This is a genomic window from Ruegeria sp. BE1 (genome assembly GCF_056538885.1).
On sequence record NZ_JBQFTY010000004.1, the window covers coordinates 403535 to 460314 of the forward strand.

53 protein-coding genes (1 of these 53 cut by a window edge) are annotated in these 56780 nt (G+C 60.6%); 35 read left to right on the forward strand and 18 right to left on the reverse strand.

Going from position 1 to position 56780, the window contains the following annotated elements:
* The 3 genes in view from thiB to ACR0J5_RS14735 are tightly spaced (each overlapping or abutting the next) and all read left to right on the forward strand, a layout consistent with a single transcriptional unit that may run on beyond the window.
* Positions 1–848, forward strand: the 3' portion of a protein-coding gene (thiB, locus tag ACR0J5_RS14725) for a thiamine ABC transporter substrate binding subunit (RefSeq protein ID WP_480654603.1). 133 nt of this gene lie to the left of the window's left edge; 848 of the gene's 981 nt are visible here — the last part of the coding sequence; its start codon lies off the left edge, out of view; the stop codon is at positions 846–848.
* Entirely contained in the window at positions 824–2371 is a 1548-nt protein-coding gene (locus ACR0J5_RS14730; protein WP_480654605.1) for a thiamine/thiamine pyrophosphate ABC transporter permease ThiP, read from the forward strand. Before thiB ends, ACR0J5_RS14730 begins: the two co-directional genes overlap by 25 nt.
* Positions 2358–3050: a thiamine ABC transporter ATP-binding protein gene (locus tag ACR0J5_RS14735; protein WP_480654606.1), complete on the forward strand. Its 693-nt coding sequence runs from the start codon at positions 2358–2360 to the stop codon at positions 3048–3050. Before ACR0J5_RS14730 ends, ACR0J5_RS14735 begins: the two co-directional genes overlap by 14 nt.
* Positions 3051–3053: 3 nt before the next feature.
* Here ACR0J5_RS14735 and speB read toward each other — a convergent pair whose 3' ends face one another.
* Positions 3054–4019 carry an agmatinase gene (gene speB / locus ACR0J5_RS14740; protein ID WP_480654608.1) on the reverse strand — a complete coding sequence of 322 codons (966 nt, stop codon included), beginning with the start codon at positions 4017–4019 and terminating at the stop codon, positions 3054–3056.
* A 346-nt stretch (positions 4020–4365) separates the two neighbouring features.
* Between speB and ACR0J5_RS14745 the strand changes: the two genes are divergently transcribed.
* From ACR0J5_RS14745 to ACR0J5_RS14775, 7 genes are all read left to right on the forward strand, one after another.
* Entirely contained in the window at positions 4366–5400 is a 1035-nt protein-coding gene (locus tag ACR0J5_RS14745; RefSeq protein WP_480654610.1) for a hydroxymethylglutaryl-CoA reductase, read from the forward strand.
* Positions 5397–6467 (forward strand): type 2 isopentenyl-diphosphate Delta-isomerase, encoded by a 1071-nt coding sequence (gene fni, locus ACR0J5_RS14750; RefSeq protein ID WP_480654612.1) that lies wholly within the window; start codon positions 5397–5399, stop codon positions 6465–6467. The genes ACR0J5_RS14745 and fni overlap by 4 nt, the downstream gene beginning before the upstream one ends.
* On the forward strand, positions 6461–7627 hold the full coding sequence (locus ACR0J5_RS14755; protein ID WP_480654614.1) for a hydroxymethylglutaryl-CoA synthase: 1167 nt from the start codon (positions 6461–6463) through the stop codon (positions 7625–7627). The genes fni and ACR0J5_RS14755 overlap by 7 nt, the downstream gene beginning before the upstream one ends.
* Positions 7611–8729, forward strand: coding sequence for a mevalonate kinase family protein (locus ACR0J5_RS14760; RefSeq protein WP_480654616.1), 1119 nt, complete (start codon positions 7611–7613; stop codon positions 8727–8729). Before ACR0J5_RS14755 ends, ACR0J5_RS14760 begins: the two co-directional genes overlap by 17 nt.
* Entirely contained in the window at positions 8726–9628 is a 903-nt protein-coding gene (locus ACR0J5_RS14765) for a mevalonate kinase family protein (protein ID WP_480654617.1), read from the forward strand. Before ACR0J5_RS14760 ends, ACR0J5_RS14765 begins: the two co-directional genes overlap by 4 nt.
* A complete protein-coding gene (mvaD, locus tag ACR0J5_RS14770; protein ID WP_480654618.1) occupies positions 9621–10616 on the forward strand; it encodes a diphosphomevalonate decarboxylase in 996 nt (331 codons plus the stop codon). The genes ACR0J5_RS14765 and mvaD overlap by 8 nt, the downstream gene beginning before the upstream one ends.
* A gap of 138 nt (positions 10617–10754) precedes the next feature.
* A complete protein-coding gene (locus tag ACR0J5_RS14775) occupies positions 10755–11009 on the forward strand; it encodes a DUF1289 domain-containing protein (RefSeq protein WP_480654620.1) in 255 nt (84 codons plus the stop codon).
* Between the two features lie 12 nt (positions 11010–11021).
* Here the strand turns inward: ACR0J5_RS14775 and ACR0J5_RS14780 are convergent, their stop codons facing one another.
* The 6 genes from ACR0J5_RS14780 to ACR0J5_RS14805 all read right to left on the reverse strand — a co-directional run bounded on the left by ACR0J5_RS14780 (position 11022) and on the right by ACR0J5_RS14805 (position 17685).
* Positions 11022–11492 (reverse strand): Dps family protein, encoded by a 471-nt coding sequence (locus tag ACR0J5_RS14780; protein ID WP_480654622.1) that lies wholly within the window; start codon positions 11490–11492, stop codon positions 11022–11024.
* A 110-nt stretch (positions 11493–11602) separates the two neighbouring features.
* The gene (locus ACR0J5_RS14785; RefSeq protein ID WP_480654624.1) at positions 11603–12031 is read right to left on the reverse strand and encodes a hypothetical protein; all 429 of its coding nucleotides are present in this window, start codon (positions 12029–12031) and stop codon (positions 11603–11605) included.
* 102 nt (positions 12032–12133) lie between these two features.
* Positions 12134–12982 carry an ABC transporter six-transmembrane domain-containing protein gene (locus ACR0J5_RS14790; protein ID WP_480654626.1) on the reverse strand — a complete coding sequence of 283 codons (849 nt, stop codon included), beginning with the start codon at positions 12980–12982 and terminating at the stop codon, positions 12134–12136.
* Positions 12983–12988: 6 nt separating this feature from the next.
* Positions 12989–13408, reverse strand: a complete 420-nt coding sequence (locus ACR0J5_RS14795) for a DUF2141 domain-containing protein (RefSeq protein ID WP_480654627.1) — start codon at positions 13406–13408, stop codon at positions 12989–12991.
* Positions 13405–16533, reverse strand: coding sequence for an efflux RND transporter permease subunit (locus tag ACR0J5_RS14800; protein ID WP_480654629.1), 3129 nt, complete (start codon positions 16531–16533; stop codon positions 13405–13407). Before ACR0J5_RS14800 ends, ACR0J5_RS14795 begins: the two co-directional genes overlap by 4 nt.
* A gap of 3 nt (positions 16534–16536) precedes the next feature.
* Positions 16537–17685, reverse strand: coding sequence for an efflux RND transporter periplasmic adaptor subunit (locus ACR0J5_RS14805; RefSeq protein WP_480654631.1), 1149 nt, complete (start codon positions 17683–17685; stop codon positions 16537–16539).
* Positions 17686–17787: 102 nt separating this feature from the next.
* Between ACR0J5_RS14805 and ACR0J5_RS14810 the strand changes: the two genes are divergently transcribed.
* The 3 genes from ACR0J5_RS14810 (at position 17788) to ACR0J5_RS14820 (ending at position 21062) form a co-directional block, all read left to right on the forward strand.
* A complete protein-coding gene (locus tag ACR0J5_RS14810) occupies positions 17788–18405 on the forward strand; it encodes a TetR/AcrR family transcriptional regulator (RefSeq protein ID WP_480654633.1) in 618 nt (205 codons plus the stop codon).
* 134 nt (positions 18406–18539) lie between these two features.
* Positions 18540–19385, forward strand: coding sequence for a macro domain-containing protein (locus tag ACR0J5_RS14815; RefSeq protein WP_480654635.1), 846 nt, complete (start codon positions 18540–18542; stop codon positions 19383–19385).
* Positions 19386–19448: 63 nt separating this feature from the next.
* Positions 19449–21062 (forward strand): SIR2 family NAD-dependent protein deacylase, encoded by a 1614-nt coding sequence (locus ACR0J5_RS14820; RefSeq protein WP_480654637.1) that lies wholly within the window; start codon positions 19449–19451, stop codon positions 21060–21062.
* A gap of 11 nt (positions 21063–21073) precedes the next feature.
* Here ACR0J5_RS14820 and ACR0J5_RS14825 read toward each other — a convergent pair whose 3' ends face one another.
* Positions 21074–21808: an MBL fold metallo-hydrolase gene (locus tag ACR0J5_RS14825; protein ID WP_480654639.1), complete on the reverse strand. Its 735-nt coding sequence runs from the start codon at positions 21806–21808 to the stop codon at positions 21074–21076.
* Positions 21809–21872: 64 nt separating this feature from the next.
* On the opposite strand from ACR0J5_RS14825, the gene ACR0J5_RS14830 reads away from it, so the two are divergent.
* The 5 genes from ACR0J5_RS14830 to ACR0J5_RS14850 all read left to right on the forward strand — a co-directional run bounded on the left by ACR0J5_RS14830 (position 21873) and on the right by ACR0J5_RS14850 (position 26176).
* Positions 21873–22778, forward strand: coding sequence for a LysR substrate-binding domain-containing protein (locus tag ACR0J5_RS14830; protein WP_480654641.1), 906 nt, complete (start codon positions 21873–21875; stop codon positions 22776–22778).
* Positions 22779–22866: 88 nt separating this feature from the next.
* Positions 22867–24048 (forward strand): CaiB/BaiF CoA transferase family protein, encoded by a 1182-nt coding sequence (locus ACR0J5_RS14835; RefSeq protein WP_480654643.1) that lies wholly within the window; start codon positions 22867–22869, stop codon positions 24046–24048.
* Entirely contained in the window at positions 24045–24755 is a 711-nt protein-coding gene (locus ACR0J5_RS14840) for a glutathione S-transferase family protein (protein WP_480654645.1), read from the forward strand. Before ACR0J5_RS14835 ends, ACR0J5_RS14840 begins: the two co-directional genes overlap by 4 nt.
* Before the next feature lie 31 nt (positions 24756–24786).
* On the forward strand, positions 24787–25200 hold the full coding sequence (locus tag ACR0J5_RS14845; protein ID WP_480654647.1) for a GFA family protein: 414 nt from the start codon (positions 24787–24789) through the stop codon (positions 25198–25200).
* 61 nt (positions 25201–25261) lie between these two features.
* Positions 25262–26176, forward strand: coding sequence for a carbon-nitrogen hydrolase family protein (locus ACR0J5_RS14850; protein ID WP_480654649.1), 915 nt, complete (start codon positions 25262–25264; stop codon positions 26174–26176).
* A gap of 58 nt (positions 26177–26234) precedes the next feature.
* Here the strand turns inward: ACR0J5_RS14850 and ACR0J5_RS14855 are convergent, their stop codons facing one another.
* The 6 genes from ACR0J5_RS14855 to ACR0J5_RS14880 all read right to left on the reverse strand — a co-directional run bounded on the left by ACR0J5_RS14855 (position 26235) and on the right by ACR0J5_RS14880 (position 33720).
* The gene (locus tag ACR0J5_RS14855) at positions 26235–28292 is read right to left on the reverse strand and encodes an adenylate/guanylate cyclase domain-containing protein (protein ID WP_480654651.1); all 2058 of its coding nucleotides are present in this window, start codon (positions 28290–28292) and stop codon (positions 26235–26237) included.
* A gap of 187 nt (positions 28293–28479) precedes the next feature.
* Complete coding sequence (locus tag ACR0J5_RS14860) at positions 28480–29499, reverse strand: endonuclease/exonuclease/phosphatase family protein (protein ID WP_480654713.1); 1020 nt, start codon at positions 29497–29499, stop codon at positions 28480–28482.
* Positions 29499–30545: an ABC transporter ATP-binding protein gene (locus ACR0J5_RS14865; RefSeq protein ID WP_480654653.1), complete on the reverse strand. Its 1047-nt coding sequence runs from the start codon at positions 30543–30545 to the stop codon at positions 29499–29501. Before ACR0J5_RS14865 ends, ACR0J5_RS14860 begins: the two co-directional genes overlap by 1 nt.
* Positions 30546–30556: 11 nt before the next feature.
* Positions 30557–31450, reverse strand: coding sequence for an ABC transporter permease subunit (locus ACR0J5_RS14870; RefSeq protein WP_480654654.1), 894 nt, complete (start codon positions 31448–31450; stop codon positions 30557–30559).
* Positions 31451–31461: 11 nt separating this feature from the next.
* Positions 31462–32343, reverse strand: coding sequence for an ABC transporter permease subunit (locus tag ACR0J5_RS14875; RefSeq protein ID WP_480654656.1), 882 nt, complete (start codon positions 32341–32343; stop codon positions 31462–31464).
* 72 nt (positions 32344–32415) lie between these two features.
* On the reverse strand, positions 32416–33720 hold the full coding sequence (locus tag ACR0J5_RS14880; RefSeq protein WP_480654658.1) for an extracellular solute-binding protein: 1305 nt from the start codon (positions 33718–33720) through the stop codon (positions 32416–32418).
* Positions 33721–34269: 549 nt separating this feature from the next.
* Here ACR0J5_RS14880 and ACR0J5_RS14885 point away from each other — a divergent pair.
* The 4 genes from ACR0J5_RS14885 (at position 34270) to ACR0J5_RS14900 (ending at position 38947) form a co-directional block, all read left to right on the forward strand.
* Positions 34270–35220, forward strand: a complete 951-nt coding sequence (locus tag ACR0J5_RS14885; protein WP_480654660.1) for an ABC transporter substrate-binding protein — start codon at positions 34270–34272, stop codon at positions 35218–35220.
* Positions 35221–35302: 82 nt separating this feature from the next.
* Positions 35303–36340 (forward strand): quaternary amine ABC transporter ATP-binding protein, encoded by a 1038-nt coding sequence (locus ACR0J5_RS14890; RefSeq protein ID WP_480654662.1) that lies wholly within the window; start codon positions 35303–35305, stop codon positions 36338–36340.
* Positions 36333–37922, forward strand: a complete 1590-nt coding sequence (locus ACR0J5_RS14895) for an ABC transporter permease (RefSeq protein WP_480654664.1) — start codon at positions 36333–36335, stop codon at positions 37920–37922. The genes ACR0J5_RS14890 and ACR0J5_RS14895 overlap by 8 nt, the downstream gene beginning before the upstream one ends.
* Positions 37923–37972: 50 nt before the next feature.
* Entirely contained in the window at positions 37973–38947 is a 975-nt protein-coding gene (locus ACR0J5_RS14900; protein ID WP_480654666.1) for an arginase family protein, read from the forward strand.
* Here the strand turns inward: ACR0J5_RS14900 and ACR0J5_RS14905 are convergent.
* Positions 38944–39912 carry an agmatinase gene (locus tag ACR0J5_RS14905; RefSeq protein WP_480654667.1) on the reverse strand — a complete coding sequence of 323 codons (969 nt, stop codon included), beginning with the start codon at positions 39910–39912 and terminating at the stop codon, positions 38944–38946. The two genes, ACR0J5_RS14900 and ACR0J5_RS14905, sit on opposite strands and share 4 nt — an antisense overlap.
* 69 nt (positions 39913–39981) lie before the next feature.
* On the reverse strand, positions 39982–41502 hold the full coding sequence (locus ACR0J5_RS14910; protein WP_480654669.1) for a trimethylamine methyltransferase family protein: 1521 nt from the start codon (positions 41500–41502) through the stop codon (positions 39982–39984).
* Between the two features lie 184 nt (positions 41503–41686).
* Here ACR0J5_RS14910 and ACR0J5_RS14915 point away from each other — a divergent pair, with 184 nt between their 5' ends.
* Entirely contained in the window at positions 41687–44122 is a 2436-nt protein-coding gene (locus tag ACR0J5_RS14915; RefSeq protein ID WP_480654671.1) for a GcvT family protein, read from the forward strand.
* A 91-nt stretch (positions 44123–44213) separates the two neighbouring features.
* Positions 44214–45185 (forward strand): LysR family transcriptional regulator, encoded by a 972-nt coding sequence (locus ACR0J5_RS14920; RefSeq protein WP_480654673.1) that lies wholly within the window; start codon positions 44214–44216, stop codon positions 45183–45185.
* Here the strand turns inward: ACR0J5_RS14920 and ACR0J5_RS14925 are convergent.
* Entirely contained in the window at positions 45182–46207 is a 1026-nt protein-coding gene (locus tag ACR0J5_RS14925) for a LacI family DNA-binding transcriptional regulator (protein ID WP_480654675.1), read from the reverse strand. The genes ACR0J5_RS14920 and ACR0J5_RS14925 overlap by 4 nt on opposite strands.
* A gap of 138 nt (positions 46208–46345) precedes the next feature.
* Between ACR0J5_RS14925 and ACR0J5_RS14930 the strand changes: the two genes are divergently transcribed.
* The 11 genes from ACR0J5_RS14930 to ACR0J5_RS14980 all read left to right on the forward strand — a co-directional run bounded on the left by ACR0J5_RS14930 (position 46346) and on the right by ACR0J5_RS14980 (position 55328).
* Positions 46346–46531: a hypothetical protein gene (locus ACR0J5_RS14930; protein WP_480654677.1), complete on the forward strand. Its 186-nt coding sequence runs from the start codon at positions 46346–46348 to the stop codon at positions 46529–46531.
* 24 nt (positions 46532–46555) lie between these two features.
* Positions 46556–47701 carry a TRAP transporter substrate-binding protein gene (locus tag ACR0J5_RS14935; RefSeq protein WP_480654679.1) on the forward strand — a complete coding sequence of 382 codons (1146 nt, stop codon included), beginning with the start codon at positions 46556–46558 and terminating at the stop codon, positions 47699–47701.
* 84 nt (positions 47702–47785) lie between these two features.
* Positions 47786–48298 carry a TRAP transporter small permease gene (locus tag ACR0J5_RS14940; RefSeq protein WP_480654681.1) on the forward strand — a complete coding sequence of 171 codons (513 nt, stop codon included), beginning with the start codon at positions 47786–47788 and terminating at the stop codon, positions 48296–48298.
* 11 nt (positions 48299–48309) lie between these two features.
* Positions 48310–49638, forward strand: a complete 1329-nt coding sequence (locus ACR0J5_RS14945; protein ID WP_480654683.1) for a TRAP transporter large permease — start codon at positions 48310–48312, stop codon at positions 49636–49638.
* A 12-nt stretch (positions 49639–49650) separates the two neighbouring features.
* A complete protein-coding gene (gene hisD, locus ACR0J5_RS14950) occupies positions 49651–50958 on the forward strand; it encodes a histidinol dehydrogenase (RefSeq protein WP_480654685.1) in 1308 nt (435 codons plus the stop codon).
* Positions 50951–51712: an SDR family NAD(P)-dependent oxidoreductase gene (locus ACR0J5_RS14955; RefSeq protein WP_480654687.1), complete on the forward strand. Its 762-nt coding sequence runs from the start codon at positions 50951–50953 to the stop codon at positions 51710–51712. Before hisD ends, ACR0J5_RS14955 begins: the two co-directional genes overlap by 8 nt.
* The gene (locus ACR0J5_RS14960) at positions 51709–52689 is read left to right on the forward strand and encodes a zinc-dependent alcohol dehydrogenase (RefSeq protein WP_480654689.1); all 981 of its coding nucleotides are present in this window, start codon (positions 51709–51711) and stop codon (positions 52687–52689) included. Before ACR0J5_RS14955 ends, ACR0J5_RS14960 begins: the two co-directional genes overlap by 4 nt.
* Before the next feature lie 23 nt (positions 52690–52712).
* Complete coding sequence (locus tag ACR0J5_RS14965) at positions 52713–53123, forward strand: universal stress protein (protein ID WP_480654691.1); 411 nt, start codon at positions 52713–52715, stop codon at positions 53121–53123.
* A gap of 47 nt (positions 53124–53170) precedes the next feature.
* A complete protein-coding gene (gene comD / locus ACR0J5_RS14970) occupies positions 53171–53677 on the forward strand; it encodes a sulfopyruvate decarboxylase subunit alpha (RefSeq protein WP_480654693.1) in 507 nt (168 codons plus the stop codon).
* Positions 53674–54228 carry a sulfopyruvate decarboxylase subunit beta gene (gene comE / locus ACR0J5_RS14975; protein ID WP_480654695.1) on the forward strand — a complete coding sequence of 185 codons (555 nt, stop codon included), beginning with the start codon at positions 53674–53676 and terminating at the stop codon, positions 54226–54228. The genes comD and comE overlap by 4 nt, the downstream gene beginning before the upstream one ends.
* Positions 54228–55328, forward strand: a complete 1101-nt coding sequence (locus tag ACR0J5_RS14980; protein ID WP_480654697.1) for an alpha-hydroxy acid oxidase — start codon at positions 54228–54230, stop codon at positions 55326–55328. Before comE ends, ACR0J5_RS14980 begins: the two co-directional genes overlap by 1 nt.
* Positions 55329–55418: 90 nt before the next feature.
* Here ACR0J5_RS14980 and ACR0J5_RS14985 read toward each other — a convergent pair whose 3' ends face one another.
* Entirely contained in the window at positions 55419–56495 is a 1077-nt protein-coding gene (locus ACR0J5_RS14985; RefSeq protein ID WP_480654699.1) for a DUF2793 domain-containing protein, read from the reverse strand.
* Positions 56496–56780: the final 285 nt, after the last annotated feature.

Consider the following 56780-nt stretch of genomic DNA (forward strand, 5'->3'; position numbering starts at 1 on the left):
CGTTTGAGGCGATCTGCGACTGTACGCTGAACCTTGTGGGCGTTGAGGACGGCGCCGCCCTGCTGTCGCGCATCCGGCTTGAGGGTGAAACCTCGGACGCGGATGTGGTGCTGGGTCTGGACACCAACCTGATCAACGCCGCCAAGGACACCGGCCTGTTTGCGCCCAGCGGGGTCAGCGCCGAGTATGACCTGCCGATCGAATGGACCGATGAGGTTTTCGCCCCCTATGACTGGGGCTATTTCGCATTTGTCCACAACGCGGATGCGGCGGCCCCTGCGAATTTCGCGGAACTGGCCAAGAGCGACACCAAGATCATCATTCAGGACCCGCGTTCATCCACCCCCGGTCTGGGGTTATTGCTGTGGGTGCATGCCGCCTATGGCGATGAGGCCGAGGACATGTGGGAAGGTCTGGCTGACAATATCGTCACCGTGACCAAAGGCTGGTCCGAAGCGTATGGCCTGTTCCTTGAGGGTGAGGCCGACATGGTCCTCAGCTATACCACCTCACCCGCCTATCATCTGATCGCTGAGGAAGATGCCAGCAAGGCGGCAGCGGCCTTTGACGAAGGCCATTACATGCAGGTCGAAGTGGCGGCGAAACTGGCCAACAGCGATCAGCCGGAACTGGCCGATCAGTTCCTGAACTTCATGGTCTCGGACGCATTCCAGCAGATCATTCCCACGACCAACTGGATGTATCCGGCCGTGACCCCGGCTGACGGGCTGCCCGAAGGGTTCGACACCCTGATCGTGCCCGAGAAATCGCTGCTGTTCACCCCGGATGAGGCCGCCGCGGTGCGGGATCAGGCGCTGGCGGAATGGCTGAGCGCGCTCAGCCAGTAAGCCCATGGCCGGGCATTGGCGCGGCGGCTTTGGTGGCCGCGCTGATCCTTGGGACATTGGCCGCCGTGGGCCTGCGCGCCGAGGCGGCGGGCGGGTTCGGACCCTCGGACTGGGCCGCGTTGCGGTTCACCTTGGTTCAGGCGGTTCTGTCCGCGCTGTTCAGCGCCGCGCTGGCCATTCCGGTGGCGCGCGCCCTGGCCCGGCGGCGGTTTGCCGGGCGGCGGGTGTTGATCGCGCTGTTGGGCGCGCCTTTCATTCTGCCGGTCATTGTCGCCATTCTCGGGCTGTTGCAGGTCTTTGGCCGGGCGGGCTGGATTTCCGAGCTGTTGGGCGTCTTTGGCCTGCCGCCGATCCGCATCTATGGGCTGCACGGGGTGGTGCTGGCCCATGTGTTTTTCAACCTGCCGCTGGCCACGCGGCTGATCCTGCAGGCGTGGCAAGAGGTTCCGGCGGAACGGTTTCGGCTGGCTGCGCAGCTGGGCTGTGACGGCTGGGCCATGTTCCGTCTGATCGAATGGCCGATGCTGCGCCGCATTCTGCCGGGTGTCTTGGCGGTGATCTTTGCGATATGCCTGACCAGTTTTGCCGTCGCTCTGACATTGGGCGGCGGGCCGCGCGCCACGACGCTGGAACTGGCGATCTATCAGGCGTTTACCTATGATTTCGATCTGGGCCGCGCGGCGTTGTTGTCGGGATTGCAACTGGCCCTGACCGCCGCTGCCGCGCTGGCGGCGCTGAAATTCTCACGCGGCGACGGATTCGGGGCCGGGCTGGACCGGGCCATTCGCCGCTGGGATGGTGGCGCGCCGGTTCTTGATGCCGTCTGGATCGTGGCGGCTGCGGGGTTCCTGCTGTTGCCACTGGCGGCGGTGGCGATCTCGGGCATTGCCGGGGTGTTCGAGATGCCGGCGCTGGTGTTTCGCGCGGCGGTGATCTCGGTTCTGGTGGCGGCGGCCAGCACGATGGTGCTGCTGATGCTGGCCCTGCCCATGGCGATGGCGGTGGCGACCGGGCGTCATGGCATTGTTGAGCTGAGCGGCATTCTGGGGCTGGCGGCCTCACCTTTGGTGATTGGCACCGGGCTGTTCATCCTGATCCGCCCGGTGGCGAACCCCACGACGCTGGCACTGCCGGTGACGGCGTTGGTGAATGCGGTGATGGCTTTGCCCTTTGCCCTGCGCATTCTGGTGCCTGCCGCGCGGGATGTGGTTGACCGCCACGGGCGGCTGGCGCTGTCTCTCGATATGGGTAAATGGGTGTTTTTCACCCGCGTTCTTCTGCCCCGGATGCGACCGCAAATCCGGTTTGCGGCAGGGCTGGCGGCAGCGCTGTCGATGGGGGATCTTGGGGTGATCGCCCTGTTTGCCGACCCGCAGATTGCCACGCTGCCCTTGCAGATTTACCGCTTGATGGGCGCCTATCAGATGCAGGCGGCGGCGGGTGCGGCGCTGTTGTTGCTGATACTGTCGATGGGCGCATTCTGGCTTTTGGACCGAGGGGGACGGGCGCATGCTGAAACTTGAGCGCTGCAGTGTGCAGAATGGCGGCTTTGCGCTGCAGGCCGATTTCTCGGTTCCCGCCGGGGCCAGCGTGGCGATTGTCGGCCCTTCGGGGGCCGGAAAATCCACACTGCTTGAGGCGATTGCCGGGTTTCGCGACCTCTCAGACGGGCAAATCCTATGGGATGGGGTGCGGATTTCCGACCTTGCGCCGGGCAAGCGTCCTTTGGCGATGCTGTTTCAGGATGGCAATCTGTTTCCGCATCTGACAGTTGAGCAGAACGTGGCCCTTGGGCTGCGCCCCAATGGGCGGCTGTCAGAGGCGGAAAACGCGCAGGTTCAGACGGCTCTGACCCGCGTCGGCCTGCCCGATTATGGCGAGCGGAAACCGGCGGAATTATCCGGTGGGCAGCAAAGCCGCGTCGCGCTGGCGCGGGTATTGGTGCAGCGCCGAAACATGCTGTTGCTGGACGAACCCTTTGCGGCGCTGGGGCCCGCGCTGAAGACCGAGATGCTGGACCTTGTTGCCCGACTGCTGGCCGAGACGGGCACGACCCTGTTGATGGTCAGTCATGATCCGCAGGACGCACGCCGCATTGCCGATCAGACGGTATTGGTGGCCGAGGGCTGCGCCCATGCGCCAGCCCCGACCGCGCAGCTGTTTGACAACCCGCCGCCCAGCCTGCGCGCCTATCTGGGCTGACCGCTAGCGGCGGTGGTGAAAGATGAAACCCAGAAAGTTCAGCAAAAGCTGTGCCGCCAGAATCTGCGTGCTTTCGGTCTGGTCGTAGGCCGGGGCGACCTCGACCAGATCAATGCCCACCACGTCGCCGCGCTTGGCCAGCCCCTGCAGGATTTCCAGCACGTCATAGTACAGAAACCCGCCATGGCTGGGCGTGCCGGTGCCCGGCGCGATTGAGGGACAAAAGGCATCAATATCGATGGTGACATAGTACCGCGCGCCCTGCGGGATGCGGTCCAGCACGCCGTCTGTGCCCAGTTTGCGCACCTGCCGCACCGACAGAATATCCGAGCCGCGGGCGCGGGCGTCGTCATACCCCTCTTTCGCGGTTGAGGACACGTTGCGGATGCCCAGCTGCGTCATGCCCGAAACGTAATCCTGTTCAATCGCGCGCCGCATCGGGTTGCCGTGCCCCTCGGTCACGCCGTGGCGTTCATCGACGAAATCCAGATGCGCGTCGATCTGCACCACGTGGATCGGACCGTTCTTGTCGCAATCGTCAGCAAAGGCGCGGATGCAGGGGATATTGACCGAGTGATCGCCGCCGATGGTCACGGGCAGAGCCCCCGCATCGAGGATTTTCTTCACCCCGTATTCGATATTGGCATGGCTTTCGCGGGTCTTGGTGTGAATGATATCGGCATCGCCCAGATCGACGATCCGCACATCGCCGCCCAGATAGGTGGCGTCATCCTCATGATCATAGGCCCCGGCGTGGCCAAAGCTGAATAGGGTCGATGCCTCGCGCACCGCCCGTGGCCCGAACCGCGCGCCCGAGCGATACTGGCATCCGAAATCAAACGGCGCGCCTAGGATGGCTACGTCGGCGTCAATCTGATCCCAGTCGGCCACGTAAGGTTTTTTGCCAAACGTGGCGATGCCGACAAAGGGCAGGTTCAAACGCCCCGATTCATATCCGTGATCTGACATGTGCTCTCCTGTTTTGTGCGGGTTTGTTGTGCCGTTGGGGCAAGAGTCGGGCCGAGACAATCACAGAAACCCCGTCAGGGAAAATCCAAATTTTGCGCATTGCAGCGTGTCAGCGCGGGGCAATACCCACCAGGCCCCCTGATTCCCCGACCGCCCCGCCCTGGTTCGGCTGCGTCTGGGCCATGATGATATTATGTCGCTGACATTGGCGCATTTTAGCGGTTGGGATTACTGCCACGGCCACTATGATTGCGTTTCGCAGTCTGACATAAGCGGTCACGTCTGACGATGCCCTGCATCGGGTCGGACCGTTTGTGATGAAAGATACGACAAAAAGGGAAGCCAGGTGCGCACCAAGTCTTCGTTCGTGACCCCGATTCCAACCCAATGGGTTGGGCCTATTCTGTTCAAGGGGGATCTGGTTTCCGGTGAGGTCTCGGTGCCTCTGGCCACTTATGAGACGCCGCTTTGGCCTTCGACGGCGCGCGGGGCAGGCGTGTCGCGCCACGCCGGAGGGATTCAGGTCACACTGGTGGATGAACGCATGACGCGTTCGATCGCCGTGCGCGGGCAGGATGCGGCCTCGGCCCATCGCGCCTGGCAGCGGATCGAGACGCAGACTGAGACAGTCGCGCAAATCGTCGCCTCAACCAGCCGCTTTGCCCGTCTGATCAAACTGAATCGCCAGATCGCCGGCAACCTGCTGTATATCCGGATCGAGTGTTCCACCGGGGATGCCTCGGGTCACAATATGGTGACCAAGGCGGCCGAGGCGGTGCTGAACTGGGTTCTGGCGGACAACCCCGAGCTGTCCTATGCGTCGATCTCGGGCAATTTCTGCACGGACAAGAAAACCTCGGCGGTGAACGGGCTGCTGGGGCGTGGCAAATACGTGATTGCCGAGATCGAGATTCCGGGCCGTCTGTTGCGGCGCATGCTGCGCACAACGCCGGAACAGATGGTGACGCTGAACATCGAGAAGAACTTTGTTGGCGGCAATTTGGCCGGATCGCTGCGCAGCGCCAATGCCCATTTCGCCAATATGCTGCTGGCCTTCTATCTGGCCACCGGACAGGACGCGGCCAATATCATCGAAGGCAGCCAGGGTATCGTGCATTGCGAGGCGCGGGGCGAGGATCTGTATTTCTCGTGCACCCTGCCGAACCTGATTGTCGGCTCGGTCGGTGCGGGCAAGGGCAATGATCAGGTCGAGGATAATCTGCAGCAGATGGGCTGCAAGGACGACCGGGACGAAGGCGACAATGCCCGCAGGCTGGCGGCATTATGTGCCGGGACGGTGCTGTGTGGCGAATTGTCTCTGCTGGCGGCGCAGACCAACCCGGGCGAACTGGTGCGCACCCATATGGAACTGGAACGATGACCGGCCCCTCGTCGCCGGACCGCAGCGTTGCCGGGCGCAAGCTGGATCATCTGCGGGCCATCATCGAAGACCCTGCTGTCGAACGCCAGCGCAGTGGTTTTGATTTGATCTCATTGACCCATCGGGCGCTGCCCGAGCTGGATCTGGACAAAGTGGACACACGCACCCGGTTTCTGGGCAAAGAGCTGAGCTTTCCGCTGCTGATCTCGTCGATGACAGGCGGCAAGGGGGCCGAGATCGCGCGCATCAACCGCAATCTTGCCGAAGCGGCCGAGGCCACGGGTGTGGCGATGTCGGTGGGCTCGCAACGGGTCATGTTCACGGATTCAGAGGCAAAAACCAGCTTTCAGCTGCGCGAAGTGGCGCCTACCATTCCGCTGATCGGCAATATAGGCGCGGTGCAGCTGAACGCGGGGCTGGGTGCAGATCACTGCGCTGAGGCGGTTGAAACGTTGGGTGCGGATGGGCTGTACCTGCACCTCAACCCGCTGCAAGAGGCGGTTCAGGTCGAAGGCGACCGCGACTTTTCCAACCTGACCGGGCGGATCGCCGAACTGATCCCCGCAATGCCGGTGCCCGTTCTGGTCAAAGAGGTGGGTGCGGGTCTGTCGGGCCGGGATGTCGATCTGTGCTATCAGGCCGGCGTGCGTCATTTCGATGTGGCCGGGCGCGGCGGCACATCCTGGAGCCGGATCGAATACCACCGCCGGGCGGATGACGATGACGATCTGGGGCTGGTCTTTCAGGACTGGGGCCTGACAACAGTAGAAAGCCTGCTTGAAACTCGGGACGTCTTGAGCAAAAAGACCGATCCAACAACACTCATCGCCAGCGGCGGTATCAGAGACGGTTTGGATATGGCAAAGTCTATCATTCTTGGCGCGGATGTTTGCGGTCTGGCTGCCCCCTTTCTGACCGCTGCACAGGAATCCAGCGCGCGCGTCATACGAAAAATTGAAGCGTTACGTCGCGAATTCCAGACGGCGATGTTCCTTTTGAGCTGCGCAGATATATCTCAGCTCAAGGGCAATTCATCACTGATCCGATCAAGGACAAAATTTTGGTAGTTTCAACTGGTATAAGCGCGATGAGCTTTTTCACGCCTCATCGCTATATCGCGCTGGATACGCTGGCTCAGCACCACGGTATCGACCCCGAGAAGTTCTCGCGCGGGATCGGGCAGGAAAAGATCGCCATGCCCGGCCATGACGAGGACGTGGTCACGCTTGCGGCTGAGGCGGCGCGGCCCATCATTGACCGGTTCGGGACCGACGGGATCGACACGATCATGTTCGCCACTGAAACCGGGATTGATCAGTCGAAATCTGCGGGGATTTTCCTGCAGGGTCTGCTGGGCCTGCCAGCCAATGTGCGCAATGTTGAGCTGAAACAGGCGTGTTATTCCGCCACGGCGGCGTTGCAGATGGCCTGCGCCCATGTGGCGCGCAAACCTGACCGCAAGGTTCTGGTCATTGCGTCGGACATCGCGCGCTATGATCTGGACAGCTCGGGCGAGGCGACGCAGGGCGCGGCTGCGGTGGCGATGCTGGTGACGGCCGATCCCAAGCTGCTGGAAATCGGCTCGGTCTCGGGCCTGTTTTCCGAAGATATCATGGATTTCTGGCGTCCGAACCACCGCCGCACCCCGCTGGTGGACGGCAAATACTCGGCGCTGCGCTATCTGAACGCGCTGGTGGAATCGTGGCGGGATTATCAGGCCAATGGCGGTCAAAGCTACGACGATTTCGCGCATTTCTGCTATCATCTTCCGTTCACGCGCATGGGCGAAAAAGCCCATCGCCATCTGGCGAAAGAGGCCGGTGCCACCGTGGATATGGCGACCGCCTTGCCGGGGATGCTGTATAACCGTCAGGTTGGCAACAGCTATACGGCTTCGGTCTATCTGGCGATCCTGTCGACGCTGGAGAATGCGGAACAGGACCTGACCGGTAAGACGCTGGGGCTGTTTTCCTACGGGTCCGGCGCAACAGGTGAATTCTTTGATGCCACGGTATCCGCGGGGTATCGCGATTACCTGTTTGACGCGTCGCACAGAAAAAACCTGGATGAACGTGACCCGGTTTCTTATGACGATTATGTCACGCTGTGGCATCCGCCCGGTGAGGAAGGCGTCCACAACGGCCTGATGCCGGATGAGGCCCGCGGGCGCTACAGGCTTGCAAGCATTGACGATCACAAGCGCATCTACATTGACCGGAACGCCTGAGGTCACACGGGCGCATGCGCCGGGCAAGCTGATTCTGTCCGGCGAACACTCGGTTCTCTATGGGGCCCCCGCCCTGGCCATGGCGGTCGCGCGCTATACCGAAGTGTCATTTCAGCCACTGGGGCTTGGCGAAGGGCTGAAAACCGCGTTCGAGAACCTGTCGGCGGGCGAGGTCTATCCGCTGAGACTGTTGTCGCAGTTCAAGTCATCGCTGGATCAGCGGTTCGATCAGTTTCTGCGCGGTGAGCTGGATGTACATAAAATCCTGACGCGCCCCGATGATCTGGCGGTTTATACGCTGGCATCGCTGCTGCATGAGAACCTTGGCACCACAAGTACGGCCATTCCCGGGATCGGGGCGATGAATCACATGCTGGCACCGGGGCAACTGGCCAGCCGGTCCGAGCTGTCGATCGGGTCCGGCATGGGCTCGTCTGCCGCGATCGTGGCGGCAACAACGGTTCTGTTCGAACATCTGCTGGACCGGCCCAAGACGCTGGACGAGCGGTATGAGAGGGTGCGGTTCTGCGAGCGGCTCAAACACGGGCGAGCCGGGCCCATCGATGCCGCTGCCGTGGTGCGTGGCGGTTTGGTGCGCGCAGGCGACGCGGGCATTGACGCGCCCGAGTTGCCAGAGGGCCATGGGTTGCTGAGCGGTGAAGGATGGTATTGGGTTCTGCATGGCAAACCCGAAAGCAGCACCGGCGAATGTGTCAGCGCCGTGCGCGCCGCGCATGCGCAGGACAGCGCGCTGTGGCAGCAGTTCAGCGAGTGCACGACCGCCTTCACCCGCGCGATCTCGCAGGGCGATGACCCCGATGACGCGATCCGTGAAAACCAGATGCTGTTGGAGCGGATCGGCGTCGTGCCCGAACCCGCGTGTGCCTTTGTCAAAGCAGTGAATGCAGCGGGCGGCGCGGGCAAAATCTGCGGTGCCGGTTCGATACGGGGTGAGGCTGGCGGCGTGGTTCTGGTGCATATGGAGGACGCCGACAAAATGGCACGGTTCATGGCAGATCACCCGGGCCTGTCCTGGTCCGCGCTGCGTTTGGCGGCCCAAGGGGCCGCGTTGGGACCTGCACCCGTCGGAGGTGACACATGATCCGCGCCAGCGCGCCGGGATCGATCATGATCACCGGCGAACATGCGGTCGTTTACGGCAGCCGGGCCATCGTCGCCGCCATCGAACAAAGGCTGACGGTCACCCTGCAGCCGCGCGCGGACAGGGTGGTTCGCCTGTCCTCAGACATTGCGCCGCCGCTGTCGGTTGCGCTGGACCAAATCGAGATGGACGGGCCGTATAAGTTCCTGCTGGCCGCTATTGCACAGCATCAAGACGAGATTGAGACCGGGTTTGATCTGACCATCTCGTCGCAGATCGATCCGACGCTGGGTCTGGGGTCGTCGGCGGCCGTTACGGTGGCTGGGCTGGGGGCCATTCTGACCCATGCCGGGATGCTGCTGACCGGGTTGCACGCCAAGGCGCACAGGATCATTCACGACATTCAGGGGCGCGGCAGCGGGGCTGATCTGGCCGCCAGCCTGATGGGCGGGATGCTGGCCTATCGCGCGCCGCCGCTGGCCGAGATGACCGCGCTGCCGGTTCCGCCACAGCTGAGCCTGCGCTATTGCGGATACAAGACGCCTACGGCGGTGGTTTTGCAGAAGATCGCGGATCAGATGCAGGGGCACGAGGCCGAGTATGACCGGCTATACGCGTCCATGGGTGCGCTGGCGGAAACGGCCATTTCTGCGGCCGAAACTCAGGACTGGGTCGGTTTCGCCGAGGCACTGACCCAATATCAAACCAGAATGGAGGCGTTGGGCGTCAGCGATGACAACTTGCGCGACCTCATCCGCGGGGCGCGGCAGACGCCAGACGTGCTGACCGCCAAAATCTCGGGCTCGGGGCTGGGGGATTGTGTGCTGGCTGTGGGTGCGGTGCCTGCGGATTTCGTTCCGGTAACCTTGGCCAAAGAAGGGCTTATCATCCATGACTGACGCGGTTCGGAACCTGATTGCACATGCGATGGAGCACGCAGACACACCGCGCAGCTTTAGCGCCTATGCGCCCAGCAATATTGCCCTGTCTAAATACTGGGGCAAGCGGGACAGGGCGCGGAACCTGCCGTTGAACAGCTCGGTGTCGGTCTCGCTGGCCGAGTGGGGGTCTTACACCACCGTCGGTCCGGCGCCGGACGGGGTGGATCAGGTCTTGCTGGATGGGGCGGTGCTGTCGGCTGAGACGGGGTTTGCCCGCAAGGCGCTGGCCTTTGCCGATCTGTTCCGCGCGGGGCGGGACATGCCGCTGGAGATCGCGACCAGAAATACGATTCCGACGGCGGCGGGGCTGGCCTCATCCGCGTCGGGGTTCGCGGCGCTGACCCGCGCGCTGTGCGGATGCTTCGGGCTGGGGCTGAGCGATCCTGACATGAGCCGTGTGGCCCGGCTGGGCAGTGGCAGCGCTACGCGGTCTCTGTGGCATGGGTTTGTGCGCTGGAACATGGGCGTGTCCGAGGATGGCTCTGACAGCCATGGCGTGCCGCTGGATGTGCAATGGCCCCAATTTCGGATCGCAATCATCAAGGTGGATACCGCGCCCAAGTCGCATTCGTCGCGCGATGGCATGAACCATACGGTCGATACCAGCCCGTTATTTGCAAGCTGGCCCGCGCTGGCCGAGCAGGATTGCCAGACCGTCGAAACCGCGATTGCCAACCACGATTTTCAGACGCTGGGCAAAACCGCCGAGGCGAACGCACTGACCATGCACGCCACGATGCAGGCGGCGCGGCCCGCCCTGACCTATCTGACCCCGCAAAGTTGGACTGTACTGGAACGCCTCTGGCAGGCGCGGGGCGAGGGGCTGGATGCCTACGCCACGATGGATGCGGGCGCGAATATCAAGCTGGTGTTTCTGGAACATGCTCAGGCGGACATCCTGAGCCTTTTCCCCGATGCCGTGATCATCCAACCCTTTGATCATTGACCGCAGGTCAAGGGTGCGATGTTTGCGCCCATGGATGCCGATAAGGGCTTGGCGGGGTGGGGCTGAACGACTATCTGACTAAAACAGTCATCTATTACCAGCAATGCGCCACGCCCGGTGCCACAGCGAGTTCCGTTCATGAGCAAAAAGATCCCGAGCCCCTGTATCGATGTCTGCAAATTCCGCCGCGAGGGGCATTGCATCGGGTGTTCGATGACCAAAAGTCAGAAAAAGCTGTTCAAGTCGATCAAGCGTGCGGATCAGCAGGAAGGTTTTGTGCAGATGTTGGTGGGCCAGCAGGAAAAAATGGGCCGGTACACCCATTGGGGACCGGCCTATCTGAAAAAGCTGAAAAAGAAGAAGGCCAAGGCGAATATCCCCCTGGCCAGCTAGGTCGCGATCGCGTCAGCGCAGCATCGCGCGCAGGAACCACGCGAATTTCTCATGGGTCTGGCCACGGCTGATGCACAGATCCTCGGTCAGGGTGTCGCCGTGACCGGCAGCAATCTCACCCGCACCCGCCAGGGTTGCGGCCAGCGTCTCTTGCGCCTCCATCATCATCTTGATCATTTCTTTGTCGGTGGCGGTGCCTTCAAACTCGCTCACCTTCGAGCGTTTCAGCATGCCCGCCAGGGTGCCTTCGGCATGGGCGTCCAGCGCTTTGACCCGCTCGGCCAGATCATCCTGAGCGACGAAGTGATCTTCGTAGATTTTCTGAAACAGGTCGTGCAACGGGCCAAAGGCCATGCCGGTGACGTTCCAGTGAAAGTTCTGAGCCAGCATTGTCGCAACAGCAGTTTCGGCAACGGATTGGTTCAGCGCGTCGGCCACAGCGGCGCGTGCATCAGCGGTCAGGTCAATGGCAGTCTGGGTCATTTCGAAATCCCTTGAATCTCTGGTTTGGGTGCGCCGTTTAACGAATAAACAGTGCGATAACCCATATTTAGAGGATTGGCAGAGAATTCCAAGGACTTTTTAGAATAATTCTAAAACCGATGAAATTGCTCGGAAATCGACCGGATCAGAAAGGCCAGATTTTGTTGGGTCCAGCGCGGAACCCGTGAGCGGATGAGGAAGTTGAAACTGTCGTCATCCTTGCTCTGAACCGCTTCGAACAGACGGCCCAGCCAGGCCTCATCAAAGGACAAATCGGGGGTTCCGGGGCGAAAAAAGACGGGGCGTTTTGAGACGGCCTGCCGAAAGCCGCGCATCAGGGTTTCGGCATGGCGCATATGTGCGTCGCCGGGGTCTGCCAGCAGCAGGGCACAGGCCTGATCCAGATCCACGCGTGACGACGCACGACATTGCAATGCAACCATACGCAGATGATTGATGATCTGCAGGGTGCTGTCCTGCAACTGCGGTTTGCGCGGCGCAGGTCTGTGATATGCCTGTTCGAAACTGATTGCCTGCATCATGACATGGGCTCGCTTCTTTTTCCAAACCTGACAATAGTGGTAAGGTATAGGGGAAACAAGTGTTTCTGTCTAAAAAGTGAGGTGGATTTGCATCCCCTTTCAGTCGCTTTGCAGACGGGTGGTGATTTCCGACAGGCGCGACCAGGATTGCAGGGCGATCGGCAGGGCCAGCGCGGCCTCGGCGAATTCCCAAGTGTAGCTGACGATGGAAAAAATCGCCCCGGGAGTTGCGTTCAGGTGTTGGGTCGCGAACCACAGATTGAACAGGATCAGGGCAATCAACAGAATGAAAATCGTGCCGTAGAGAATCGCCTCGGTATCTGAGAGTTTGACCTCGTACCTGCGGAGTTTTCCCAGATGAACCTTCAGCGGGCGGCTTTTGCGCTGATCCAGAATGGTGACCTGATGCTCCATCTTTTGATTCAGCGCCCGGTTCCAGTGCCAGAACTTTGCGTGAAACAGGGCATAGACGCAGATCATCCCGATCAGCGCGCCACAGGCGGACAGGGCCAGCATGGGTGAAAAATAAAACAGCAGCGCCGCAGAGACCGCGAATTGAACGATACCGGCAAGGGCGGTGGGCAGGGTGTCTTCCATAAAATCGGCCAGCTCGCGCCCCATGCCGATACGGGCGTTCAGAACCGAGACCGGGGCCGCAGCAAAGCGCGCTGCAAGCGCTTTGCCCAGTTCGACGCGGATCGTGCCGTAGACGCGGGTGTCGTAAATCCGGCGGATCACTCCGATCAGGGTCAGGCCGGTCAAGAGCAGGCCGAGATGCACAAAGGGCTCGAACCTGCCATCCAACAAACCGTCAATGGCAAATCCCATCGAAAGCGGGATCAGCACGGTCAGCGCGGTTTCCAGCAGGATCAGGCCCCATGTCACCCCGACGCGCCAGCGAAACACGCTGAGCAGCACCCGGATCGACAGTTTGCGGTCCGTCAGCATGGGACGTCACTGATCGTAGTGGATGCGCACCTGCACATCCCCGGGCCAGACCGAGGCGGCGGCGAAATCGGGGTTGTCCTGCGGATTTGGCGCTCCGGTTGACCCGATCCCTTCCAGCAAGTGCGTCTCGGTCATGTTCAGGTCTTCATCCTTGTTTTCGTCGTGAAACAGCATGATGGCATAGGGGCCATCGGTCAGGTCCGGGAAGGCGTGGCTGACGCGGCCTTTGCGCGACGGGACCTGCGCGTAATCGACTGCCCCCCAGACATCCAGCGTGTCAAAGGCGCGGGCATTGTCGAAGACGAGGATCACGATATTGCCTTTGCCGTTGCGAATGCCCTCGACCATCACGTTCAGACCGTCCGCGGCCAAAGGGGTGGCCAGCGTCAGGCCGACAAACGCCGCCTGTATCAATGCCCTGGTCATGAGGATGTCCTTTCTGCGTGTGTGGGATGAGCTGTGGGTTTGAAGACGGACAGGACGTCTTCGGTGATGGCGATCAACACGGGTACCAGCACCAGCATCAGCGCAGTGCCGAACAACTCACCAAAGGCCAGCGAGATGGCAGCCGGGATCAGGTATTGCGCCTGTTCCGATGTCTCGGTCAGCAAGGGCAGCAACCCGATGACGGTTGTGGCGGTGGTCAGGAAGATGGCCTTGAACCGTCCGATGCCCGCCTCTTGCAGGGCGGCATGGGTGGTCTGACCCTCGGCCCGGGCCTGATTGTAGCGGGTGATCATGACCAGACTGTCATTCACGATCACGCCGGTCAGGGCCAGCATCCCAAAGAAGGAAAACAGCGACAGCGAAACGCCCATGATCAGGTGCCCCACGGCGGCGGCGATAAAGCCAAAAGGCACGATGGCCAGAATGACAAAGGGCTGCCAATAGCTTTTGAGCGGTACGGCCATCAGCACATAGATCAGCACCGCCGCCAGCAGCAGCGCGCGTTTGAGGCCGTCGCTGATATCGGCCATCTCCTCCAGCTCACCAGCAGGCAGGATGGTCACGCTGGGGTATTTGGCGCGCAGGGTGGGGGCCAGCTGTTCAAAGACAGCCTGCCCGACCTCTTCGGGGGCAACAAGATCGCGGTCGACAGAAGCGGCGACGATGTTCATGCGCTTGCCATCGCGGCGAAAGACGGTGCCCGCGGTATAGGTGCCCTCAATCTCGGCCACCGTGTCCAAGGGCACCCATGCGCCAGAGGTACTGCGCAGCCGGGTTTGCATCAGATCGGCCAAGGTGTCGCGATTTTCACGGGCGTTTTGCACCACCACGCGCACCTCGGACCCGTCGCGCCGAACGCGGGTCACTTCGGCACCGCCAAAGCCAAAGCCGATCTGCCGGGCCAGGCTTTCGCTGGTAAAGCCAAGGTGTCGGGTGTCGGGGCGCAGTCGCAGCTTTAGCTCGGGCTGTCCGCCGACCAACCCGTCGCGCAGGTTGGACATGCCTTCGATATTGGACAGGAAGTCCTTCACCTCGTCGCTGGCCTGTTGCAGCAGGTCCTCATCCTTGGACGCCAGCCGAAGGCGGAACCCACCGGCCAGGGATTCCGAGCCGGTAAATTCCAGTTCAGTCGCGCCCTCGACCGCGCCAACCCGGTCCCGCCAGTTCCGTACCACGGTCAGGATCGGAACGTCGGGGCGTTGGGCCACGGGGATCATCTCGGCATAAATCTGAGCGCTGCCTGCGCTGTTGACGATGGTGAAAACGGTCTGAACGGGTGGGGTTTCCATGCCGGCCTCGGCGGCCAGTTCGGCGTTCAGGTCATTCAGCTCCTGCTCGATCCGGTTCACATTGGCGCGGGTCAGCGCAAAGGGCGCGCGGGCGTCCATCTCAAGGTTCACGGTGATGATCTGACCGGGGACTTCGGGAAAGAACACGGTTTTGACCTTGCCCTTGTACATGAGCCCAAGCCCCAGCATCGCAGCGGTAAGGAACAGGATCAGAACCGCATAGCGGTGCCGCAGGGCGGCGGCCAGAATGGGCTGATAGATGCGGTCGCGTACCCAATAGAGGCTCCCTTGTGCCGCATCCTGTATGCGGCCCCACAGGCGGGTGATCACATAGTGGCGTTCGCGGCCCATGGGGGAATGGGCCAGATGCGCGGGCAGGATGAACTTGCTTTCGATCAGCGAAAAGATCAGCGCCAGGATCACGATCCCCGAAAACCCGGCCAGAACTTTGCCCAGCGGGTTGTCGATCAGCAGCATCGGGAAAAATGCGGCGATGGTGGTCAGCACCCCAAAGACGGTGGCCATGGCAACGCGGTTGACGCCGCGTTCGGTGTCCCTGATCGGGTCATTGCCCTTGTGCCGTTCCTCATAGACGCTTTCGCCCACCACAACGGCGTCATCGACCAGAATGCCAAGGGCGATGATCAGGCCAAAGGTGGTCACATCGTTCAGCGAGTAATCGACCCATTTCGAGCCCGACACCGCGATTGCCCCCATGACCGAGATCGGAATGCCCATTGCGACCCAAAAGGCCAGCCGGACGTTCAGAAACACCGACAGCATCAATGTCACCAGAATCAGGCCCTGCACCCCGTTGGATCGCAGCAGGGCCAAGCGGTCCGAGATATAGTCGGCGCTGTCGCCCCAGACCTCGACCTGTACCTGCGGCGGAAGCTGGCGGTTGAAATCATCCACGGTGGCGCGCACAACCTTGCTGATCTCCAGCAGGTTTTCCTTTTGCCCCACCAGAACCTCAAGCCCGACGGTCGGCTTGCCGTTCAGACGAAACAGGTAGTCGCCGTCCTGAAAGCCGTCCTCGATCCGGGCAATGTCGCCCAGGGGCACATAGGATCCGTCATCGCGCTGGATGATCGGCAGCGCCTCATATTCCGGCCTGTATTTGGCCCGGTCATCGGCGCGCAGAAAGATGGTGCCGCCTTCGGTGCGCAGGCGGCCCGCCTGAAAGGTCAAAGAGTTCTCGGCGATGGCACGGGTGACGTCCGAGACGGTCAGCCCATAGTGGCGCAGCACGGCCGGGTCGATCTCAATACGCAATTCGCGCGGGATCAGGCCCCAGATTTGCAGGCGCGACAGCTCTGGCTGCGCCAGCAGCTCTTCTTTCAGGCGTTGTGCCAGGCTTTGCAGGGTGGCCGGGTCGGTTTGACCATAAAGGTTGAGGTACAGGGCAGGGAAGTCGAAGCCTTCAGCCTCGATCACCGGTCGGCGGGCGGTGTCGGGCAGGTCGGTCAACCCGTCGATGCGAATGCGGACCCGGTCCAGAATGTCCTGCAGCGCCTCACCCCCGGCGCGGCGCACCGTCACCACGCTGAGGTCGTTTTGCGACTGAGACGTCACGCTGCGCACTCCGTCCAGCCCCTCAAGCGCCTGCTCGACCTTTTGGGTGACCAACTCATCCACCTGTTCGGCGGTGGCATCGGGCAGTTCAATCGCGATGGTTACGCTTTCCGGCGGGATGCGGGGAAAGCCTTCGATGCGGATGGTCAGCAGGGTCTGGACGCCCAGAAACAGGATCAGCACCATCATCAGGTTGGCGGCGACGGGATTGCGGATGAACCATGCGGTCAGGGCGTGCATGGCTTAACCCCCAACCATCTGCGGGGCCACAAGCTGACTCGGAAGGAACGAGGCCAGAGGTGTTCGCGCCACCCGCCACGGCCCCGGCCCCTCGGGCGCCGCGATGGTGATGCGGCCCTGGCTGCGGAACAGCAGTTCCGGGCGCAGCCTTTGCAGGTGATCATCGGCCCCGACCAGCCAGATATACCCGGCGCGGGTCAGGGCGCTTTCTGGCAGGGTCAGGGTGTTGTCCAGCCTGCGTCCGGGCAGGCGGACCTGCAGAAAATCCCCGGCCAGGATTCGCCCGTCCGGTGCGGTGACATCCAGGAACACGCGTACCTGCCGGGTGTTCTGGTCCAGAAACCCACCTCCGCGGCGCACCTTCGCGTGCCCGAGCCTGTTTCCGCTGCGGTCAAGCAGCTGGGCGGTGCCGCCGGATACGGGATGATCCAACAGCGCCCAATCGGCCTGACTGAATTCAGCCACAAGTTCGAAATGCCGGTCATCGGACAGGTGGATCAGCGCCTCGCCCGGGGTAACCGTTTGGCCAAGGCTGACAAAACGGTCAATCACAAAGCCGGAAAATGGCGCAATCACTTCGGTATCCGCCAGATTTCTGCGCGCGGTCTCAAGGTTCGCGGTGGCGGTCGCGACTGTCTTTTCGGCGATACGCAGTTGTGGCAGGTTCACGGCCAGCTCATTCGGAGGGTCGACGCCGTCACGTTCAAACTGGCGTTGTGCGACGGTCACATTGTTTTTGGCGCGCAGTAGGGCCAGCCGGGCCTGTTCCAGTTCCATTTCAGCAGCAGCAACAGCGCTTTGATAGGGGGCGTCTTCGATTGTAAATAACGGCGCACCGCGCGCGACCTGAGCGCCGCTCAGCGCCGCATCATGCACCGCCAGAATGCGCCCGGACACGGCGGAACGCAGCTGAGCGTCCCATCTGGGCCGCACCTCGGCAAAGGCCGTGACCTGCGCCGCAACAGTCTCGGGCTCGGCCAGAACAACCGAGACGGTCGGCGGTTCCGGTGGGGCGGCCGTTACCTGCACATCGATCGTGTCCTGAGTGTCGAACAGCAGGCCTACCACTCCGACCAACAAAACCAGAGAGACCCCGACCCAAAGCCATTGGCGGGCCGGTTTTGTCGTATGGGTCGGGGATGGGTCGGTCATATGTCCAAAGCTTTCCACGTTTCCGAATCGGTATTTGGTTGCGATCTGTGGTCTGGTGTCATATATTATGAACGAACGTTCGTTCAATAGAGTGGTTGAAAAATGTCTGAAACCGAAAAATCCAAACTCTCGTCGCGGGAACGGGCAGCGGCCAAAAGGCGGAACCAGATCCTTGAGGCTGCGATCATCTGTTTTCTGGAGCGTGGCTATCACCAGACCGGGGTGCGCGATATCGCGGCCAAGGCAGGCGTAAGCTTGGGCAATTTGTACAACCATTTTCGCGGCAAGCATGATGTGTTGGTCGAGATTGCCATGCTTGAACGGCGTGATCTTGAGCGGTTTCTGACCCTTCTGGAAACGGGATCACCTGCGCCGGAGGCTCTGACCGTATTTATCCGCGCCTATGCCAATTATCTGGCCGCACCAGAGAACGTCATCCTGACGCTGGAGATAAGCAGCGAAGCCATTCGCCAGCCCGATATTGCGCAGTTGTTCGTGGAAAACCGCGCCTTGTTGACCGATGCGCTAAAGGCTGTTCTGGCAAAAGGCATTCGGGACGGTGATCTGCGAGCGGTTCCCGATACCCATCAGGCCGCGCAATTGGTGATCGAAACCCTAGAAGGCTGCGCCTATCGCAGCGTTCTGTCCGAAGTACCGATGGCCGATATCCTTGAGGGGGTCGAGGATTTCGTTCTAACGTCACTGTTGGCGAAACGGTAAGGTACGCTTCGCGACGGGGTTTATAAGCCCCTATTTTTAAAATAAAAAATATCCTTTTTTTGTATTTTTCTTGCTGTCCTACGCTGGCGTTGGTAATCCGGTAAGACGTGTCAGGCAGCATGTGGAACAGAGTAATGAAATGGATATTGGAGCATTGGCGGGATTTTGTTCGATCCGTTCTTGTGTCCTTTGGTGCCATTTTTCTGGGATTGGAATCCTACGAAGTTCTGACCAACAAGGACGTCACGGTTTCTTTTGTCTGGTTCGTCGTTCTGGGGATATTGCCCGGCGTTCTGGTTTTCTTTGTGGACGGCTACAAGGTGCGCGGCTTTTTGCGCCGGCAGGTCGAAATCCGGGACCCCAATAACGACACGAAAGTCATCATTAAATTCGGGGATTTGTTCCAGCAGGATGGCTGGAAGGCCATTGCGGTCAATGATTTTTTCGACAGTTCCGTGGATGACGTTCTGGTGGCAGCAGACTCGTTGCATGGTCAGGTTCTGAAAACGCATTGGCCGGACAAGCAGGAAGACTGGGACAAGCAGGTCAAGCGGTCGCTGAGCGGAATAGACGGGGTCAAGGAAGCGCGGGCAAAGGGCAAACGGACGCGCTATCCCATCGGGACGACCGCTAGCGCCTGCAGCAGTGAGCAGAAGTTCCTGTTTGTTGCGCTGGGTGAAACCGACACAACAAACAACGTCTGTTCTGCCGACGCCGAGATGCTGATCAAAGCCATCCGCGGATTGGTGGCTGAGGCCAGAGCCGTCTGTTCGATGGAGCCTCTGGTCATCCCGCTGATGGGGTCCCGTTTCGCGCGGGTTGGCATTAAAAGCTCGGTTCTGGTTGATTTGATCATTACCGGAATTCTGGAAGAAAGCCGCGCTGGCCGGGTTACCGAGGACATTAAAATCATCCTGCCCGAAGCCATCGCCCGTGACGTCAACCTGAAGAATTACGTCAGAAACTGGGGGAGCGCGTGATCGCCCGGTCCGCAAAGATGGCCCGTCGCCGCGCCTTGCAAAATCTCTGGGAGGATTGGCGCTTTGGCTGAATCCAAATTCAATGTCCCCAACCCGCCCGAGATTTTGAAAACCGCCCACGCGGAAAACCGTTTGCTGCCCTGGGTCGGATCAGGTCTGTCCAGCGCGATTGTCGGTAAGACCAGCCTGCCCGGCTATGGCGCGCTGATTCTCTTGATGGTGGACGCCGCCAAGAAGCGTGTCACCCGCCCGCCCGAGATATGGGATGCCATTGCCCAAAAGGTCGAAGCCGAGGATTTCAAGGCAGCGGCCATGTTGCTGCGTGCTGAGGTTCCGCAGGACGACTTTACCCTGATGGTGCGCGATCTGCTGCGCAGCACCCGCCCGCGCCCCTCTCAGCACCACGTCATGCTGAACCTGATGAAGTTCCCGGTCTTTCTGACCACGAATTACGACCGGGTTCTGGATCAGATCGTGCGCCCCCGGCCCGAGGTTTTGACCTATCGCGATGGCGATACGCTGCGGGCATTGCTCAGCGACCGGGACTCGCTTTTTCATGAGGACGAGGCGCCTAAGATCTTCAAGCTGAACGGCGATCTGGCGGCCCCGCCCACGATTGTTCTGGGGCAGGCCGACACGCTGGGCCTTTTTGATGTCACAACGCAGCTGGGCCAGACGATTGCAAAGCTGTTTCGTCAGATCATGCAGGATCATTCGATCCTGTTCATGGGGTATTCCTTTGGTGATCCGGATTATCGTCATTTGTTGATTGAAACCGGGGATGCGCTCGGCGCTGATCGTCGACCCCATTTTGCCTTGCTTGAAAGCGGTGCGCTTGCCTCGGTCCCGGATCGGGCGGAATTGGAGGACAAGGCGGGCATCACCTTTCTGCCGTTTGATCTGGATCCCGACAACGAAGATGGCGACCCGTTCCGGGCTTTGTGGCAATTCCTTAGCCAAATCCCTAAACCGACCCGGTTCACGCCAACGCCCGGCGGGGTTGCGCGAACATTTTTTCCCAGTGCGGCACGGCCCGATTACCTGAGGATGCAGGATGAGTTCGAACAGCATACGGATGTGTTTCGGTTCATCACACCTTCGCTGACCAACGGGTTTGCAACGCATCAGTACCTGAATGCCGCTGTGCCCGACACGCTGGATGAATTCAAAGGCGTGGTAGGCGCCGAGGACTGGCCGGAATGGTCCGACAGTGTCATGTCCCGGATGCATTCGCGCACAAACACCTTTGTCACCCGGCTGCGCGCCGGGGCAGAGGCGCGTATTCTGTGCAACGCCAAGAAGCTGACCAACGACATTGCGACCGGATCACAGCTTGTTCTGGACCGTTATGCCTATGTGTTGAAATGGCTTGAGGACCCACAGGCTGATGTGGAATTGCGCCTGTTCACCAAGACCGAGGATTCCGTCAGCCTGACCAGCTTTGCATCCCTGATGTGCGGCGATTGGGCAGGCAGTGACATCGCCGTTGCCTACGCCACCCAGGCGACCGAGGTCACGTTCAACACTCATGTCTTTGAGGTCAACACCGAGTTTTCCAAGGACATGCTTGTGATCTTCGAACGCGAATGGGCCCGCGCGATGCCCAGCATCGCAAGCGCACAGGTGATCCGCGACGGTTTGCAAGCGCGCGGTGTTGTGTGCGATGGGCCTGAATAGGTCGCAACGGATTACTCCTGCAACACAACCTCGGTCCCGGTTTTCAAGAGGCACACGTTCGGGCTGCCGAACACATGATCTGAGCTGCCATAGTGGGACACGTAGAACCGGGTGTTTGGATGTTTGGCCGCGAATGCGTCAATTTCATCGAATGAGGCATGGTCGGCACTGTGCTCGGCCCGCCCATGCACAATGGCCACCGGCGCTGTGGCGATCCGGTCATAGAGCGTTGGGTCAAACGCGCTGTCTGCTGTCCAGCCAAACACCGGATGCCCGCTGACCGCATCTGTGGCAAGGAACCCAAAGCAAAGATAGGAATGGCGCGTTTCCAAAACCTCAAGCTTAAGACCCGCGACTGAAAGCGGGGTGGTCTCGTCCGGCGCGTTCCATTCGGCAATGCTCATAGCTGGGTGATCCGCGTAGCTGAGTTCGTGCAGACGGTGTCGGGCGACAAAATCCAGTACATTGGGGTGGCCAAAGAACGTGATGGGCTGACCGGTTCGGCCATGCTGGATGGCCATGTAGACGGGGAGATCGCCAGTATGGTCGTTATGGTTATGCGAAATATAGATGTGGCGTGGCAGTGCATCCCCAACAAACGACCTGAGGGACCGCGCCACACCCGCGCCGCAATCCAGCAGCAGAACCGGGTTTCCGTCCCGTTTCAGGACATAGGCCGTGCTGGGCTCGCCCGTCAAAAAATTCGTTGCGCCTTTGCCGACCCCTAAGCATAAAATTGACAGCATGGCGCGCCCTTTCCAAGGTAGATGCCTCAGTATGTTACGATTTTTTCCAGGATAAAACGGTGAAATGTCGTTGAAAAAAACCTTTGGTCCGCAAGACTACTTTCCGCCGTTCGGCGGTTTGAAATCCTTTTATGAAGTGGCGCTGACGGGCAGTGCAGTGCAGGCGGCGGCGCGGCTGAACGTGTCGCCTTCGTCGATCAGTCATCAGGTGAAATCGCTGGAATCCGAACTGGGCGTGCGCCTGATCGAAAACCGCAAGGGGCGGCTGTACCTGACCCCCGATGGCAGCCAGTTCTTCGACCGGATCAAGGGCCCGATGGCGGAAATCCTGCGCGCGACCGAGGCGATCCGCTCAATGCCCGGCCGCAAGCGCGTCTCGTTGACGTTGACCCCGTCCTTTGCGGCTGGCTGGCTGTTGCCACGGCTGGCCGGTCTGGAGCGGAGCCACCCTGATCTTGAGGTCAATCTGGTCACAACGACACGCGTCGTCGATCTGGAGCGCGAAAACGTTGATTTGGCTATTCGGCGCGGCACCGGGGACTGGCCCGAAGCCATTGCGCAGCCGCTGCTGCATGAAACCATTGTGCCGGTGATGTCGCGCAGCCTTGCGGCTGAGACAAAGGGCATGCCCTTGGTCGAAGTCCTGAAATCGCAGCGCATTCTGGTGAACACAACGGTTGATGGCGAATGGGACCGGTGGTGCGCCGCGCGTGGGATCGACCTGCCCGATACCGAACAGCGCTATAATCTTGAAACTTATGAGCTTACGATACAAGGCGCGCAGGACGGTCTGGGGATCGCGCTGGGGCGGCGGCCTCTGGTCGATCCGCTGATGGATATGGGTGTGCTTGCGGCCCCGTTTGATGTGCCGGATTTGGACCAAATGGCATATTACGTCGTGCGAACAAATACCTCTATGCGGTCTGATCTGAAACGGTTTCACGATTGGTTGCTGCGGCACGCGGGCTGAATTTTTTTCAACTGTACCTGAGATTTTTGCACTACGCTTGGACAGGCGCGGCATTTAGCGTTGGGGCAAGGAACTCAGGAGTTTGGCGATGACACAGAACGACGACCTTGTTCGAAACGGACCGCTTTCAGGTGTCCGGGTTATTGACCTGAGCGCCGTCGTCTCGGGCCCGATGAGCACGATGATCCTGGCGGATCAGGGTGCGGACGTCATCAAGATCGAACGCGCGGACGGGGATTTTACCCGCCATGTCGCGACAAGGCGCGGCGGACATGCTGCATCCTACCTCAACAACAACCGCAACAAACGCTCGGTGGTGGCCGATCTGAAAAACCCAGACGATATCGCGATGATCAAGCGGTTGGTGTCGGAAGCAGACGTGTTCATCCAGAATTTCCGCCCCGGCGTCGTGGACCGTCTGGGCCTGAGCTATGAGGTGCTGAGTGCCCTCAATCCGCGTCTGGTCTATATGTCGATCTCGGGTTTCGGTTTTGATGGGCCGCTGGCAGGCAAACCCGTTTATGATCCGCTGATTCAGGCGCTTTCGGCGCTGACCACGGTTCAGGCCGGATCGGATGAGGACCGCCCGCGTCTGGTGCGCACAATCCTGCCCGACAAGCTGACAGCCGTGCAGGCCAGCCAGGCCGTGACCGCCGCGCTGTTTGCGCGTGAACGCACGGGCAAGGGGCAAAAGGTGACCCTGTCGATGCTGGACACAGTGGCGGCGTTCCTGTGGGCCTCGGACATGAACGGGCACACGTTTGTGGGTGACGAGATGGATAAAGAGGAAAGCCAGTCTTTCCACGATCTGATTTATCAGGTGAAAGGCGGCTATCTCAGCATCTCGATCATGCAGAACAAACATTGGGAGGCACTGGCGCATGCCACCGGTCGCCCCGACATTCTGGACGATGAACGGTTCAAGACGACCGAACTGCGCGACGTTAACCGACACGAGCGGTTGGAGCTGACTCAGACCATTGTGCGCGACGTGGACCGGGACGCTCTGCTGGCCGCGCTGGAAGAAGCTGGTGTGCCCTGCGCCCCGGTTTTGACCCGGCGCGAAATGCGCCAGCATCCGCAATTGCAGGCCAACGGGACGATTGTGGAATATGACCACCCCACGGCTGGCCGCTTGCGCCAGACCCGCCCGGCGGCGGTGTTTCATGGCACGCCCGCAACCGACCTGCGCCCGGCCCCGGAACTGGGTGAGCATACGGATGAGGTACGGGCCGAGGCAGGGGCCGCCAAGCTGGCGGATGCCTCATGATCGACTTCTATTACTCTCCCACGCCGAACGGCTGGAAAGTGGCGATCATGCTGGGCGAGACCGGGCTGGAGCATCGCACGGTCCTGATGAACCTGCGTGCGGGTGACCAGTTGACGCCGGCGTTCCGGGCGATCAGCCCCAACGCGAAAATGCCTGCCATTGTCGATCACGACGCGCCACACGGTCTGCAAACCGTGTTCGAGAGCGGCGCGATCCTGTTGTATCTGGCCGAACGTACCGGCCAGTTCGGGCCGCAAACACCGGCTGAACGTATCGCCTTTAACGAATGGCTGTTCTGGCAGGCCGCCAATCAGGGCCCGATGGGCGGGCAACTGAGCCATTTCGTCAATTACAGCCCCGAGGGCCAGACCTATTCTCACAAACGCTACAAGGGTGAGTTCGAACGCGCGCTGGCGGTGATGGAAACATGGCTCGACGGGCGGGACTATATGATGGGCCGCTATTCGATCGTGGACATGATGTGTTTCCCGTGGGCCTTTATCGCCAAGCCTTTGGGCGTGTCGCTGGACGCCTTCCCGAACGTCGCGGCGTGGCGTCAGCGGATCAAAACGCGCCCGGCGGTAATCGATGCGATCAATCTGCACAAGGACGCGCAATTCTCGGGCACGGCCACGGCCGAGCAGAACGCAACGCTGTTCAACCAATCCGCGGCCCATTTGATGCAAGGACACAAGAAACCCGCCTGAAAGAAAAACACCAACCAGCAAGGAGAACCCAATGCCAAAGATCGAAGGAAGCTGCCTGTGCGGTCAGGTCACCTATAGCTCAAGCGCCGAAGAACCGGCGATGATGGTTGTCTGCCACTGCCCCGATTGCCAGAAACAAAGCGGCTGCGGCTATTCCACCAATGTTCTGGTGCCGACCTCATCGATCACCTTTACCGGGGACAGTCTCACTCAGTATGTCGTCAATGGGGATTCGGGTCAGCCGGTGACGCGGAATTTCTGCAACAAGTGCGGCTCACCTCTGGCAACGGAACTGCCTGCGTTCGACAATCTGGCGGCGGTCAAGGCGGGGACCCTTGAGGACAGCAGTTGGGTTAAGCCCACGATTCAAATCTGGTGCGATTCGTCGCAGCCCTGGAGTACGCTCAGTGATGACATGGCCAAGGCGCCAGCCAACCCGGGCTAAGCCGAGTTGCACAAAGCGCCACGCGTCCGACGTGGGCGTGACCCAGACAGGAGCATAGAATATGAAGATAGCTGCGGTTCAGGCCGCCCCGGTTTTCCTTGACCCGCAAGCCACCACCGACAAGCTGATCGGCTTGTTGCGGGCCGCTGCTTCTGAGGGTGCAGAACTGGTCGTTTTCCCCGAAGTGTTCCTGTCAGGCTATCCCGTCTGGCTGCGCGCGCCGGCTGTAGCCCACAATGATGAACTGCTGAAGGTCGGCCATCTGGCTTATCTGAAGTCGGCCATCACCACCGACGGCCCTGAAATCGCCGCCATCTGCGCCGAGGCGACCGCCTTGGGTGTGGCCGTGATGACCGGAATTGTCGAACGCTCGGGTTCGGGCGGGTCGGTCTACGCAACGCTGGTCACCATCCTGCCGGACAAGGGGGTGGTGAACGCGCATCGCAAGCTGAAACCCACCTTTCACGAGCGTTTGCTCTGGGCCGATGGTGACGGCCATGGGCTGACGGTGCAGGATTGGAAAGGGGTCCGGATCGGCGGTCTCAATTGCTATGAAAACTGGCAGCCATTGGCGCGGCAGGCGCTGTATCAGCAGGGCGAACAGTTGCACATCGCGACATGGCCCGGCGATCTGGATGTCACCGATCACATTACCCAGTTCATCGCGATGGAGGGGCGGGTTTACGTGGTATCCGTCTCAGGCCTGCTGCGCAGCGCCGATATTCCCGACAGTTTCCCGCTGCGGAAATATGTGACCGAGGGGCGGGATGTGATCAACGATGGCGGCAGCATGATTGCGGCCCCCGGCGGCGCTTTGCTTGCCGGTCCGGCGGTGGGGGAGGAGGTCATGTTATATGCCGATATCGATGTGGACGCCGTGACCTCGGCCCGGCTGAAACTGGATCCGGCAGGACACTACAGCCGCCGCGATATCCTGAGCCTGTCCCATAACCGAAACCGGCTGGACCAGGGCTAGGCGCGGCTTTTTCACGGCATTGCATTGCTGACAGACGTGCCCCGGGGCAGGGGGTCTGTCAGGTTTTGTCCGTATTTGTAACCGGGCGCCAATCCTCTGGCAGCGGAGTTTGCATCAGCTCTTGAATGCGGTCCCGCATCGCGGCTGAGGCCGGGTCTCCGCCGCAGGCGTGATCGGCGGCATCGAAGGATTTGAGCGCCTGCTCAAATTGCCTGTTGCGGTAGAGCTTCAAACCCTGCTCGTAAAAGTCAATCCAATCTGTCGAGCCGTCGAATTCATCGGCCATCGCAATCAGGTCATAAACGACCAGCGGTTCCTGGCGGCCCACGACGCTTACCGTATCCAGTTCACGCACGATGATGGCATCCCCGGCATCTCGGCGGGTTTCGGGGCCGATCAGGATGCGGGTGCCAAAGACCTTGTTTGCGCCTTCCAGACGGCTGGCGACATTCACCGCATCGCCAATCGCGGTATAGTTCAATCGCTGTTCCGAACCGATATTGCCGACCAGAGCCTCACCGCTGTTCACCCCGATCCGCAGTTGCAGCGGCCCGCCCGACCCATCGGTGACCCCGGCCTCGGCCACGGATTTGACGAGGTCCAGCGCCGCCCGGCAGGCATTGACGGCATGTTCATCATCCTGACGCGGGGCACCCCAAAAGGCCATCACCGCGTCGCCCATGAACTTGTCGATGGTGCCGTCGTGGCGTTCGATGGCGGCGGAAGCGGTGGTAAAGAACGGCTCCATCAGCTGGACAATTCTGGGGCCCAGTTTTTCCGAGATTCCGGTAAAGCCCGTAACGTCGCAAAACAGGACCGAGATTTGCTTCATGTCGCCGCCGGGCTGTGTCTTGATACCCTCGGCGACCAGCATGCGCACCAGATCGGTGGGGACGTATTTGCGGAACGCCGACAGCCCCGCTGCCATGCTGGCTGTGGCGGCCGAGAGGTTGGCCAGTTCCGAAAGCTTTGATGGTCTGCGCGAAATCCGCTCAACATCAAATCGCTCGATCTTGCTGAGGTCTTCGGCAATGCGCGCCAGCGGGTTGGCGACAACCCTGCGCACCAACCAGATCGCCATCCCTGTTGCTGCCAGCACGACGGCAATCAGGATGTAGAGCAAGTTGATCAGCGTCTTGTCGATGCCGGACAAAAAGGCCGATTCCGGAATGACGGTCGCCACCCGCCAGCCGTAGAACCCAAGCGGTGACAGTGCCACCGCATATGGCACGCCATCAATCACAACGCGTGTGGTCGCGCCGCCCGAAGGGTTGCGCCCGGCATCCCCCAACAGACGTTCGCCCGAGATCATGGCGGCCTCGTACAGCTCGCCCTCACCCATGCGGGCGGGGGTGGTTTCATCCGCCAGGGCATCAGGGACCGCGATCACCTTGCCGTCGGCATCAAGGATATAGGCCGCACCGAACTCACCCGGGTGAAGGCTGGCCAGAAAACGCGACAGTCGGTCCGTTTCAATTGCAACAGCCAGAACGCCCTGCCGCCCGCGGTTGACGTCAATCGGGCCGGCATAGGCGTAGACGGTCTTGTTGCTGCCGGGCAGGCCAAACGCCTCGATCCAGCCGGGCGAGTTCAGGCCGATGAAATTTCCGAACCACGCATGTTCACGGGGATCATAAGCGGTGTCTTCAAAGCTGCGTTCTTCGAACTGGATATCGCCGGGGATGAAGATGTAACGGTCGGTGCGCAACTGGCGCGCGCGGATGTCCTTGTCGATCTCGATCATCTCAAGCCCGGCATCCCCCAGACGATGCGAGGCAAAGAAATTCCCATCGGGCCAGCCAAAGAAAATCCACGAGATATTAGGCTGCGCCTGCAATTGCGACAGAAACACAAACTCGCGCTTATCAGCTTGGCGCGTTGCGATCACGTTTTGAACAAAGATCGTGCGCACAGCCGACCATGCGGCCTCGGCGGACCTTAGGGTTGCGCCAACTTCGATGCGCACCGTATTGACGATCTGGCTGTTGATCTCAGCCGCCAGCATGCGGCTGTTGTCACGCGCCGTTGTCCACCACAGGGTATGCACAATGACCGTGGACACACCGATGAACAGGGCCACAAGAACAGAAACAGCAATGCCGACGCTGACGCGCATCGTTTCTCCTGAAAGCTTCAGCTGTTACAGCATTGGAACGAGAATAGCCGAATGGCAAAGGCTGCGTGGGAAAACACGGCAAATATCACGCATCTGTTAGGGTTTGTGCGCGCAAACAGTCACGGTAGGTTCGGGTTTGCCACAGGATGACGGCCCGCAATGGGCCGCCTTTCCATTTGCCTGCCATTCAAAGCGGCGCTGAGTCGCCTTTGACGGAAACTGTGGCCCAGACACAATCGTGATCCGACAGTGGCGTTCCAGAGGCCGGGATGGACGTCAAAATACCCGATCCGAGCGGTTTGAGCGCACGCCCCGCCAGCCAATCCAGTTTCATCTTCCGCTCGGGGTGGGGGGTGATCAGACTGGGCCGTGTGGTATCGCCGGGGGCCGTGAACTCCCAGGAATAGCCCTGATCTTCTGCCAGTTTGAACAGGGTTTCCCGTCGCCAGTCAAAATCGGGCGGAATGTGGTTTCCGGTGTTGAGGTCACCACCGATCAGCACCGGCATTCCGGGGGCAAACCGGTTGATCTCGTGCAGCAACAGCCCGAATTGGGCGTGTCTGTGGGCGGCGTCTGCGTTGCTTTCCAGATGCGTGGACACCACACAGACGGGGCCGGACACAGTGGGCACAACAGCAGCAATCGCCATCCGTCCGCCTACGCGGGGCTGGCCGGGATCGGTCGCGCCGGCCTCGGGTACGAACCAGTGACCGTGGTCGTCCAGACGGATCAGGGCGGTCCGCTCGAACGGGGCCGACGACAGGATGGCATTGCCGTGCCAGCCCAGAGCGTTGAAATCATCGGTGCAGAATGTGCGCTCGGTCGCGCCGCCCAGATCAAGTTCGTGGAATTCGACGCCAAAGGCATAGGTCATACCCAATGCGTGCGCCATATCCCGGGTTGTGTGGCGTTGCGCGGTGCGGGCCATACCGTGATCAACCTCGGACAGCAGAACCACATCCGGGGCGATCTGGCTCAGATGGGCGGCGGTGTCTTCGGGAAACAGGCAACGTTCCACATTCCAGGCAGCTACGGTGAACTGGTCAGGCAGTTGGGTGGCCGAGGCTGCGCCCCCCAGTTGCACGGCATTCATGGCGGGAAGCATGGCGAGAAGCTCGCGATGCGCCTCAGCCGTGCGGGGGGCGGAGACGATCGCTTGCCGCTGATCCGGCGTGACGGCGGGCAAGGCGTTCAAAACATCAGTGATCACAGGGTTCGTCCCGTTTCCGCATCGAACAGCCGCAGGGCTTCGGGCCTGAGGGTCACACGGGTTTCGCCGGTCTGGACGTGTTCATCCTTGCCGACCATCACCGTAAAGGGCTGATCGGCGATGGCCCCGTGCAGCAGGCGGTGGGCCCCCAATTCTTCCAGAATGTCCACGCGGAAGGGGATATTGCCCTGCGCGTCCAGCGCGACATCTTCGGGGCGGATGCCCATGGTCACGGGCCCGGCATAGGACCCCGGTGCGGGCATCAGCCCATCGTAGCCGTTAAGCCGAACCTGCGCATCGTCCACCTCAGCCTCGATCAGATTCATCGGCGGGGCCCCCATGAACGAGGCGACAAAGGTCGAGGCCGGGTTGTGGTAAATCTCGGACGGGGTGCCGATCTGCTCAATCCGGCCCGCGTTCAGAACAATGATGCGGTCGGCCATCGTCATCGCTTCGACCTGATCATGGGTCACGTAGACGGCGGTGGTGCCAAGGCGGCGTTGCAGGGCCTTGATCTCAATCCGCATCTGGTTGCGCAGCTTGGCGTCAAGGTTGGACAGCGGCTCATCAAACAGGAACAGGGCCGGATCGCGCACCACTGCGCGGCCCATGGCTACGCGCTGACGCTGACCACCCGACAGCTGCGCCGGTTTGCGGTCCAGATACTCGGTCAGATTCAGCATCCGGGCGGCGTCTTCGACCTTGGCTGCGATATCGGCGGCCGGGGTGCCGCGATTCTTGAGCCCGTAGCCGATATTCTTGCGGACGGTCATATGCGGGTACAAAGCATAGTTCTGGAACACCATCGCAATGTCGCGATCCGCCGGGTCCACGTCATTGACCACCCGGTCGCCGATTTTCAGCACCCCTTCGGTGATCTCTTCCAGCCCCGCGATCATCCGCAGCAGGGTGGACTTGCCACAGCCCGAGGGACCGACGAGCACGACGAACTCGCCATCCTGAATGGTGAAACTGGTGGTCTCAACCGCGTGAAAGCCGTTGGGATAAACCTTGCGGATGCCCTCTAATGTGACCTGAGCCATGCGCGTATTCCTTATTTGTCGGATTCTGTAAGGCCCTTGACGAACCAGTTCTGGAAAAAGACCACGACCGCCACCGGGGGGATCATTGCCACGATGGCCAGCATCAGGGCCTGTCCGTAATCGGGGATCTGACTGTCGGTGAAGGTCAGAACGATCTGCTTGATGCCGCGGACAAGGGTGAAAAAGCTCTCATCAGTGGTGATCAGCGTGGGCCACAGATACTGGTTCCAGCCAAAGACAAACATGATGATGAAGATCGCCGCGATCATTGTCTTGCTGAGCGGCACGAGGATGTCGACAAAGAACTTCCACGGACCCGCGCCGTCGATGCGGGCGGCCTCGGCCAGTTCCTCGGGGACCGACATAAAGAACTGCCGGAAAAAGAACGTGCCGGTTGCCGATGCGATCAGCGGGACGATCAGGCCGGTATAGGTGTTGGTCAGGCCCAGTTTCTGGATCGCCTCGTAGGATGGCAGAATACGTACCTCAAGCGGCAAGAGAAGCGTGGTGAAGATCACCCAGAAGGCCAGCGTCGCAAACCGAAGGCGGAAATAGACGATGGCATAAGCCGCCATCATCGAGATGATAATCTTGCCCACCGCAAAACCGATGCCCAGAATGAAAGAGTTCATCAGCATCAGCGTGCCATCCACCGTCTGGGTGAACCCGCCCTTTTCGAACATCGCGGCGTGGAAGTTCTTGCCCAGATCGTCGCCCAGCGTCAGTTGCAGCCCTTCGCGGTGAATGGTCACCGCGTCATGGCTGGCCGTGATCAGCGCCAGCAAGGGCGGCAACATCATCAGCAGCGCGCCAAGGATCAGGACGGTGTGGTCGCCAATCGCCTCCCATTTGATGCGACGGGGGCGGCGGGCCACGGTGGGGGTGTCGAGTGTTGTCTCAGCCATGTCCAAAGCCCTCAGGTATAGTGTATCCGGCGTTCCACCAGGCGGAACTGAAACACCGTCAGGATCAGCACCAGCACCATCAGGATCACCGATTGCGCGGATGAGCCGCCAAGGTCATTGCCCCGGAACCCGTCCAGATAGACCTTGTAAACCAGCGTCATCGGGTTGTTGCCCGGCTCACCCTTCATCAGCGCATCGATTACGCCGAAGGTGTCGAACAGCGCGTAGGTGATGTTGATGATCAGCAGGAAAAACGCGGTGGGGGCCAGCAGCGGGAAGGTCACCTGCCAGAACCGCCCGGTGGCCGAGCGGTTGTCGATCATCGCCGCCTCGCGCACGGATCGTGGGATGGATTGCAGGCCCGAGAGGAAAAAGATGAAGTTGACCGGTATCTGTTTCCAGACCGACACGATAATCATCGCGGTCGCCGTCGCGTTATAGTCCACACCCAGTTTGAAATCCCAGCCGAACATCTGAAAGAACTTGGTCATGGGGCCGGTGCTCTGGTCGAAAAACAGGATGCCAAGAAAGCCTGCGACCGGCGGGGCAATGGCATAGACCCACATCAGCAGGGTGCGATAGGTCTTGGCCCCCCGGATCACCTTGTCGGCCTTGACCGCCAGCAGCAGCGCGATGGCCAGCGAGAAGAATGTGACCAGAACGGAAAAGACAATCGTGAACCAGGCGATGCGTTTGTACTGATCATTGCCCAGCAGCGAGGTATAGTTTTCTGCGCCCACATAGGTCGACCCGAACCCGAACGGGTCCTGCAGAAAGAACGACGATTGCAAGGCCCAGCCCGCAGGCCAGTAAAAGAAGATGGCGATGATCATCAACTGCGGCAGCAACAGCGCCACAGGCAGCCAGATCGTGTCAAAGCCCGCACGTTTCATGAGTGGTCCAGTCCGAAAAAAGAGCGATGGCCGCGCCCGAAGGCGCGACCATCCTTGGGGTGATCCCGGGGATTAGCCCTGGGTTTTGCCAAAGCGGGCCAGCAGCTCGTTGGCTTCTTTTTCGATTGTTTCAAAGGCGGTCTCGACATCGGTTTCACCGGTCAGGATACGGCCATATTCGCGGTTCATGATGTCGCGGATCTGGACGTAAAAGCCCATGCGGTACCCTTTGGTGTTGTCGCCCGCTTTGGCCTGCAGCTGGTTGACACCAACTTCGGCAGCCGGAAAACGATCATAGTGACCATCGGCCTTGGCGGCCTCATAGGCGGCCTCGGTGATCGGAACATAGCCGGTTTCCTGATGCCAGAAATACTGGGTCTCGGGCGCGGTCAGAAAGCGGAAGAATTCGGCCGTTGCCTTGTTTTCCTCGTCCGATTTGCCGGACATGGCGAACAGGGCGGCACCTCCGATGAAGGTTTGCGTGGGCTCGGCGGTGACGGCTTCCCAATAGGGCAGCTCGGTCGCGCTGAACTCGAACGGCAGGTCTTTTTGCAGCAGACCGCCAAAGGAGCCGGACGAGCCCAGCCACATGGCCACTTTGCCTTCTTCGAACGGCTTCTGGTTGTCACCCCAGCCGGTGCCATACCATTCGAACATGCCGTTGTCTTTCCACTCGGTCACGGCGGTGAAATGCGCCTTGATGGCATCGTTGTTGACCAGAATCTGGGTGTCGATGCCGTCATAGCCGTTGTTGTTGGTGGCGAACGGCAGGTCGTGGCGCGACATGAAGTTTTCGGTGAAGATCCAGGGCAGGTGCGACTGGCTGAGCGCAATGTAGCCTGCGTCTTTCAGCGCCGGGGCGGTGGTCGACTGGAACTCTTCCCATGTTTTCGGCGGGGTGACACCAGCGGCTTCCAGCGCGTCGACGTTATAGTACAGGATCGGCGTCGATGAGTTGAAGGGCATGCCGATCATCTTGCCGTCGCTGTCGGCATAGAAATAGCGCACGCCGGTGATATAGTCGTTGATGTCGAAATCAACGCCATTGTTGGCCAGCAGGTCCTGAACCGGGATGGTCGCGCCCTTGGCACCGATCACGGTGGCGGCACCGGCGTCGAACACCTGCATGACGTGGGGCTGTTCACCGGCGCGGAAGGCGGCGATGCCTGCGGTCAGCGTCTCTTCGTAGCTGCCCTTGTAGACCGGAGTGATCTTGTACTCGTCCTGCGAGGCGTTGAAATCCTCGGCGATTTTGTTGACGGTTTCACCCAGCTGACCGCCCATCGCGTGCCACCAGGTGATTTCGGTTTCGGCAAAAGCGGCGGTCGCGGAAAAGGCGACGGCAGCAGCAGTTGCGCTGAGTTTGAAGTTGGTCATTTTGATCCTCCGGTTCGGGAGCAGCCCCGACAATTGGCAGACAGGCCGGTGCGAGGGGACAGGCCGCTGAACGTGAAAAGTCTGATGCAAACGGGGGTAAACCCGGACGCAATGCACGGTTTGTGCACAGGAGGGCACCTACGCGGGGCCTGTGACAGTTCGGTGAAGCTTTTGTTGCAGAATTGACAAATTGCGGGGTGCCGGGGACCGTTTTTGGTCGCCTTTGACAACAGCAATCCCTGTCAAAAAATCCTACTGCGCAACGTACAAGCCGTTGCAGATGCGGTTGTCCTGTCGGGCTGAGTGATCACGCGCAATTTGCAAAAAGCCAAAACTAAACTACGATAATACCGGATGCTTCAGTTTGTTGCGCCAGACACTTGATGCGCGGCATACCGGCATGCTTCAATTTTCGAGCCATCCGGCGCTTGTTGCCTGCGGCCGAAAAAACAAGGAAAGCTCTGACTTTCCTCAGAATACCAAAAGGTGCGTAACGGTCCGGCCTGGATCAAAAAACAGCACTAAAGACCACCAACATGGAGATATCAGATGAAGAAAATTGCAACGCTTTTAGGAGGCGCATCCGTGGCGATCGCTGGACCGGCACTGGCGGCGGATATTGTGATCGGTGTGCCGAACTGGGCCTCGGTCAACGCGACAGCGCATATCCTTGAGGTGGTGATCGAGGAAAACCTCGGCCTGGATGTTGAGCTGCAGAACGGGACCAACCCGATTGTTTTTGAGGCAATGGACAGCGGGTCGATGCATGTGCACCCCGAGGTCTGGATGCCCAACCAGCAAAACCTGCACGACACCTATGTCAAAGACAACGGCACGGTCGTGATGAACCAGAATCCGGTACAGGCCGAGCAGGGCATGTGTGTCCCGACCAGTATCGCGGAACAGTATGACATCAAATCGATTGATGACCTGAGCGATCCCGACAAGATGGCGATCTTTGACACCGATGGAAACGGCACGCCCGAAGTGTGGATCGGTGCACCCGGCTGGGCGTCGACCGTCGTCGAAAAGATCCGGGCCAAGTCCTACGGCTATGACCAGATCTTTGACCTGACCGAGTATGAAGAAACCATCGCCTATGCCAATCTGGCAAATGCCACAAAGGCTGGCGATCCGTGGATCGGGTTCTGCTACAGCCCGCATTACATCTTTGTCACGCAGGACCTGACCGTGCTGGAAGAGCCGCCGCATGACCCGGCGACCTGGACGATTGTGCAGCCGACCGACGACCCGGACTGGCTGTCCAAGTCCGAGGCGTCTTCGGCCTGGAACGGTGCAACATTGCACCTGCACTACGCCAAAGAGCTGGAAGAGGCTTATCCCGAAGTTGCTGCCCTGTTCAGCAATTATCAGATGAGTGGCGATGATCTGAGCGCGATGGGCAAGGCGCTGGCGGTGGACAACGTGGAAGCCGCAGATTTTGCCCGTCAGTGGGTGGATGCCAACGAAGACACCGTCATCAACTGGCTAACCAACTAAATGGCAGATAGCCGGGCCGCCGCGACCCCTCGCGGCGGCCCTTTTCTTATCTGCGGGCGAAACTCCGCCTGATGAGGGACATATGGACGAACCAGTCGTAAAACTAGAAAATGTCTGGAAGATTTTCGGTGCGCGCGCCGAAGAAGCCATGGCAGCCGTAAGGGCAGAGGGAATTGGCAAACCCGAAGTTCTTGAAAGATTCAATTGCGTGGTCGGCGTACAAGGCGCGACCTTCGAAGTCCCCAGAGGAGAGATTTTCTGCATTATGGGCCTGTCGGGGTCGGGCAAATCGACTCTGGTGCGCCATGTCAACCGGCTGATCGAGCCGACGGCGGGCAAGATCGAGATTCTGGGCCACGACGTCTCGAAAATCTCCGAGAATGAATTGCGCCGCATCCGGGCCCAGCAGATCGGGATGGTGTTCCAGCATATGGCGCTGATGCCGCACCGGTCCGTTCGGGACAATGTGGCCTATCCTCTGGAAATCCGAAAAATATCGAAATCCAAACGATGGGCGGTGTCGGATCATGCGCTCGGCCTTGTGAACCTGACGGGTTACGAGGATCGCCTGCCCAAAGAGCTGTCCGGCGGCATGCAACAGCGGGTTGGCATTGCCCGCGCGCTGGCCTCGGACCCCGAAATCCTGCTGATGGATGAGCCATTCTCGGCGCTGGACCCTTTGATCCGCCTGCAATTGCAGGATCAGTTCAAGGCGCTTGTGGCGCAACTGCAAAAGACCACCTTGTTCATCACCCACGATTTGGACGAAGCCATCCGCATCGGCCACCGGATCGCAATCATGAAGGACGGTGTGATCGTCCAGATCGGCACGCCCGAAGACATCGTGATGAACCCGGCGGACGATTACGTGCGCGAGTTTGTTCAGGGCATCTCAAAGCTCAAACTGGTCAAGGCGCATTCGATCATGGAACCGATCGGCAGCTATTCCGGGCCGCTCGACGGTGCGCCGCGTGCGGATGAAGGATCGGATCTGGATCAGTTGATCGATCTGGCTGTGGGAACTGATTTGCCAGTTGTCATAACGGATGCGGGCAGCGACGTGGGCGTCGTGACCAAACCACGCCTGCTGCGCGGAATTCAGGGGGGCAAAAATGACTGATGCAACCGCCGAAGTACAAGTAACAGCGGCCTCCGATATCGAGGTCGACCGCGACGCGCTGGACAGCTCGATTCAAGAGTTCGCCGGGCCGAACGGTGACTACTACATAAACGCCTTCCACAAAATCCATGACGCGACCAGCGCGGTGCCCAATACGTTCAACACCTGGGCCGCGGTGCTGGGGCCGCTTTGGTCCGCTTCGCGTGCGATCTGGGGGATGTTCTGGGCGTTCCTGATCCTTGAGATCATCGCCTGGGTGCAGATCGGGCGCGGCGCCTGGGGCAATCCGGGCGCCGAGTTTTCGGACCGGGCCGCGGGCCAGTTGGACCGCGCCGCGGAACTTTTGGAACGGGCGGCCAATTCGACCGAGCAGTCGGATATCGACCGGTTCACGCGCCTTGCCGAAAACATCCAAAAGGCAGCCGATACCAGCCTGGAACGGGCGGCAGCCGCACAATCCGAGGCCACGGGGATCATGCTGACCGGTTTGGTGATGCTTGTGGTGTTTAAATTGATACAGGGATTCTACGCGGATCGTATCTACGAGAAACAGTATTCCAGATGGCGTATCGACCCCGACAGCACCGAAAGCGGCCGGTCCACGCGCAACACCGTTCTGGGTGCTGTTCTGGTGGCCGCAATTGCGCCCCTGATCATCTATAAATTCACCGTCAACGCCTCGCTTGCGATGCTGGACGCCTTTCCCGAAAAAGAGGTCTCGGCCCTGATCCTTGGCGAAGGGCAAGGCACGCTGTTTTCCAATATTGCCAGCTGGATGGAGGCGCAGATCGACGCCGCCGCCCTTGCGGGGGGCGATGTGTTTGACGGGATCGTGGCGGGGGTCCGCTCGGTTCTGGATGCGCTGACGATTGCCCTGATCGGGTCGCCGTGGCCGGTTGTGATGCTGGTGATCTGCGTGACCGCATGGCGCGCAGCAGGGCCACGGGTGGCGATCTTTACCGCCTCGTCCCTGGCCTATATCGCGTTGCTTGGCTATTGGGATGTGGCGATGGAGACGGTGGCACTGGTTGGTGCTGCGGTGCTGTTATGCGTGGTGTTCGGCATTCCGTTGGGCATCTGGTTCGGCAAATCCCAGCGCGCCTACCGCGCGGCGGAGCCGGTGCTGGACCTGATGCAAACGCTGCCTGCGTTCGTCTATCTGATCCCGATCATCGCGTTCTTTGGCACCGGCAACCCGCCGGGTATTCTGGCGACGATCATCTTTGGGATGCCGCCGGTCATTCGTCTGACCGCGCTTGGGATGCGCGGGGTGCCCGACAGCATCAAAGAGGCCGCCGTGGCCTTTGGCGCCTCAAAATGGCAGTTGCTGAAGGATGTCGAAATCCCGTTGGCGCTACCCTCGATCATGACGGGGGTCAACCAGACCATCCTGATGTGTCTGTCGATGGTTGTGATCATCTCGCTTATCGGCGGCGGCGGTCTGGGCAAGGAAATCCTTGAGGCGCTGCAATACGCGGCCAAGGGTCCGGGCCTGCTGGGCGGCTTTGCCATCCTGTTCTGTGCCATGGTCATCGACCGGATCGTGCAGGGTGCCTTCCGGCGAGAAGACGAGAAAATCTGAACACAGACGCCCCCGCCAGCCGGGGGCGTTTTTTATTGAAGGGGGTGCAGATGGCCGACCGGTACGAACAGTCGATGATGGACAATCTTTACTGGTGGGGCATACCGACCCTGTTCCGCTGTCCCAATACCGGCCCCGAGGGGCAGGACATCGCCTTGGTCGGGGTGCCCCATTCCACCGGCAACGGCACGACCGAGCGGGATCAGCATCTTGGCCCGCGCGCCTTGCGCCATGTCTCGGCCGTGCAACGCCGCGTGCATTCTGTGTTTGAAATTGACCCCTGGAGCAGCGCCAAGATCGCAGATGTGGGCGATGTGCCCTTCCCACGTGCGAATGACAATGAGGATTGTATCGAGCGTATCACAGCCTTTTATAAAGACATCGACGCAACAGGCGCGCGGCCTGTGTCGGCAGGTGGCGATCATTCGATCACCGGCGGCATCGTGCAAGCGCTGGGGCGGGGCCAACTGGCCGGGGGTGAGCCGATCAGCTTTTTGCATCTGGATGCCCATACGGATGTGTTCACCAAAGTCGATCACTTTCTGGGGGCCAAAAAATCAGCGGCCCATTGGGGCGCGTATCTGGCCGATCAGGGGCAGGTTGATCCCACGCGGTCGATGCAGATCGGGCTGCGGGGCCACCCGCGCAGTCTGGACTGGCTGCAACCGTCTTACGACTATGGCTATAACATCGTCACCATGCGCGAATTCCGTCAACGCGGGTTAGAGGACGTGGTGGCGCAGACGCGCGAGGTGCTGGGTGATCGTCCGGTCTATATCACCTTCGATCTGGATTGCCTTGACCCGACTATCGCGCCTGCGGTGTCCAATCTGGAACCGGGCGAGAAGGGGTTCGACATTGACGAGGCGGTGGGAATTTTGCGGGCCGCGCGCGGGCTGAATATCGTGGGCGGAGACGTGGTTTGCATGATGCCCACCAAGGACAGCCCCAACAATATCACCGCCCTGACCGCTGCGGCGGTGATGTTCGAAATGATCTCGATGATTGCCGAAAACGTCCGTTAGCGGCGCGCCTCCACGGCTTGCGCCAGAACGCAGAGCAGTTCGAACATCAGCGAAATCCCCAGCCAAGCGGTGCCGCCCTCGAGGTCAAACGGGGGCGCGACCTCAACCAGATCGGCGCCGATAAGATTCACGCCGGCCATCTGGCGGATCACCTGCTGGGCCTGAAAACTGTTCGGTCCGCCGATTTCGGGCGTACCGGTGCCGGGGGCAAAGGTCGGGTCCACAAAATCGATGTCATAGGTGCAATAGGTGGGCTTGGTGCCCACAATGGTGCGCACCTCGGCCATCACGTCGTGGATGCCCCTGTCGAACAGCTCTTCGATGCGGATGATGCGGATGCCCTGCGCCTCGCCCCATTCGACATCCTCGGTGTTGTATGCGGTGCCGCGAATGCCAACCTGGACAAAGCGTTTGGGGTCCACCAGCCCTTCTTCGACCGCGCGCCGGAACGGGGTGCCATGGGTGAATTTATGCCCGCCGAAATAGGTGTCGAACAGGTCCGTATGGCTGTCGAACTGGATCAGACCCAGCGGCCCGGATTTAGCCAACGCCCGCAGGACGGGCAGGGTGGTCAGGTGATCGCCCCCAGCCGTTAGCGGTGCAATGCCGCGCGCGTGCAGGTCGGTGTAAAAGCTCGTCACCCGATTCAACGTATCCTCAATATCCACCGGGTTTGGTGCGACATCCCCCAGATCGGCGCAATTGACCATCGAAAACGGCGCAACACCCGTCACAGGGTTCATCGCACGGATCATTGTCGAATAATCGCGCAATTGGCGCGGCCCGTGGCGTGCGCCGGGGCGGTTGGTGGTGCCGCCATCCCAGGGGATGCCGATCAGGCCCAGCTCGACCTCGGCAATGCGGTCATGATCCAGCGTCATGCCCGGCAACCGCATGAAGGTCGGGATGCCCGCAAACCGGGCCAGATCCATCGCCGAAACCGGCTGAAAAAACGCGTTGGTCATATGGTGCCTCTGCCCTTGTCCTGACGCGAGCCTAACGGCAGAAATGCCGCTTGGGAATGACCGAGGTCCTCAGATCAAGATGTTGAACCGTTCGCGGATCTCGGCGTCTTGCTGGGGTGTCAGATAGGTGGGGTGATGGGTGGCCAGAATGTCCCTGGCCTGTTCCCGGGCCGCGGTCCACGCGTCGGTTGCCCCCTCTTCCTGCCAGGTGCGCGGTGCATTTCTGTCGGCAATTGCCGGATAAAAGTAATCCCGCTCCATCGCCTCATAGGTCTGAGCGCTGCCCAGAAAGTGCCCATCCCCCAGAACGGACTGGCATATCGCCTCAAAGCCCAGATTTTCCTCGGTCACCTCAATCCCGCGCAAGGCCCGGTAGGTGTGCGAGTGCATTTCGTTGTCCAGCACAAAGCCTTCGAAACTGGCCCCCAGCAGCGACGCCGTCATGCCCGAGCTTTCATAGATCAGGTTCCCCCCTGCCAGTGCCGCAGCCAGAGAGGTCATGGCCTTTTCCACCCCGTATTGCGCGTCAATTGCTTTGGCATCTGTCATCGATGCGGCCACCCCGGATGGCAGGCCGAGCCAGTTGATGATCTGGGCCGATGCCGCGTTCAGAATGGCGGTCTCACCACTGCCGCCCGCAAAGGCACCGGTGCGCAGGTCCACGACAAAGGGCCAGTTCGAAAACACCATGGGAAAGCCCGGCTGGATGGTGTTGACCATCACCAGACTGGCCAGCGTTTCGGCTAAAGACTGCGCCAGAAACCCGGCCAGCGTTGCAGGTGCCGTTGCCCCCGCCTGCGCGGCAGTGATGCAGGACATCGGGATATTGTGGGCCAAGCATTCATAGACCACATCCACCGCGTCCTCGCCATAGCGCAGCGGAGAGATCACCGGGCTGATATGGGCCTTCAGGAAAGGACGTTTGGCAAATTCACCCGGCCCTCCGGCAACGATGTCCAGCATCTCAACAATGGGGGCCACGTTTTCGGCCAGCGTGAATGAGGTCGCCACCGGTTTGGTCGTATTGCGCACCAGCGCATAGGCCGTGTTGATGTCCAGATCGCGCACATCAGGCACATCGGTGGCCACACAGCAGCGTGTAAACCAGCTGACATTGGGCAGCGTGTCCTGCAGACGGGTAAAGTCGTGCAGATCGGCCAGGGTCGACGGGCGATACAGCCCCGTATCCATATCCAGCGTCTGAACCGCCGCGCCCCCGGTGCCAAAATACACGCGGTCGCCCCCCACCTGGATCGAGCGCGCCTCATCCCGCCCATGAAAGGTAAAGGTCTTGGCCGCCGTCTGGATGGATCGCTGGACCATTTCACGTGGGAAGACCAGCCTGTCTTGATCCCTAGGCTGCGCGCCTGCGGCCCGCAGATCGGCGGCCAGACGGTCCGGCACATTGCCCATGCCCAGCGTTTCCAAAAGGCGCAGGGCGGTTTCAAAGATGTGTTCCAGCTCTTGCACTGTCAGCGGTTTGAATGCGCCCCCCTTTTGGCCCGGTGGGCAGGGATCGACCACAGGTTTGGCCGCACGCTGGGCGTGGCGTGCTTTGCGACCGCTGCGTTTGCTGCCTTCCGTTGCCATCCTGCCCCTTTCCAAGTGTTCGTCAGGCAAAGCCTAAGCGGCAAATTGGGCGCTCGGCAAAGGCGAAGTGCGAATTTCAGAATCCTCAATCGCAGTTTCGATTTTTCCACACAGGCCACGCCCCTGTTGTCGCATCGCTTTGTTGTTACGCAAAACTGGCGGCAGACCAAAGGGAGCAGAGCCAATGAAGTCACGCACCAAAGCCGTTGTGATCGGTGGAGGGATCGCCGGGTGTTCAACCCTGTACCACCTGACGCAGGAAGGGTGGACAGATGTTGTTCTGGTGGAACGCAATGAGCTGACCTCGGGCACGACATGGCATTCTGCGGCGCAGGTGACGAATTTCGGCATGAACCAGACGATGGTGGGGCTGAAGTCACACTCGATCCGGCTGTATAAGGAACTGGCCGAAGATCCCGACTATCCGATCAATTACCACCACGGCGATGGGGGTATCCGTCTGGCCAATACCGAGGCACAGATGCAGGGCTATCGACACTTCGCCTCGATGGCGCGTGGAATGGACGTGCATTTTGAGGTGATCGATGCACAGGAATGCGCGCGACGGCACCCGCTGATTTCGACCGACAACCTGATCGGGGGGCTTTGGGACCCGCTGGATGGCGATATCGACCCGGCGCAGCTGTGTCAGGCTCTGGCCCGCCGCGCCCGGAATGCCGGGGCCGAGGTCTATCGCAACACGCCCGTCACGGCCCTGACCCAACACAGCGACGACACATGGACCGTGCATACCGAACATGGCGATATTGACTGCGATGTTGTGGTCAATGCCTGCGGATACCGCGTGAATGAGGTCGGTGCGATGATGGGGGTGCATCATCCCGTCGCCTCGATGGAGCATCAGTATTTCCTGACTGAGGAAATCCCGGCCATCCGCGATGCGGGTCACCGCATGCCTCTGCTGCGCTGCCCGATCAGCGACTATTACTGTCGGCAGGAAAAGAACGGGCTGCTGCTGGGCTTCTACGAACAGAACTGCAAGACCTGGGGCATGGACGGGATCGATCCGAATTTCGTCAATGCGCTCTGCCCCGATGATCTGGATCGGGTGACCGACGTGCTGGAGGGCGCATTTGCCCGCATGCCCGCCCTGATGGAGGTCGGTGTTCACACCGTGGTCAACGGCCCGATCACCTATACGATCGACGGTGCGCCTTTGGTCGGGCCGATCCCAGGCAAGCGCAATGCGTTCTGCATCATCGGGTTGCGGGCGGGTCTTGGCGAAGGCGGTGGGCATGGCTGGCTGCTGGCGCAGCAGATCGTGCATGGCGAGGCGTGCTATGACACATGGTGCCTTGATCCACGTCGGTTCACCGGTCATGCGAATGTGGAACTGACCGCGCTGAAAGCCATCGAAGACTATCAGAACGAGTTCCGCTTTCACTTTCCCCATGAACATCGCCCTGCCGGGCGACCGGCGAAGACGACGCCTCTGACGTCGGTGCTGGCGGCTGAGGGCGCCGAGTTCACGGTGGTCAACGGGTGGGAGAGGGTGGACTACATCAAGCCCTCGTCCGAATTCACGCCGTCGCTCAGTTTCGATTTTGACGAAACCTTTGATCTGATCGCGGCTGAGGTTGCCAATGTTCGCGATGGCGTCGGGCTGGCCGAGGTCAACGGATTTAACCGGATTGAGATCACTGGCGCGGACCGGCACAGTTTTCTGGATCGGATGGTCTGTGGCAGCGTCACGCGGCGGGGCGGTCGCGTTGGTCTGGGCTATCTGCTGAACCACCAAGGCATGATCAAGGCCGAGGCGACGGTAGCCAACTTGCCCGCCAGTGACAGAGGCCCCGAGAGGGTCTGGTATGGGTCGGCGGCGGCCAGTGAATTCCATGACATGGACTGGCTGACCTGCCATATCCGCGCCGGAGAAGACGTGCAACTGCGCCGCCTGACCAATGACCAGACCATCCTGATCCTTGCTGGCCCCAAATCCCGCGATGTTCTGTCGGCCTGCGCGCGCGGCGACTGGTCGGCGGAGGCCTTCCCATGGCTCAGCCTGCGCGAATGCTATGTCGGGTTTGCCCCGGCCACGGTGATGGCTGTCAGCTTTTCCGGGGAACTTGCCTATGAGATTCATGTCCCCAACGCCTCGCTTTACGCGGCCCATCTGGCGCTTCGGCAGGCAGGCGAGGCGCACGGGCTAAAACTGTTTGGCGCCCGCGCGGTCGAGTCCATGCGGATGGAGAAGAGCTTTCTGCACTGGAAGTCAGACCTGATCACGGAGTTCGATCCCTTTGAAACCGGTCTGGCGCGCTTTGTGAAGCTGGACAAGGGCGATTTCATCGGGCGCGATGCGCTGCTGAAACGGCACGCCGAAGGCCCGCGCAAAAAGCTGGTCGCCTTGCAGGTTCACGCAACTCAACGGCCCGCCCATCCCGGCGCGTCACTTATGCGGGGCGGTCAGGTGGTCGGCACTGTCACCTCGGGCGATTGGGGGCATCGAACCGGCCTGAACCTTGCGCATGCTTTTGTGGAACCGGCTTTGGCCGAGGTCGGAACTGAAATCGAGCTGGATTCCTGCGGCCAGATGGTGCGCGCCACGGTCATTCCCCCATCCCCTTATGACCCCGGATTTGAACGGGTGAGAGCCTGATTTCCACCCCTCGGACCAAGTTCCCCATTGCCGCAGGCCAAAAACTCTGCTTGGCTCCGTTTCGAAGAAATCGAAACAATGGGTGGGGCACGTGTCGAAATCTCTTAGCCTGCGCTGGCTGGAAGTGTTCCGGCTGGTCGCCAAATCGGGATCAATTCAACAAGTCGCCTCCGAAACCGGGTTGTCGATCAGTACCGTGTCCAATCACCTGCGCAGCCTTGAAAGCGCGCTGGGGGTCGAACTGGTCGATCACGGACGCCGACCAATGGGCCTGACCCCTGCGGGCGAAGTCTTCGCCCGCTATGTGCGCGACGGGCTGACCGTGTTGAAGCGGGGCGAGGCTGAAATACGGTCAGGCAACTGGCAACATGCAACCGATCTGCGCCTGGCCTTGATCGATGATTTCGACAACCAGATCGCGCCAGATCTGTTCCGCTTTCTGGCGCAGGCCCTGCCGCGCTGCAGCTTTCGCCACTACACCCGCCCCAGCCATGAAATCATCGCCAATCTTCAGGAACATAAGCTGGATGCCGGGGTAGCCACGCGCCCATCGGAACGGACCGAAGGGCTGATCGAATACCCGCTGATGCGCGATCCGTTCATCGTGATTTTGCCCAACGCTTACCAAGGCGCGCCCGAGGATCTGCTCAAACCCGACGCGGAACTGCCCCTGCTGCGCTATTCGCGCGACTACATGATCGGCAAACAGATTGAGATTCAGCTGACCCGCAGCAAATACAACCTGCCCAACCGGTTCGAGATGGAGTGCAACCACTCGATCATCGGGCTGGTGGCCGAGGGCAGTGGCTGGGCGATTACAACCGCCGCCTGTTTCCACCGCGCCCAACGGTTCCATGACAGCGTCAAGGCCATCCCGTTTCCGGGGCGCAACTTTGTGCGAACGGTATCGCTGTTCACGACCGAGGTGTATCCCGAGACGACCTCAAAACTGATCCAGAAGGTGATGACTCAGCTGATCCGGCAACACTTTACCGATCCGATGGGGAATAGTCATAACTGGCTGAGGACCGATTTCCGCACTATGGAGGCCGAGGCCGCCTAGGGCGTGGCCGGCGGCCCGAGCGATTGACGGTCGACAATATGCGTGGTCAAGCGCGCTCCGGCCCCGTCAGAGCGTTGTTCCAGCATCGAGGTCAGCTCTATTGCCGCCCTGCGCCCCATTTCGCGGTGCGGGACGTGAACGGTTGTCAGGGCAGGTAAGGCAATGCGTGCCAGCTCAATATCGTCGAACCCGGTGATGGACACATCGCGCGGCACGCTCAGCCCCAGTTCGCGTGCCCGATGCAGGGCCCCCACGGCCAGAACATCGTTGCCGCACAGAATCGCGGTGGGCCGAACGCCCTGCGACATCAATGTGTCAAACGCCGCAGTGCCGTTTTCGATTTCATAGGGCGTTTCGATGATTGTCAGGTCCGATAATGACATGCCGTGGCGAAAGATCGCATCCTCAATCCCTTTGATCCGCAGCCGCGCGCGATCATTGCCCTCGCGAATGCCCGAGATCACCCCGATCCGTCGGTGCCCCAGCCCGATCACACGATCTGCCAGCTCAGCCATGGCGGCGCGGTTGTCAAACCCGACCGACGGCAATTGCGCATCCGGCAGAAACGACCACGCGATCAGGGCGGGGATTTTCCGGCGCTCAAGCTCCTGATAAATCTGCGGGTCGCGGTCATGGCCGATCAGCAGCAACGCGTCCGCCCCGCGCGCGATGAGGGTTCGGATTTGTTCTTCCTCGATCTCGGGTTTGTAGGCCGAGCTTGAGACCAGCAGCGTGTATCCGTGTGCGTGCAACTCTTCCTGAAACGCCTGCAGACCACGGGCAAAGATCGCGTTTTCCATGGTTGGGATGATGGCGCCGATGGTCAGGCTGCGTTTGGCCGCCATCACCCGCGCGGCAAAGTTGGGCATATACCCCAGCGCATCCACAGCAGACTGAACCCGCTGGCGCGTCGCTTCGACCACCCGGTCAGGAGAGTTCAGACAGCGCGACACGGTTGCGGTCGAAACTCCGGCCATTTTGGCAACATCATCCAGCGTCGGTGCCGTTCGAAGTTTTGACATTCTCAAACCTGCCATTTGCATTTGCCTATAAGTGTAGACGCAATGGGGGCTTTATGAAAGCAAATATGTAAGCGCTTGCATTTTGCATGTAAGCGCTTACAAATGACCTTGGACCGAATCTTGGGAGAGTCCGGGAAAATGTTTCTGACCGCATCCATCATCGTCTTCGTGATCTACTTTGCGAATGTTGCAATGGGGGCTTTTGCGGGCGGCGCGTTTCTTGGCGATGTCGGAGAAATGTTGGTCCTGTTCGCGGCGTCGATCCTGTTCGTTGTCGCAATTCTGAAAAAGGAGGCTGACCGCGACGCAGAAAGCGACAGCTGACTTTTTTGCTTGGGAGGGCAATCAATGAATGACGACAGAACTGAACTGGCCTCGGCAGAGCGCCGCAACTTTCTGAAACTCAGCGCTACGGGTGCATTTACGGCGGCGTTGGTTGCCGGGGCGGGGGGCGTGTTGTGGTCGTCCGAGGCCGCAGCGCAGACCGCCAAGGAAGAAAGCGAGCGTGAAAAGGCCGCCGACCACGTGATGACCATCGCCACGGCCTATGTGCTGGGCGCGTCGCGCAGCTATCCGATCATGCAGCTGGACCTGAAGGAAAACATCCAGAACGCCACGAACGGCAAAGTCTATGTGAAACTGGCGCCGGGTGGTCAGCTGGGTGCGGGCGGATCGCTGGTGCAAAAGGTTCAGGGCGGCACCATTCAGGCGGCTCAGCATTCGCTGTCGAATTTCGCGCCCTTTGCGTCGACCGTTGACCTGATCAACATGCCGTATCTGTGCGGCTCGAACCAGAAATTCACTAATCTTGTGACCTCCGACACATGGAAGAACGAAGTGCACCCCAAGGTCGAGGCCGCCGGGTTCAAGGCGCTGTTCTATGTGGTGATCGACCCGCGCGTGGTTGCGGTGCGTCAGGGCGGCAACGCCATTATTACGCCAGCCGACATGAGCGGTGTGAAATTCCGCGTTCCGGGTTCCAAGATGTTGCAGCAATATTACCGTATGGCGGGCGCGAACCCGACGCCGGTTGCCTGGGGTGAGACGCCCTCGGCCATCAAGCAGGGTGTGGCGGATGCGCTCGATCCCTCGGTGGGCGCGCTGTTTGTGTTCGGCTTCAAGGACATCCTCAGCCACGTGACCTTCACGCAGGCGGTGCCGGACAGTCAGGTCTATTCCTGTAACCTGGAGTGGTTCAACTCGATGCCCGCCGATGTGCAGGAAGGCATCATGTGGGGTGCGGAAATGACCAGCCATCAGAACCTGGCCAAAGTGCCGTCGGCCCGCGCCTATGCGATGGCTGAGCTGAACAAGGCAGGGGTCGAGTTCCATTCGCTCAGTTCCGATCAACTGGCCGAATGGGAAAGCGTCGGTGGCTATCAGAACGCCGAATGGGATCCGTTCAAGACCGAACTCGCCGGATCGATGGATGCGTTCGAAAAACTGGTCGAGGCCGCAGGTACGCAGGGCAAATACTACGTCCACGACGCCTGATCGCCCGCCACAACCTCATGCAGTCAGGCCGGTAAACGCCCGGACCAGAAGGCGCGCCTGACTGCCCGCACGCCGAGGGAACAGATGACCCTACTTCAAAACATAGACCGCAATGCCGAGCGCTGGCTGCTGCTGGTGTTCTACGTGATGCTGGTCATCACCATGGCCATCGAGGTCCTTCGGCGCGAGATTTTTGCATTCTCGTCGATCTGGGGCGAAGAGATCGTCCGCTATTCCTTTATCTACCTTGCGTGGATCGGCGCTGCGGCGGCGGTCAAGGAACGCGCCCATATTCGCATCGACGTGATCATGCACTACCTCGGGCCGCGCCCCAAGGCGCTGCTGTATATCTTTGGCGATCTGGTGATGTTCGGTGTGGCGGTCATTGCGCTCTACTGGTCCTATGAGGCGGTGCATGTCTCGGCCAAGTTCGGATCGGTCACGGATGGGTTGCGGGTGTCAAAGGTCTGGTTCCTGATGGCCGTGCCCACCGGTTTTGCGTTGATGATCTGGCGGCTGATCCAGTCCCTGATGCGCGATCTGAAATGCCTGAGGGAGGGCAAGCCCGTCTTCGAAGGCGACAAGCTGTTTGACTGAGGGAGATCACGATGCTTTGGGGTTCCCTCAATCAAACTGTTGAACTGGGTTGGGATTTCTACCTGCCTGTCATCCTGTTCGTTGGCCTGATTGCGCTGGCCGTGCCCGTCTGGGCCGCCATCGGCACAGCGGCCATCGTCATGCTGGTCATGTCCGGCGACCTGCCGCTGAGCCTTGTGGGCGAAAGCCTGTTCACTGGTATCGACGCCTTTGCCCTGACCGCCGTGCCGCTGTTCATCCTGACGGGCGACGTTCTGGTCCGCACTGGCCTGTCGCGCAAGTTTCTGGACGTGGCCGAGGCGCTGACCTGTTTTGCCAAGGGCGGTTTCGGATCGGCTACGGTTCTGGTCTGTGGCATGTTCGCCGCGATCTCGGGTTCGGACGCCGCGGGCGCGGCTGCTGTGGGTCGGATGACCATCAACCGACTGGTCGAAAGCGGCTATCCCCGCCCCTATGCCTGTGCGCTGGTGGCCGCCGGGGCCTGTACCGGCATCCTGATCCCGCCCTCGATCGCCTATATCATCATCGGTCTTGTGCTGGGGATTTCGGCATCCACGCTGTTTCTGGCCGCGCTGATCCCCGGTCTGGCCATTCTGATCTCGATCCTTGTGACCAACATTATCATGAACCGCATCTACGCCTATGAGGGCGGTGGCATGATGACGATGGGCGAATGGCTGGCCAATCTGGGCAAAGCGCTGAAATCCGGCTGGTATGCGTTCATCGTGCCGGGGATCATCTTCTACGGCATCTTCTCGGGCCGCCTGACGCCGACCGAGGCGGGCGCGACCGCCGTGGTCGTCACCATCATCATGGGCTTCATCCTGCGCACGCTGACACTGGCTGATTTCCCGTCGATGCTGGTGAGTTCGGCCAAGGTGAACGGGGTGATCCTGCCGATCATCGCCTTTTCGGCCCCGCTGGCCGAGGCGCTGGCGATCATGGGCGTGCCGCAGGGTTTTGTGACTGCCGTGACTTCGATGACCGATGATCCGTATCTGCTGATCCTGCTGATGATCGGCATCCTGATCGCCGCGGGTTGTGTCATGGAGACGACACCGAATATCGTGATCCTTGCTCCGATCCTGAAACCGCTGGCGGACAACATCGGCATGAATGAGATCCAGTTCTGCATCATGATGATCACCGCGTTGGGTGTGGGCTTTATCACCCCGCCGCTGGGGCTGAACCTGTTCGTCGTCTCGGGCATCACGGGCGAGTCCATCCTCAAGATCGCGGCCCGCGCCGTGCCCTTTGTTCTGACCATGCTGATCGTGGTAATCCTGATCGCCTATGTACCGGCGGTTTCGACCACCTTGCTTCCTGAAATCTACCAATAGGACCTGCTGACTATGCCCCGTGACTATCTCAAAAAGGCGACTTTGACGGCGCAATCTCATGCCACTGAGGTGCATGATACGGTCAAGACCATCCTGGCCGATATTGAGGCAGGCGGCGATGCCAAGGCGCTGGAATATGCCGCCAAGTTCGACAAGTTCGAGGGCAACGTCCTGATGACCCAGGACGAGATCGACGCCGCTATCGCGCTGGTGCCCGAGAAGCTGAAGGAAGACATCCGCTTTGCCCATGACAACGTGCGCCGCTTTGCCGAAACGCAAAAGGCCACCGTGTCGGATGTGCAGATGGAGATCGTGCCGGGCTTTGTCGCCGGTCAAAAGGCGATCCCGGTGGATGCGGCGGGATGCTACGTGCCCGGTGGCCGGTACAGCCACATCGCCAGTGCGATCATGACGGTGACGACGGCCAAGGTGGCCGGGTGCCGCCACATCACCGCCTGTTCTCCGCCCCGTCCGGGCGAGGGGGTCGCGCCTGCAATTGTTTATGCCGCGCATATCTGCGGCGCTGACAGCATTCTGGCCATGGGTGGTGTTCAGGGCGTGGCGGCGATGACCTATGGCCTGTTCGGCCTGCCGCGTGCAAACATCCTTGTCGGCCCCGGCAATCAGTTCGTGGCCGAGGCCAAGCGCATTCTCTACGGCAAGGTCGGCATCGACATGATCGCAGGCCCGACCGACAGTTTGATCCTGGCCGACAGCAGCGCCGACGCGCATGTGGTGGCCACCGATCTGGTCAGCCAGGCCGAGCATGGCTACAACTCGCCCGTCTGGCTGGTGACGGATGATCGGGTGCTGGCGCAAAAGGTCATGGAGTTGGTGCCCTCGCTGATCGACGATCTGCCCGAGCTGAACCGCGAAAACGCCGCCGCCGCGTGGCGGGACTATGCCGAGATTATCGTGTGTTCCGACCGCGAAGAAATGGCCGCCTGTTCCGACGAATATGCACCGGAACATTTGACGGTTCAGGCCGATGATCTAGATTGGTGGCTGGGTCGGCTGACCTGCTATGGTTCGTTGTTTCTGGGCGAAGAGACGACCGTATCCTATGGCGACAAGGCCACCGGCACCAACCACGTGCTGCCGACCTCGGGCGCGGCGAGCTATACGGGCGGGCTGAGCGTGCATAAATACATGAAGATCGTCACCTGGCAGCGCGCCACGCGGGAAGGCTCGAAATCCATCGCCGTGGCGACAGCGCGGATTTCACGGCTGGAAGGGATGGAGGGGCATGCCCGCGCCGCTGATGTGCGTCTGGCCAAGTATTTCCCCGACGAACAGTTCGACCTGACCGCAGATGGATGACCCAAGACAGCTTTTTGACCTGACGGGGCGGGTGGCCTGTATCACCGGGGCCAGTTCCGGTCTGGGTCGTCGGGTGGCTGTGACGCTGACCGCTGCTGGTGCGCGCGTGATCGGTGTGGCCCGCCGCGCTGCGGCTTTGGCCGACCTGCAGGAGGAACTGGGAGAGGCTGCAGATACCGTCACCGCCGATGTTGGGGATCGGTCCGGCATCGATGCGCTTGTCGCGCAGGTTGGGGCCAAATTCGGTCCGCCGGACATCCTTGTTCACGCGGCGGGGATAAACACCCGCGAGGCGGCGGATGATGTCTCGGCCGATGGGTGGGATGCGACCGTGGCGCTGAATCTCAGCGCGCCGTTCTTCCTGAGCCAGGCGATGGTTCCCGCGATGAAGCAGCGCGGCTGGGGGAGGATCGTGAATTTCGCATCCCTGCAAACAACGCGCGCCTTTCCCGGTGGCATCGCCTATGGCGCGACAAAGGCAGGGGTGGGGCAATTGACCCGTGCCATGGCCGAGGCATGGTCCCCTCACGGCATCACCGCCAACGCCATCGGGCCGGGGTTCTTTCCGACCGAGCTGACGCAAGCCGTGTTCGATGACCCGGAACGCGCGGCCCGCAATGCGGCCCAGACCTGCATTCAGCGAAACGGGCGGCTGGAAGACATCGACGGGCCAATCCTGTTCTTGTGCTCAAGCGCCTCGGATTATGTCACCGGGCAGGTGCTGATGGTTGACGGGGGGTTCACTGCGAAATGAAGGCGCTGGTCTATGAAGCTGTGGAACAAGTGGCGTTTCGGGATGTGCCCGACACCCACCCGCGCGATGGCGAACGTCTGATCCGGGTCGAAGCCGTTGGTATTTGCGGCTCGGACATGCACGCGTTTTTGGGCCACGACGCGCGACGCCCCGCCCCGCTGATCCTGGGGCATGAGGCCGCCGGGACTATCGTCGGAGGCCCTCGCGATGGGGCAAGGGTGACGATCAATCCACTGGTCACCTGTGGCACATGTGCGGCCTGTCTGGCAGGGCGCGAGAACCTGTGCCCGACGCGCCAGATCATCTCGATGCCGCCGCGCGAAGGGGCCTTTGCCCAATATGTCGCCATGCCTGAAACAAATCTGGTTGAAGTGCCGAACCACGTGAGTTTCGCCAAAGCCGCATTGGCCGAACCGCTGGCGGTGGGCTGGCATGCGGTGCGATTGGGCCTTGAGGCTTTGCACCCGTCAATGGAGCGCCGGGCGCTGGTGATCGGCGGCGGGGCAATCGGGGTTGCCGCAGCGCTGGCCCTGTCCGCGATGGGGGTCACGGAGGTCGTGATCACCGAGCCCAGCGATCTGCGGCGGGCATTTCTGCACGACGCAGGCGCGTTCCACGTGGTCAATGCGGCGCAGGATCACTTTCCCCTGGTGATCGACGCGGTGGGGTATTCAGCAACGCGCGCCACCGCCTCGGGACAGGTGCAGCCGGGGGGCGTGATCGTACATGTCGGGCTGGGCGAAGATAGCGGAGGGCTGGATATTCGCCGTATGACCTTGCAGGAGATCACGTTTATCGGCACCTATACTTATACGGCCGAGGATTTCCGCCAAACCGCCGAGGCGATATTTGACGGCCGTCTGGGTGCGCTCGACTGGATTGAGGAACGCCCCCTCTCGGCGGGGTCGCAGGCATTTCGTGACCTGCGCAAGGGGGATGTGGCGGCCCCGAAGATCATCCTCGCCCCCTGGGGCTAGACCCGGCAGAAACGGAGGCATGTATGTATAAGAAAATTCTCGTTCCCATGGCACTGGATCACGGCATTTCAGGGCATACGCTTGAGGTGGCCCGCGCTGTGTCCGCCGCAGGGGCCGAAATTGTGGCACTGCATGTCTATGAGATGCCTCAGGGCTCGGTCAGTGCCTATCTCGACAAGGACATGGTCGCCGATGGGTTCCGCGCGGCTTCGATGCTGCTGCGCGAAAAGACCGAAGGGCTTGAGGGCGTCTCGCCCGAAATCGTCAAGGGGCACACCGCCCGTACCATCATCGACTATGCCAATGACAATGGGTTCGACTGTATCGTCATCGGCTCGCACAAACCGGGACTGAGCGATTATTTCCTGGGCTCGACCGCATCGCGCGTGGTTCGCCACGCCAAATGTGCCGTGCATGTCCATCGCCAAATCTAACCGTCAATCGCGCGCTTTGCGCCCCAAACAGGACTGACAGACCGCAGATGAATATAGACACAAGGATCACCGACGATCTGGTGGCAAACGGTATTTCGTTTGTCACCACCGTCCCGTGCAAGCAACTGGCCGGGGTCATTGATGAGATTGACCGGCGCGAGGGCATCTACCACATCCCCTCGAACAAGGAAGACGAAGGGATGGGCCTATGCGCAGGTGCCTGGATGGGCGGCAAGCGCCCCGCCATCATCATGCAAAATACCGCCATCGGGGTGACGATCAACACGCTGGCCACGTTGATCCAGTATTACCGCATGCCGCTGCCGATGCTTATTTCCTATCGCGGAGAGCTGCGCGAACCCATCGCCTGTCAGGTGGAAATGGCGGTGCATACCAAGGCGCTGCTGGCGCAGCTGAACATCCCGACCTACCATTTCCACCACCAGCAGGATGTCGAGGAACTGGACGCGATCCTGAAATACACCTTCATGTGCAACAAGCCGGTCGCCATCCTGACCGACGCCAATTTCTGGGGAGGCTATGGCGACCAATGATCCGTTCTGAGATTCTGAAAGAAATCGCCCCGATCCTGCGGGACCAACTGGTGGTCTGCAATATCGGCATCCCCAGCCAGGAATTGCACGCAATCGATGACCAGCCGACCAACTTCTACATGCTGGGTACCATGGGGTTGGCCTCAAGCATCGGCCTCGGGCTGGCATTGTCGCAACCCAAACCGGTGATCGTGATCGACGGGGATGGTTCGATCCTGACCAATCTGGGCACGCTGCCGACCATCGCCAACAACGTGGCGGACAATTACATCCTGCTGATCGTGGATAATGGCTCTTATGGCTCAACCGGGGATCAGCCGACCTATGCCGGACAAAAGACCTCGCTTGCGAAAATGGCTGAGGCAGCAGGGTGCGAGCGGGTGATCGAATGCCAGGCCGAAGACACCGGCCGCGTGCTGCAAGAGGCGCTGGACGCCAAGCAGATGACCATCATCGTCAGCAAATGCGAAAGCGGCAATGCCAAGATGCCGCCGATCACGATGGACCCTGTGGCGATCCGCGACCGGTTCATGAAAGCCGTCGAGGGCTGATGCCGGCCTACACCATCCACAGCGCCGAAGATGCCCGCCGTCTGGCGCGGCGGCGTCTTCCTTGGATGGTGTTCGACTATATTGACGGGGCCGCCGGGCGCGAGGTCGGGGCGGCCCGCAATCGCGCCGCGCTGGATGCGATGACGTTGCAGACGCGTGTGTTGCGGGATGTAAGCACCCGCTCACTGGCAACCCAGGTTTTTGGCAAACCCGCTCAGCGCCCCTTTGGCATCGCGCCGATGGGCATGTGCAACCTGTCCGCGCCAGGCGCCGATCTGATGCTGGCGCGTCTGGCCGCGCGCCATGGGGTGCCGCTGGGGGTGTCGACCGTAGCCTCGACCCCCATGGAGCAGATCATCGAGCAGGCCGAGGGCAACGCCTGGTTCCAGCTATACTTCAGCGGGGACGGTGCGGGGACGCTCAAGCTGGTCGACCGGGCGCGCGCGGCGGGGTACGAGACCTTGGTTCTGACCGTCGATGTCCCCGAGGTCGGCCGCCGCCCGCGAGAGCTGCGCCACGGGTTCAAGATGCCCTTCCGTATCGGGCCGCGTCAGTTCGTGGATTTCGCGCTGCATCCCAGATGGTCTCTGGCGACCTTGAAGGCCGGAAAGCCGCAGATGGGCAATTTTCTGATGGATGGCTACGACTTTGACCGCACGGAAAGCCGGGCAAAGGCAACATGGGATACGCTGGCGCAGCTTCGCGATCGTTGGGATGGGACGCTGGTTGTGAAGGGGATTCTGAACTCTGAGGATGCACTGGCCGCCAAAGAGGCTGGGGCGGATGCCGTTCAGGTCTCAAGCCACGGCGCGCGGCAATTGGACAGCGCCCCGGCGGCGTTTGATGCCTTGCGCCAGATCCGCTCTGCCGTGGGCCATGCGTATCCATTGTTTTACGATAGCGGATTGCTAAGCGGAGAAGATGTCGCCAAGGCCCTGACTGCGGGTGCAGACTTTGTGTTCTTTGGCCGGGTTCTGCAGTTTGCCATGGCCGCAGCGGGCGAGGCGGGTCTGCAGCAGCTTTGGGATGTGTTCAGCCAAGAGCTCAGCATCACAATGGCCCAGATCGGGGTGACGTCGATCAACGAACTGAAACCCTGATCCAACCGCGTGCCCTGCATGCCCATGGGCAAGTTGCGCTTGTGTTCGCGTTTGGGAAAGCCCGGGCTGTGACCCGGGCACTTTGGCCGTTTAGTACCAGCGCCCGATGGCCGTGGCCGTCGCTGCCAATTCAGTTGCATCATTTGCAGTGGACAGGACCGTGTAGCCGACCTGAGTGCCGGTCGGCGCATCAAACCCCATGAACCGGGTGCTTGCACCGCCACTTCCGCCGAGCGCAACGGTTGTTCCGGGGGCGAAGGCCATTGGAAAATCCCAAACTGCCGCGTCGCTGGCGAACAGAGCGCCTTGGGCATTCGTGCAGGCCGTGGCGGGAAGGGCGATAGTGCAGATCTGGGTGCCGTCCGCAAAGCGCACATAATCGCCGTTTGCGTTTGACCCGCGTTCAATAACTGCCCCGGTCGGTACACCACTGGTTTCAGCCACTGCGCCCAGCAGATTGCCCGGGCCATAGCCGTAATCCGCGCGCATCAGGCGGCCGGCTGTCGTGTCGTCTGCGCTGGTCTGAATGGCGGCGCCGCTGGCGATCCCGGACGCAGGATCAAAGCTGAGCGCGTCCGTCCATGTGGCGCCGTCGGGTGAGACCTTGATCGAAAACCCGGTACTGCCTGCCAACCCCATCTCGGCGTGGCCTGTCCAGTTGGACTGGAACAAAAGGGAGGCGGTGTCGCCCGCATCAGCCTTGTTGATCTTGAGCTGATGGCCCGCGCCCTCATGGCTGAGCAATGTTGCAGGGGACCGCACCGACAAACGGTTGGTACTGTCATAGCTGGTCTCAATCCCCAAACCGTCGAGGTTTTGCATCGGAACCGGCGCGTCGACCCAGGCGCTGCCATCCCAGATTTTGATCTGTCCCGCGCTTTCATCCCAGGCGCGCCAGCCAATGCCGGGTGAGACAAAGTGCCAGGCATTGTCGAGCCAGGCCGCCAGCATTCCGGCCTGTCCGCTCCAATCGCCTGTGGCGGCGGCACCCAGCGCGTGCACCTCACCCTGATCCGGGACCGCAGGGGGCGTGGAGGCGTCTGTTGAGGCCACCGTCAATTGCGTGATCAGGTCCAGCTGCCGCAAGGCTTCGTTGTGTGTGACGTGTTTCTGGGCTTGCGAGGGCTGCAGGAACGGAAGGTTCAATCGGGGTGAAGTCTGTGACACGGGCGTCCTCCTAAGGCTGTCGAGTCGGCAATTTGATTGCGCGCCACAGTGCGGTGCCGTGTGTTTACACCCTCTGACCGAAACGAACCCCACGCACACCAATTGATAACCTTTGCAGGCAACAAAAAAAGCCGGAGCGCATCGCACCCCGGCTTGGATTTAAGTGTTTGGATGATCTGCTAAAGCGTTTCGGATTTAACTTGAGACACGAATACCCTGCCACGCCTGCGGCGTTCTCGGGACATTCGTGTCACAGAGTGATTCAGGTAAAACCCGAAACGCTCT

Excerpts from the sequence above, each read along its gene's own strand:
- ACR0J5_RS14830 (WP_480654641.1), top strand. The coding sequence starts at position 21,873 with ATGTCGTTGAAAAAAACCTTTGGTCCGCAAGACTACTTTCCGCCGTTC.
- ACR0J5_RS14900 (WP_480654666.1), top strand. The coding sequence starts at position 37,973 with ATGGCCGACCGGTACGAACAGTCGATGATGGACAATCTTTACTGGTGG.
- ACR0J5_RS14955 (WP_480654687.1), top strand. The coding sequence starts at position 50,951 with ATGGATGACCCAAGACAGCTTTTTGACCTGACGGGGCGGGTGGCCTGT.
- ACR0J5_RS14930 (WP_480654677.1), top strand. The coding sequence starts at position 46,346 with ATGTTTCTGACCGCATCCATCATCGTCTTCGTGATCTACTTTGCGAAT.
- ACR0J5_RS14910 (WP_480654669.1), bottom strand. The coding sequence starts at position 41,502 with ATGGCAACGGAAGGCAGCAAACGCAGCGGTCGCAAAGCACGCCACGCC.
- ACR0J5_RS14940 (WP_480654681.1), top strand. The coding sequence starts at position 47,786 with ATGACCCTACTTCAAAACATAGACCGCAATGCCGAGCGCTGGCTGCTG.
- ACR0J5_RS14875 (WP_480654656.1), bottom strand. The coding sequence starts at position 32,343 with ATGAAACGTGCGGGCTTTGACACGATCTGGCTGCCTGTGGCGCTGTTG.
- ACR0J5_RS14935 (WP_480654679.1), top strand. The coding sequence starts at position 46,556 with ATGAATGACGACAGAACTGAACTGGCCTCGGCAGAGCGCCGCAACTTT.
- ACR0J5_RS14855 (WP_480654651.1), bottom strand. The coding sequence starts at position 28,292 with ATGCGCGTCAGCGTCGGCATTGCTGTTTCTGTTCTTGTGGCCCTGTTC.
- ACR0J5_RS14785 (WP_480654624.1), bottom strand. The coding sequence starts at position 12,031 with ATGCAGGCAATCAGTTTCGAACAGGCATATCACAGACCTGCGCCGCGC.
- ACR0J5_RS14810 (WP_480654633.1), top strand. The coding sequence starts at position 17,788 with ATGTCTGAAACCGAAAAATCCAAACTCTCGTCGCGGGAACGGGCAGCG.
- comD (WP_480654693.1), top strand. The coding sequence starts at position 53,171 with ATGAATATAGACACAAGGATCACCGACGATCTGGTGGCAAACGGTATT.
- ACR0J5_RS14815 (WP_480654635.1), top strand. The coding sequence starts at position 18,540 with ATGAAATGGATATTGGAGCATTGGCGGGATTTTGTTCGATCCGTTCTT.
- ACR0J5_RS14925 (WP_480654675.1), bottom strand. The coding sequence starts at position 46,207 with ATGTCAAAACTTCGAACGGCACCGACGCTGGATGATGTTGCCAAAATG.
- ACR0J5_RS14735 (WP_480654606.1), top strand. The coding sequence starts at position 2,358 with ATGCTGAAACTTGAGCGCTGCAGTGTGCAGAATGGCGGCTTTGCGCTG.
- ACR0J5_RS14775 (WP_480654620.1), top strand. The coding sequence starts at position 10,755 with ATGAGCAAAAAGATCCCGAGCCCCTGTATCGATGTCTGCAAATTCCGC.
- speB (WP_480654608.1), bottom strand. The coding sequence starts at position 4,019 with ATGTCAGATCACGGATATGAATCGGGGCGTTTGAACCTGCCCTTTGTC.
- ACR0J5_RS14980 (WP_480654697.1), top strand. The coding sequence starts at position 54,228 with ATGCCGGCCTACACCATCCACAGCGCCGAAGATGCCCGCCGTCTGGCG.
- ACR0J5_RS14870 (WP_480654654.1), bottom strand. The coding sequence starts at position 31,450 with ATGGCTGAGACAACACTCGACACCCCCACCGTGGCCCGCCGCCCCCGT.
- ACR0J5_RS14905 (WP_480654667.1), bottom strand. The coding sequence starts at position 39,912 with ATGACCAACGCGTTTTTTCAGCCGGTTTCGGCGATGGATCTGGCCCGG.
- ACR0J5_RS14730 (WP_480654605.1), top strand. The coding sequence starts at position 824 with ATGGCTGAGCGCGCTCAGCCAGTAAGCCCATGGCCGGGCATTGGCGCG.
- ACR0J5_RS14880 (WP_480654658.1), bottom strand. The coding sequence starts at position 33,720 with ATGACCAACTTCAAACTCAGCGCAACTGCTGCTGCCGTCGCCTTTTCC.
- ACR0J5_RS14805 (WP_480654631.1), bottom strand. The coding sequence starts at position 17,685 with ATGACCGACCCATCCCCGACCCATACGACAAAACCGGCCCGCCAATGG.
- ACR0J5_RS14865 (WP_480654653.1), bottom strand. The coding sequence starts at position 30,545 with ATGGCTCAGGTCACATTAGAGGGCATCCGCAAGGTTTATCCCAACGGC.
- ACR0J5_RS14800 (WP_480654629.1), bottom strand. The coding sequence starts at position 16,533 with ATGCACGCCCTGACCGCATGGTTCATCCGCAATCCCGTCGCCGCCAAC.
- mvaD (WP_480654618.1), top strand. The coding sequence starts at position 9,621 with ATGACTGACGCGGTTCGGAACCTGATTGCACATGCGATGGAGCACGCA.
- ACR0J5_RS14795 (WP_480654627.1), bottom strand. The coding sequence starts at position 13,408 with ATGACCAGGGCATTGATACAGGCGGCGTTTGTCGGCCTGACGCTGGCC.
- ACR0J5_RS14960 (WP_480654689.1), top strand. The coding sequence starts at position 51,709 with ATGAAGGCGCTGGTCTATGAAGCTGTGGAACAAGTGGCGTTTCGGGAT.
- comE (WP_480654695.1), top strand. The coding sequence starts at position 53,674 with ATGATCCGTTCTGAGATTCTGAAAGAAATCGCCCCGATCCTGCGGGAC.
- ACR0J5_RS14825 (WP_480654639.1), bottom strand. The coding sequence starts at position 21,808 with ATGCTGTCAATTTTATGCTTAGGGGTCGGCAAAGGCGCAACGAATTTT.
- ACR0J5_RS14765 (WP_480654617.1), top strand. The coding sequence starts at position 8,726 with ATGATCCGCGCCAGCGCGCCGGGATCGATCATGATCACCGGCGAACAT.
- hisD (WP_480654685.1), top strand. The coding sequence starts at position 49,651 with ATGCCCCGTGACTATCTCAAAAAGGCGACTTTGACGGCGCAATCTCAT.
- ACR0J5_RS14965 (WP_480654691.1), top strand. The coding sequence starts at position 52,713 with ATGTATAAGAAAATTCTCGTTCCCATGGCACTGGATCACGGCATTTCA.
- ACR0J5_RS14790 (WP_480654626.1), bottom strand. The coding sequence starts at position 12,982 with ATGCTGACGGACCGCAAACTGTCGATCCGGGTGCTGCTCAGCGTGTTT.
- ACR0J5_RS14850 (WP_480654649.1), top strand. The coding sequence starts at position 25,262 with ATGAAGATAGCTGCGGTTCAGGCCGCCCCGGTTTTCCTTGACCCGCAA.
- ACR0J5_RS14890 (WP_480654662.1), top strand. The coding sequence starts at position 35,303 with ATGGACGAACCAGTCGTAAAACTAGAAAATGTCTGGAAGATTTTCGGT.
- fni (WP_480654612.1), top strand. The coding sequence starts at position 5,397 with ATGACCGGCCCCTCGTCGCCGGACCGCAGCGTTGCCGGGCGCAAGCTG.
- ACR0J5_RS14915 (WP_480654671.1), top strand. The coding sequence starts at position 41,687 with ATGAAGTCACGCACCAAAGCCGTTGTGATCGGTGGAGGGATCGCCGGG.
- ACR0J5_RS14845 (WP_480654647.1), top strand. The coding sequence starts at position 24,787 with ATGCCAAAGATCGAAGGAAGCTGCCTGTGCGGTCAGGTCACCTATAGC.
- ACR0J5_RS14835 (WP_480654643.1), top strand. The coding sequence starts at position 22,867 with ATGACACAGAACGACGACCTTGTTCGAAACGGACCGCTTTCAGGTGTC.
- ACR0J5_RS14895 (WP_480654664.1), top strand. The coding sequence starts at position 36,333 with ATGACTGATGCAACCGCCGAAGTACAAGTAACAGCGGCCTCCGATATC.
- ACR0J5_RS14840 (WP_480654645.1), top strand. The coding sequence starts at position 24,045 with ATGATCGACTTCTATTACTCTCCCACGCCGAACGGCTGGAAAGTGGCG.
- ACR0J5_RS14885 (WP_480654660.1), top strand. The coding sequence starts at position 34,270 with ATGAAGAAAATTGCAACGCTTTTAGGAGGCGCATCCGTGGCGATCGCT.
- ACR0J5_RS14945 (WP_480654683.1), top strand. The coding sequence starts at position 48,310 with ATGCTTTGGGGTTCCCTCAATCAAACTGTTGAACTGGGTTGGGATTTC.
- ACR0J5_RS14780 (WP_480654622.1), bottom strand. The coding sequence starts at position 11,492 with ATGACCCAGACTGCCATTGACCTGACCGCTGATGCACGCGCCGCTGTG.